At 72.3% G+C, this 55,783-nt stretch carries 55 protein-coding genes and 2 tRNA genes; 35 read left to right on the plus strand and 22 right to left on the minus strand.

What is annotated here, in order from left to right:
- Nucleotides 1–419: 419 nt before the first annotated feature.
- The 3 genes from CHF15_RS23145 to CHF15_RS23155 all read left to right on the plus strand — a co-directional run bounded on the left by CHF15_RS23145 (nt 420) and on the right by CHF15_RS23155 (nt 4,948).
- Complete coding sequence (locus CHF15_RS23145; RefSeq protein ID WP_179279925.1) at nt 420–2,693, plus strand: UvrD-helicase domain-containing protein; 2,274 nt, start codon at nt 420–422, stop codon at nt 2,691–2,693.
- Between the two features lie 353 nt (nt 2,694–3,046).
- Nucleotides 3,047–4,468 (plus strand): NAD-dependent malic enzyme, encoded by a 1,422-nt coding sequence (locus tag CHF15_RS23150; RefSeq protein WP_089225789.1) that lies wholly within the window; start codon nt 3,047–3,049, stop codon nt 4,466–4,468.
- Between the two features lie 198 nt (nt 4,469–4,666).
- Entirely contained in the window at nt 4,667–4,948 is a 282-nt protein-coding gene (locus CHF15_RS23155; RefSeq protein WP_018564081.1) for an HU family DNA-binding protein, read from the plus strand.
- An 82-nt stretch (nt 4,949–5,030) separates the two neighbouring features.
- On the opposite strand, the gene murA is transcribed toward CHF15_RS23155, so the two are convergent.
- Nucleotides 5,031–6,365: a UDP-N-acetylglucosamine 1-carboxyvinyltransferase gene (gene murA, locus CHF15_RS23160; protein ID WP_089225790.1), complete on the minus strand. Its 1,335-nt coding sequence runs from the start codon at nt 6,363–6,365 to the stop codon at nt 5,031–5,033.
- A 253-nt stretch (nt 6,366–6,618) separates the two neighbouring features.
- Between murA and CHF15_RS23165 the strand changes: the two genes are divergently transcribed.
- From CHF15_RS23165 to CHF15_RS23195, 7 genes are all read left to right on the plus strand, one after another.
- A complete protein-coding gene (locus tag CHF15_RS23165; protein ID WP_089225791.1) occupies nt 6,619–7,197 on the plus strand; it encodes a YqgE/AlgH family protein in 579 nt (192 codons plus the stop codon).
- 11 nt (nt 7,198–7,208) lie between these two features.
- Nucleotides 7,209–7,490, plus strand: a complete 282-nt coding sequence (locus CHF15_RS23170) for a DUF3039 domain-containing protein (protein ID WP_089225792.1) — start codon at nt 7,209–7,211, stop codon at nt 7,488–7,490.
- A gap of 67 nt (nt 7,491–7,557) precedes the next feature.
- Nucleotides 7,558–8,721: a hypothetical protein gene (locus CHF15_RS44460; RefSeq protein ID WP_089225793.1), complete on the plus strand. Its 1,164-nt coding sequence runs from the start codon at nt 7,558–7,560 to the stop codon at nt 8,719–8,721.
- Nucleotides 8,722–8,826: 105 nt separating this feature from the next.
- Entirely contained in the window at nt 8,827–10,458 is a 1,632-nt protein-coding gene (locus CHF15_RS23180) for a beta-N-acetylhexosaminidase (RefSeq protein WP_089225794.1), read from the plus strand.
- Nucleotides 10,459–10,719: 261 nt separating this feature from the next.
- On the plus strand, nt 10,720–11,613 hold the full coding sequence (locus CHF15_RS23185; RefSeq protein WP_089225795.1) for an FAD binding domain-containing protein: 894 nt from the start codon (nt 10,720–10,722) through the stop codon (nt 11,611–11,613).
- Nucleotides 11,610–12,974 (plus strand): (2Fe-2S)-binding protein, encoded by a 1,365-nt coding sequence (locus CHF15_RS23190; protein ID WP_089225796.1) that lies wholly within the window; start codon nt 11,610–11,612, stop codon nt 12,972–12,974. The genes CHF15_RS23185 and CHF15_RS23190 overlap by 4 nt, the downstream gene beginning before the upstream one ends.
- Before the next feature lie 61 nt (nt 12,975–13,035).
- Nucleotides 13,036–15,372 (plus strand): xanthine dehydrogenase family protein molybdopterin-binding subunit, encoded by a 2,337-nt coding sequence (locus CHF15_RS23195; RefSeq protein ID WP_089225797.1) that lies wholly within the window; start codon nt 13,036–13,038, stop codon nt 15,370–15,372.
- A gap of 56 nt (nt 15,373–15,428) precedes the next feature.
- Here CHF15_RS23195 and CHF15_RS23200 read toward each other — a convergent pair.
- Both CHF15_RS23200 and CHF15_RS23205 read right to left on the minus strand, forming a co-directional pair.
- Nucleotides 15,429–15,500: transfer RNA gene (locus CHF15_RS23200), tRNA-Cys, on the minus strand.
- 91 nt (nt 15,501–15,591) lie between these two features.
- Nucleotides 15,592–16,452, minus strand: coding sequence for an alpha/beta fold hydrolase (locus CHF15_RS23205; RefSeq protein WP_089225798.1), 861 nt, complete (start codon nt 16,450–16,452; stop codon nt 15,592–15,594).
- Between the two features lie 145 nt (nt 16,453–16,597).
- Here CHF15_RS23205 and CHF15_RS23210 point away from each other — a divergent pair, with 145 nt between their 5' ends.
- From CHF15_RS23210 to CHF15_RS23235, 6 genes are all read left to right on the plus strand, one after another.
- On the plus strand, nt 16,598–17,965 hold the full coding sequence (locus CHF15_RS23210; RefSeq protein WP_245939008.1) for an MFS transporter: 1,368 nt from the start codon (nt 16,598–16,600) through the stop codon (nt 17,963–17,965).
- 31 nt (nt 17,966–17,996) lie between these two features.
- Entirely contained in the window at nt 17,997–18,197 is a 201-nt protein-coding gene (locus CHF15_RS23215; protein WP_089225800.1) for a hypothetical protein, read from the plus strand.
- A 1-nt stretch (nt 18,198) separates the two neighbouring features.
- A complete protein-coding gene (locus tag CHF15_RS23220; RefSeq protein WP_245938997.1) occupies nt 18,199–18,588 on the plus strand; it encodes a type II toxin-antitoxin system death-on-curing family toxin in 390 nt (129 codons plus the stop codon).
- Between the two features lie 769 nt (nt 18,589–19,357).
- Nucleotides 19,358–21,166, plus strand: coding sequence for a DEAD/DEAH box helicase (locus CHF15_RS23225; protein ID WP_089225955.1), 1,809 nt, complete (start codon nt 19,358–19,360; stop codon nt 21,164–21,166).
- 328 nt (nt 21,167–21,494) lie between these two features.
- Nucleotides 21,495–22,160, plus strand: coding sequence for an IclR family transcriptional regulator (locus CHF15_RS23230; protein WP_018564058.1), 666 nt, complete (start codon nt 21,495–21,497; stop codon nt 22,158–22,160).
- A gap of 70 nt (nt 22,161–22,230) precedes the next feature.
- Complete coding sequence (locus tag CHF15_RS23235; protein WP_089225801.1) at nt 22,231–23,019, plus strand: S16 family serine protease; 789 nt, start codon at nt 22,231–22,233, stop codon at nt 23,017–23,019.
- Nucleotides 23,020–23,026: 7 nt separating this feature from the next.
- Here the strand turns inward: CHF15_RS23235 and CHF15_RS23240 are convergent, their stop codons facing one another.
- Genes CHF15_RS23240 through CHF15_RS23270 form a run of 7 tightly spaced genes read right to left on the minus strand, consistent with a single transcriptional unit; the run spans nt 23,027 to nt 29,266 of the window.
- Entirely contained in the window at nt 23,027–24,316 is a 1,290-nt protein-coding gene (locus CHF15_RS23240; RefSeq protein WP_089225802.1) for an MFS transporter, read from the minus strand.
- A 24-nt stretch (nt 24,317–24,340) separates the two neighbouring features.
- Nucleotides 24,341–24,967: a winged helix-turn-helix domain-containing protein gene (locus CHF15_RS23245; RefSeq protein WP_089225803.1), complete on the minus strand. Its 627-nt coding sequence runs from the start codon at nt 24,965–24,967 to the stop codon at nt 24,341–24,343.
- Nucleotides 24,968–25,020: 53 nt separating this feature from the next.
- The gene (locus CHF15_RS23250; RefSeq protein ID WP_089225804.1) at nt 25,021–25,992 is read right to left on the minus strand and encodes a glycine betaine ABC transporter substrate-binding protein; all 972 of its coding nucleotides are present in this window, start codon (nt 25,990–25,992) and stop codon (nt 25,021–25,023) included.
- Nucleotides 25,992–26,885: an ABC transporter permease gene (locus tag CHF15_RS23255; RefSeq protein WP_089225805.1), complete on the minus strand. Its 894-nt coding sequence runs from the start codon at nt 26,883–26,885 to the stop codon at nt 25,992–25,994. The genes CHF15_RS23250 and CHF15_RS23255 overlap by 1 nt, the downstream gene beginning before the upstream one ends.
- Nucleotides 26,882–28,123, minus strand: coding sequence for a betaine/proline/choline family ABC transporter ATP-binding protein (locus CHF15_RS23260; protein ID WP_089225806.1), 1,242 nt, complete (start codon nt 28,121–28,123; stop codon nt 26,882–26,884). Before CHF15_RS23260 ends, CHF15_RS23255 begins: the two co-directional genes overlap by 4 nt.
- On the minus strand, nt 28,116–28,763 hold the full coding sequence (locus CHF15_RS23265) for an ABC transporter permease (protein ID WP_089225807.1): 648 nt from the start codon (nt 28,761–28,763) through the stop codon (nt 28,116–28,118). Before CHF15_RS23265 ends, CHF15_RS23260 begins: the two co-directional genes overlap by 8 nt.
- A gap of 26 nt (nt 28,764–28,789) precedes the next feature.
- Entirely contained in the window at nt 28,790–29,266 is a 477-nt protein-coding gene (locus CHF15_RS23270) for an Lrp/AsnC family transcriptional regulator (RefSeq protein ID WP_089225808.1), read from the minus strand.
- A 133-nt stretch (nt 29,267–29,399) separates the two neighbouring features.
- Here CHF15_RS23270 and hppD point away from each other — a divergent pair, with 133 nt between their 5' ends.
- On the plus strand, nt 29,400–30,545 hold the full coding sequence (hppD, locus tag CHF15_RS23275) for a 4-hydroxyphenylpyruvate dioxygenase (RefSeq protein WP_089225809.1): 1,146 nt from the start codon (nt 29,400–29,402) through the stop codon (nt 30,543–30,545).
- A gap of 73 nt (nt 30,546–30,618) precedes the next feature.
- On the opposite strand, the gene CHF15_RS23280 is transcribed toward hppD, so the two are convergent.
- Nucleotides 30,619–31,017: a hypothetical protein gene (locus CHF15_RS23280; protein ID WP_143681624.1), complete on the minus strand. Its 399-nt coding sequence runs from the start codon at nt 31,015–31,017 to the stop codon at nt 30,619–30,621.
- Between the two features lie 118 nt (nt 31,018–31,135).
- Here CHF15_RS23280 and CHF15_RS23285 point away from each other — a divergent pair, with 118 nt between their 5' ends.
- Entirely contained in the window at nt 31,136–32,503 is a 1,368-nt protein-coding gene (locus tag CHF15_RS23285) for an FAD-binding oxidoreductase (RefSeq protein WP_089225811.1), read from the plus strand.
- 38 nt (nt 32,504–32,541) lie between these two features.
- On the opposite strand, the gene CHF15_RS23290 is transcribed toward CHF15_RS23285, so the two are convergent.
- Nucleotides 32,542–33,027, minus strand: a complete 486-nt coding sequence (locus CHF15_RS23290; RefSeq protein WP_089225812.1) for an SsgA family sporulation/cell division regulator — start codon at nt 33,025–33,027, stop codon at nt 32,542–32,544.
- Between the two features lie 465 nt (nt 33,028–33,492).
- Here CHF15_RS23290 and CHF15_RS23295 point away from each other — a divergent pair, with 465 nt between their 5' ends.
- The 3 genes from CHF15_RS23295 to CHF15_RS23305 all read left to right on the plus strand — a co-directional run bounded on the left by CHF15_RS23295 (nt 33,493) and on the right by CHF15_RS23305 (nt 36,268).
- On the plus strand, nt 33,493–34,752 hold the full coding sequence (locus CHF15_RS23295; protein WP_089225813.1) for an RDD family protein: 1,260 nt from the start codon (nt 33,493–33,495) through the stop codon (nt 34,750–34,752).
- Nucleotides 34,753–34,808: 56 nt separating this feature from the next.
- A complete protein-coding gene (locus tag CHF15_RS23300) occupies nt 34,809–35,537 on the plus strand; it encodes an RDD family protein (RefSeq protein ID WP_089225814.1) in 729 nt (242 codons plus the stop codon).
- An 80-nt stretch (nt 35,538–35,617) separates the two neighbouring features.
- Entirely contained in the window at nt 35,618–36,268 is a 651-nt protein-coding gene (locus tag CHF15_RS23305) for an RDD family protein (protein WP_089225815.1), read from the plus strand.
- Between the two features lie 70 nt (nt 36,269–36,338).
- Here the strand turns inward: CHF15_RS23305 and CHF15_RS23310 are convergent, their stop codons facing one another.
- Entirely contained in the window at nt 36,339–36,620 is a 282-nt protein-coding gene (locus CHF15_RS23310; RefSeq protein ID WP_089225816.1) for a hypothetical protein, read from the minus strand.
- Between the two features lie 353 nt (nt 36,621–36,973).
- Here CHF15_RS23310 and CHF15_RS23315 point away from each other — a divergent pair, with 353 nt between their 5' ends.
- Nucleotides 36,974–39,295, plus strand: coding sequence for an immune inhibitor A domain-containing protein (locus CHF15_RS23315; RefSeq protein WP_179279926.1), 2,322 nt, complete (start codon nt 36,974–36,976; stop codon nt 39,293–39,295).
- 75 nt (nt 39,296–39,370) lie between these two features.
- A complete protein-coding gene (locus CHF15_RS23320; protein WP_089225818.1) occupies nt 39,371–39,688 on the plus strand; it encodes a hypothetical protein in 318 nt (105 codons plus the stop codon).
- A 21-nt stretch (nt 39,689–39,709) separates the two neighbouring features.
- Here CHF15_RS23320 and CHF15_RS23325 read toward each other — a convergent pair whose 3' ends face one another.
- Nucleotides 39,710–40,306, minus strand: a complete 597-nt coding sequence (locus CHF15_RS23325) for an isochorismatase family protein (protein ID WP_089225819.1) — start codon at nt 40,304–40,306, stop codon at nt 39,710–39,712.
- A 78-nt stretch (nt 40,307–40,384) separates the two neighbouring features.
- On the minus strand, nt 40,385–41,719 hold the full coding sequence (locus CHF15_RS23330; RefSeq protein ID WP_089225820.1) for a nicotinate phosphoribosyltransferase: 1,335 nt from the start codon (nt 41,717–41,719) through the stop codon (nt 40,385–40,387).
- An 83-nt stretch (nt 41,720–41,802) separates the two neighbouring features.
- Here CHF15_RS23330 and clpS point away from each other — a divergent pair, with 83 nt between their 5' ends.
- The 8 genes from clpS to CHF15_RS23365 all read left to right on the plus strand — a co-directional run bounded on the left by clpS (nt 41,803) and on the right by CHF15_RS23365 (nt 47,486).
- The gene (clpS, locus tag CHF15_RS23335) at nt 41,803–42,114 is read left to right on the plus strand and encodes an ATP-dependent Clp protease adapter ClpS (RefSeq protein ID WP_179279927.1); all 312 of its coding nucleotides are present in this window, start codon (nt 41,803–41,805) and stop codon (nt 42,112–42,114) included.
- A gap of 52 nt (nt 42,115–42,166) precedes the next feature.
- Nucleotides 42,167–42,733, plus strand: a complete 567-nt coding sequence (locus CHF15_RS23340) for a DUF2017 domain-containing protein (protein WP_089225821.1) — start codon at nt 42,167–42,169, stop codon at nt 42,731–42,733.
- Nucleotides 42,734–43,049: 316 nt separating this feature from the next.
- Nucleotides 43,050–44,486 carry an amino acid permease gene (locus CHF15_RS23345; RefSeq protein ID WP_089225822.1) on the plus strand — a complete coding sequence of 479 codons (1,437 nt, stop codon included), beginning with the start codon at nt 43,050–43,052 and terminating at the stop codon, nt 44,484–44,486.
- 102 nt (nt 44,487–44,588) lie between these two features.
- On the plus strand, nt 44,589–45,014 hold the full coding sequence (locus CHF15_RS23350; RefSeq protein ID WP_089225823.1) for a M67 family metallopeptidase: 426 nt from the start codon (nt 44,589–44,591) through the stop codon (nt 45,012–45,014).
- A 66-nt stretch (nt 45,015–45,080) separates the two neighbouring features.
- A complete protein-coding gene (locus tag CHF15_RS46595) occupies nt 45,081–45,185 on the plus strand; it encodes a putative leader peptide (RefSeq protein WP_322975702.1) in 105 nt (34 codons plus the stop codon).
- A 62-nt stretch (nt 45,186–45,247) separates the two neighbouring features.
- Entirely contained in the window at nt 45,248–45,553 is a 306-nt protein-coding gene (locus CHF15_RS23355; protein WP_089225824.1) for a MoaD/ThiS family protein, read from the plus strand.
- Nucleotides 45,553–46,503, plus strand: a complete 951-nt coding sequence (locus tag CHF15_RS23360; RefSeq protein ID WP_089225825.1) for a PLP-dependent cysteine synthase family protein — start codon at nt 45,553–45,555, stop codon at nt 46,501–46,503. The genes CHF15_RS23355 and CHF15_RS23360 overlap by 1 nt, the downstream gene beginning before the upstream one ends.
- A 230-nt stretch (nt 46,504–46,733) precedes the next feature.
- Nucleotides 46,734–47,486: an MBL fold metallo-hydrolase gene (locus tag CHF15_RS23365; protein WP_089225826.1), complete on the plus strand. Its 753-nt coding sequence runs from the start codon at nt 46,734–46,736 to the stop codon at nt 47,484–47,486.
- An 81-nt stretch (nt 47,487–47,567) separates the two neighbouring features.
- Here CHF15_RS23365 and CHF15_RS23370 read toward each other — a convergent pair whose 3' ends face one another.
- Nucleotides 47,568–48,821 carry a PTS transporter subunit EIIC gene (locus CHF15_RS23370; RefSeq protein WP_089225827.1) on the minus strand — a complete coding sequence of 418 codons (1,254 nt, stop codon included), beginning with the start codon at nt 48,819–48,821 and terminating at the stop codon, nt 47,568–47,570.
- A gap of 120 nt (nt 48,822–48,941) precedes the next feature.
- Nucleotides 48,942–50,270, minus strand: a complete 1,329-nt coding sequence (locus CHF15_RS23375; RefSeq protein WP_089225828.1) for a PTS transporter subunit EIIC — start codon at nt 50,268–50,270, stop codon at nt 48,942–48,944.
- A gap of 139 nt (nt 50,271–50,409) precedes the next feature.
- Between CHF15_RS23375 and CHF15_RS23380 the strand changes: the two genes are divergently transcribed.
- The 4 genes from CHF15_RS23380 (at nt 50,410) to rdgB (ending at nt 52,564) form a co-directional block, all read left to right on the plus strand.
- Nucleotides 50,410–50,643: a glucose PTS transporter subunit EIIB gene (locus CHF15_RS23380; RefSeq protein WP_018564026.1), complete on the plus strand. Its 234-nt coding sequence runs from the start codon at nt 50,410–50,412 to the stop codon at nt 50,641–50,643.
- 98 nt (nt 50,644–50,741) lie between these two features.
- Nucleotides 50,742–51,488: a ribonuclease PH gene (gene rph / locus CHF15_RS23385; RefSeq protein ID WP_089225829.1), complete on the plus strand. Its 747-nt coding sequence runs from the start codon at nt 50,742–50,744 to the stop codon at nt 51,486–51,488.
- 56 nt (nt 51,489–51,544) lie between these two features.
- A complete protein-coding gene (locus tag CHF15_RS23390; protein WP_089225830.1) occupies nt 51,545–51,940 on the plus strand; it encodes a hypothetical protein in 396 nt (131 codons plus the stop codon).
- Between the two features lie 15 nt (nt 51,941–51,955).
- Nucleotides 51,956–52,564, plus strand: a complete 609-nt coding sequence (gene rdgB, locus CHF15_RS23395) for an RdgB/HAM1 family non-canonical purine NTP pyrophosphatase (RefSeq protein WP_089225831.1) — start codon at nt 51,956–51,958, stop codon at nt 52,562–52,564.
- A gap of 46 nt (nt 52,565–52,610) precedes the next feature.
- Here rdgB and CHF15_RS23400 read toward each other — a convergent pair.
- The 5 genes from CHF15_RS23400 to CHF15_RS23420 form a co-directional block, all read right to left on the minus strand.
- A tRNA-Leu gene (locus CHF15_RS23400) sits at nt 52,611–52,696 on the minus strand.
- A gap of 53 nt (nt 52,697–52,749) precedes the next feature.
- Nucleotides 52,750–52,935, minus strand: a complete 186-nt coding sequence (locus CHF15_RS46600; RefSeq protein ID WP_322975703.1) for an HNH endonuclease — start codon at nt 52,933–52,935, stop codon at nt 52,750–52,752.
- A gap of 478 nt (nt 52,936–53,413) precedes the next feature.
- Nucleotides 53,414–54,040 (minus strand): HNH endonuclease signature motif containing protein, encoded by a 627-nt coding sequence (locus CHF15_RS23410; protein WP_089225832.1) that lies wholly within the window; start codon nt 54,038–54,040, stop codon nt 53,414–53,416.
- A 138-nt stretch (nt 54,041–54,178) separates the two neighbouring features.
- On the minus strand, nt 54,179–55,036 hold the full coding sequence (locus CHF15_RS23415) for a fumarylacetoacetate hydrolase family protein (protein ID WP_089225833.1): 858 nt from the start codon (nt 55,034–55,036) through the stop codon (nt 54,179–54,181).
- A 59-nt stretch (nt 55,037–55,095) separates the two neighbouring features.
- Nucleotides 55,096–55,767: a YidC/Oxa1 family membrane protein insertase gene (locus CHF15_RS23420; RefSeq protein WP_089225834.1), complete on the minus strand. Its 672-nt coding sequence runs from the start codon at nt 55,765–55,767 to the stop codon at nt 55,096–55,098.
- Nucleotides 55,768–55,783 lie beyond the last annotated feature (16 nt).

Consider the following 55,783-nt stretch of genomic DNA (forward strand, 5'->3'; position numbering starts at 1 on the left):
CGATACGGAGGGGGCGGGGGAGTTGGGGGCACCCCCGGCCGAAGGCTGGGGGAGGGTGGGCGTTCTGGACGCTGACGTGTATTTGTTGTGCGGCATCCGGGGTCCGACCTGGACCGCCCGCCATGCACATAAATATGCGGTACAGAATGCCCAGCCCCAGAGGCCCCGACCCCGGCCCACCACGAACCGCGCGAGGCCCGCACCAACCCCGCCGGGCAATCGGGCGGGAGGGCGGGGAAACCCCCGACCGCAACCACAAACGGCCCGCACACGGCGACACGGGGTACCCCGGACCCTTCGGGAAGGCACTTGCCGAGTGGGCGGGAAACGCCTGGTTGGCGTACGGTGACAGGCTGCCCCGTTCGCCGGGGCGGCGCGCGCTGCGCGTGACGTACCGAAGAACAAGAAGGGGGTCCTGCGTGGCAGCGGTCCGGGACACGGAGATCGCGGTCGAGCAGACGCATCTGGACCGGGTGTACGACCGGCTCGAGGAGAAGATCCACGAGGCCGAGTTCCTGATGGACGACGCAGTCAAACGCGGCCAGGTCGGGACGCCGGGCGCGCTCGCGGAGCGCGACGCACAGGTTTTCCGGGCGGGGCTGCACCTGAACCGGCTGAACTCGGAGTTCGAGGACTTCCTCTTCGGCCGGATCGATCTGCTCCTGGGCGAGGACGGCAAGAAGGGCCCGGACGGTGCGTACACCTCCGTGGAGCCCGCCGAGGACGCGATCCGGCCCGACGGGACGGCGGCGATCGCCGAGACCCTGCACATCGGCCGGCTCGGCGTGCTGGACGCGGACTACGCGCCGCTGGTGATCGACTGGCGGGCCCCCGCGGCGGCGCCGTTCTACCGGGCGACCCCGGTCGCGCCCGGCCGGGTGGTGCGGCGGCGCGTCATCCGCTCCAAGGGCCGCAAGGTGCTGGGCGTCGAGGACGACCTGCTGCGCCCGGAGCTGACGACGGGTCTGCCCGTGGTGGGGGACGGCGCGCTCATGGCCGCGCTGGGCCAGGCGCGCAGCCACACGATGCGGGACATCGTCTCCAGCATCCAGGCCGAGCAGGACGAGGTGATCCGGGCGCCCGCGGCGTCGGTCACCGAGGTGGCCGGCGGGCCCGGCACGGGGAAGACGGCGGTGGCCCTGCACCGGGCGGCGTACCTGCTGTACCAGGACCGGCGCCGGTACGCGGGCGGGATCCTGGTGGTCAGCCCGACGCCGCTGCTGGTCGCGTACACCGAGGGCGTGCTGCCCTCGCTGGGCGAGGAGGGCCAGGTCGCGATCCGCGCCGTGGGCTCGCTCGTGGACGGCGCCGAGGCGACCACGTACGACGATCCGGCGGTCGCCCGGATCAAGGGCTCGCTGCGGATGCTGAAGGTGCTGCGGCGGGCCGCCCGAGGGGTGCTGGAGTACGGTGCCGGTTCGGCGCGGTGCCCGGACCGGCTGCGGGTGGTGGCGTTCGGACGGCGGCTGGAACTGGAGGCCGAGGAACTGTCCGGGATCCGGCACGCCGTGCTGGGCGGGACGACGCCGGTGAACCTGCTGCGGCCCCGGGCCCGCCGTCTGCTGCTGGACGCGCTGTGGCGCAAGGCCGGCCGCCGCTTCGACGATCCGGAGCTGGCCGCCGAGGAGCGGCAGGGCTTCGACGAGGACATCTCCACCGAGCAGGAGTTCGTGGACTTCCTGGCCGCCTGGTGGCCGGTGCTGACCCCGCGCGGGGTGCTGGCGGCGCTCTCCGACGAGAAGCGGCTGGGGCGCTGGTCGCGGCGGATCCTGTCGCCGCCCGAGGTGCGCCGGGTGGCGCGCTCGCTGCGCCGGCTGGACGTCGGGGGCAACGGCGCGTTGTCCGTGCACGACGTGGCGATGCTCGACGAGCTGGAGGCCCTGCTGGGCCCGCCGCCGAAGGTGCGCACCCGCGACGCGGACCCGCTGGACCAGCTGACCGGACTGGAGGAGGTCACCACCTTCGCCGACCGGATGGCGGGCGGTCGGCGCAGCCGGCAGGACCGGCTGGACGCGGAGCGCACCGAGTACGCGCACGTGATCGTCGACGAGGCGCAGGACCTCACCCCGATGCAGTGGCGCATGGTGGGCCGCCGCGGCCGTGCCGCGACCTGGACGGTGGTCGGCGACCCCGCGCAGAGCTCCTGGACCGACCCCGACGAGGCGGCCCTGGCCCGTGACGAGGCCCTGGGCACGCGTCCGCGCCGCCGCTTCACGCTCACCGTGAACTACCGCAACCCGGCCGAGATCGCCGACCTGGCGGCGAAGGTGCTGGCGCTGGCCATGCCGGGCAGCGAGGCGCCGCGCGCGGTGCGCTCCACGGGGCTGGTGCCCCGGTTCGCGGCGGCCGGCGACGGGAGTCCCGGCGAGGCGGTCCGCGCGGAGGCGGAGCGGCTGCTGGACGAGGTCGAGGGGACGGTGGGCGTGGTCGTGGCCATGGGCCGCCGGGAGGAGGCCAGGCGCTGGCTGGCGGGGCTGGGCGAGCGCGTCGTGGCCCTGGGCAGCCTGGAGGCCAAGGGCCTGGAGTACGACGCGACGCTGGTCGTCTCGCCCGCGGAGATCGCGGACGAGTCCCCGGCGGGGCTGCGGGTGCTGTACGTGGCGCTGACCCGCGCCACCCAGCGGCTGACGGTGCTCTCCGGCCCGCGCGACCTGCCGGACGCCGCCGGCGTCCCGGACCTGCTGCGGGACTGACCCGTCCCGGAACGACGGCGGGGCGCCCCTCTGGGAGGGGCGCCCCGCCGGACGTATACGACACCGACCCGCCATGCTCGCCTCGCGGCAAGTGGGCGCTCGAAGCGCCTAAGGTTGGGCCCGGGGGCTTGGATCGAGCCGGTGCCTCACCCAGGCTAACAAACGATCCGCGATTGTCATTCCGTCTGTGTGCGCCGTTCCGGTGGCGGTCGGGGGAACATTAAGCACGCAAGCTTCCGTTGACCCACATCGCTACTCGACATTCTGTTGTAGGCCCCCGGGTTTACGCGTACCCACCAGTAGGTGGCAGCATCGAGGGCGCACAAAGCAGCTACAGCGGAGGAACAGCGGCCATGGCAACGGCGCCGAGCGTCTCGTACTCAATCACGGTGCGGCTGGAGGTGCCCGCGAGCGGATCCGCGGTCAGCCAGCTCACCACGGCCGTGGAGGCCTCCGGTGGCGCGGTCCACGGCCTCGACGTGACCGCTTCCGGCCACGAGAAGCTGCGGATCGACGTGACGATCGCGGCCACGTCCACCGCGCACGCGGACGAGATCGTCGCCAAGCTGGCGCAGATCGAGGGCGTGGCGATCGGCAAGGTCTCCGACCGTACGTTCCTGATGCACCTCGGCGGCAAGATCGAGATGGCGTCCAAGCACCCCATCCGCAACCGCGACGACCTCTCCATGGTCTACACCCCCGGTGTGGCCCGGGTCTGCATGGCGATCGCCAAGAACCCCGAGGACGCCCGCCGGCTGACCATCAAGCGCAACAGCGTCGCGGTGGTCACCGACGGCTCGGCCGTGCTGGGCCTCGGCAACATCGGGCCGAAGGCCGCGCTGCCGGTCATGGAGGGCAAGGCGGCGCTCTTCAAGCGCTTCGCGGGCATCGACGCCTGGCCGATCTGCCTGGACACCCAGGACACCGACGCGATCGTGGAGATCGTCAAGGCGATCGCCCCCGGCTTCGCCGGCATCAACCTGGAGGACATCTCGGCGCCCCGCTGCTTCGAGATCGAGGCCCGGCTGCGCGAGGCCCTGGACATCCCGGTCTTCCACGACGACCAGCACGGCACCGCCATCGTGGTGCTCGCCGCGCTGACCAACGCGCTGCGCGTGGTCGGCAAGCAGGTCGGCGACGTCAAGGTCGTCATGTCGGGCGCGGGCGCGGCAGGCACGGCCATCCTCAAGCTGCTGCTCGCGGCGGGCGTCAAGCACGCGGTCGTGGCCGACATCCACGGTGTCGTGCACAGCGGCCGGGAGGACCTGGTCGCGGCCGGTCCCGGGTCGGCACTGCGCTGGATCGCCGACAACACCAACCCGGAGGAGATCACCGGGACCCTGAAGGAGGCGGTGCGCGGCGCGGACGTCTTCATCGGCGTCTCCGCCCCCAACGTCCTGGACGGCGAGGACGTCGCGGCCATGGCCGACGGCGCCATCGTCTTCGCCCTGGCCAACCCCGACCCCGAGGTGGACCCGGCGGTCGCCCGGGAGACCGCCGCGGTGGTCGCCACGGGCCGCAGCGACTTCCCGAACCAGATCAACAACGTGCTGGTCTTCCCGGGTGTCTTCCGCGGCCTGCTGGACGCCCAGAGCCGGACGGTGAACACCGAGATGATGCTCGCGGCGGCGACCGCCCTCGCGGACGTCGTCACCGAGGACGAGCTCAACCCGAACTACATCATCCCGAGCGTCTTCAACGACAAGGTCGCGGGCGCCGTCGCCGGCGCCGTCCGCGAGGCCGCGAAGGCACAGGGCCTCACCGCGACGTCATGACGACGGAGCGTCATCGGGCCGTACGCGACCCGCTTTTTGTGTGACTCTCCCGGGTGCCGGATTGGCGTTTCCCCCAGAAATAGGGGCAGGATGCGTACCTGGGCGGTGAGGGCCGCACCGCAGAAGCGCGATGAGCGTCTTCACAATGCGTCTTCCCCGACGGTCGACGTTGGGGGTTTCCATGCAAGGAGTACTTAGATGAACCGCAGTGAGCTGGTGGCCGCGCTGTCCGAGCGCGCCGAGGTGACCCGCAAGGACGCCGACGCCGTTCTGGCCGCGTTCGCCGAGGTCGTCGGCGAGATCGTCGCCAAGGGCGACGAGAAGGTCACCATCCCCGGCTTCCTCACCTTCGAGCGCAGCCACCGTGCCGCGCGCACCGCGCGCAACCCGCAGACCGGTGACCCGATCCAGATCCCGGCCGGTTACAGCGTGAAGGTCTCCGCGGGCTCGAAGCTCAAGGAAGCCGCCAAGGGCAAGTAATTCCGCGACTACCGCGACATGTGAAAGGGCGGCCTCCCCGCGGGGAGGCCGCCCTTTCGTGTGCTCCGGGCCGGGCGCCGGGTCAGTCCGTGCTGGGCAGCTCGACCTTGGCGCCGAGCTTCTCCAGCTTCTGCATGAAGTTCTCGTAGCCGCGGTTGATCAGGTCGATGCCGTGCACCCGGGAGGTGCCCTGCGCCGCCAGGGCCGCGATGAGGTACGAGAAGCCGCCGCGCAGGTCGGGGATGACCAGGTCGGCGCCCTGCAGCTTGGTGGGGCCGCTGACGACCGCCGAGTGCAGGAAGTTGCGCTGGCCGAAGCGGCAGGGGGTGCCGCCCAGGCACTCGCGGTAGAGCTGGATGTGGGCACCCATCTGGTTGAGCGCCGAGGTGAAGCCCAGCCGGGACTCGTAGACCGTCTCGTGGACGATGGACAGGCCCGAGGCCTGCGTGAGGGCCACGACCAGGGGCTGCTGCCAGTCGGTCTGGAAGCCGGGGTGGACGTCCGTCTCCAGGGCGATGGCGTTCAGCGGGCCGCCGGGGTGCCAGAAGCGGATGCCGTCCTCGTCGACCTCGAACGCGCCGCCCACCTTGCGGAAGACGTTGAGGAAGGTCATCATCTCGCGCTGGCTGGCGCCGCGGACGTAGACGTTGCCCTCGGTGGCCAGGGCCGCGCAGGCCCAGGAGGCGGACTCCAGGCGGTCCGGGAGGGCGCGGTGGTTGTAGCCGCCGAGCTTGTCCACGCCGGTGATGTGGATGGTGCGGTTGGTGCCCATCGTGATGATGGCACCCATCTTCTGCAGGACGCAGATGAGGTCCTCGATCTCCGGCTCGATCGCGGCGTTGCTCAGCTCGGTGACGCCCTCGGCCAGGACGGCCGTCAGCAGCACCTGCTCGGTCGCGCCGACCGACGGGTACGGGAGTTCGATCTTGCAGCCGCGCAGGCGCTGCGGAGCCTCGAGGTACTGGCCCTCGGGGCGCTTCTCGATCACCGCGCCGAACTTGCGCAGCACGTCGAAGTGGAAGTCGATCGGGCGGCCGCCGATGTCGCAGCCGCCCAGACCCGGGATGAAGGCGTGGCCGAGGCGGTGCAGCAGCGGGCCGCAGAAGAGGATCGGGATCCGCGAGGAGCCCGCGTGCGCGTCGATGTCGGCGACGTTCGCGCTCTCCACCTTCGACGGGTCGAGCACCAGTTCCCCGGACTCGTCGCCGGCCTGCACCGTCACCCCGTGCAGCTGCAGAAGACCCCGCACCACCCGCACGTCGCGGATGTCGGGCACGTTGCGCAGCCGGCTGGGCTCGCTGCCCAGCAGCGCGGCCACCATCGCCTTGGGCACAAGGTTCTTCGCGCCGCGGACGTGGATCTCTCCCTCGAGGGGGGTGCCACCGTGGACAAGCAGTACGTCGTTAAGGCCGGTCATTGCTCTCGCGATCCTGGAGACGGGCAGAAAGAAAGCTCGGTCCCCGCAGGCACCAAGGAGAAATGGTAATCGGCCTTCCGGCGACTGGAAGAGGCCTGTGAGGTCCCACTCATGTAATGGCTTCGCTACAGCACCCTCCGCGTTCGCGTGATTCCGGAGAGTGGCCGAATCGGCGGCCCCCGTACGACCCTCTGCGGGGAAAAGGGCGCAGTTGCCACCCCGCGCGGCGGCGGAATGCGGGATTATGTTGACCATGACCGAAGTGTCATCGCTCACCGGCAGACTGCTCGTCGCGACGCCCGCGCTCGCGGACCCGAACTTCGACCGGGCGGTGGTGCTCCTCCTCGACCACGACGAGGAGGGGTCGCTCGGCGTCGTGCTCAACCGTCCCACACCCGTCGGGGTCGGCGACGTCCTGGAGCCGTGGGCCGGTCTGGCGGGCGCGCCGCAGGTCGTCTTCCAGGGCGGGCCCGTCTCGCTGGACTCCGCGCTGGGCCTGGCCGTGGTGCCCGGTGAGCCGCGGGACGGCGAGGACGCGGAGCCGCTCGGCTGGCGCCGGGTGTTCGGCGCGATCGGCCTGGTGGACCTGGAGGCGCCGCCGGAGCTGCTCGCGGCCGAGCTGGGCTCCCTGCGCATCTTCGCCGGGTACGCCGGATGGGGGCCCGGCCAGCTGGAGGACGAGCTCGTCGAGGGTGCCTGGTACGTGGTGGAGTCGGAACCGGGGGACGTCTTCTCCCCGGACCCGGACCAGCTGTGGCGGTCCGTGCTGCGCAGGCAGCGCAGCGAACTCGCGATGGTCGCGACGTATCCGGACGATCCGTCTCTGAATTAGGCTTGCGTGCCATGAGCACTCTCGAGCCCGAGCGCGGGGCGGGCACCGGCACCCTCGTCGAGCCGACCCCGCAGGTGTCGCAAGGCGATGGCGACCACGAGCGCTTCGCGCACTACGTTCAGAAGGACAAGATCATGGAGAGCGCGCTCTCCGGATCGCCGGTGGTCGCGCTGTGCGGCAAGGTCTGGGTGCCCGGACGGGACCCCAAGAAGTACCCCGTCTGCCCGATGTGCAAGGAGATCTTCGAATCCATGCCCACCGGTGGCGGGGACAAGGACAAGGGCGGCAAGTAGCAGCCGCCACGGCACCCGGCAGGTACGGCCGCGGCACTGCGGCCGTACCTCGCGCGTTCGGGGGGACATGGCGCAGGACGACGCCGTCACGGCGGACCGGGTCTTCGGGCTGTGCGAGCGGGGGCGCTTCGAGATGGCGCACTCTCTCGTCGACGACGCCTTCGTCGCCCGCAACGGCAGCTTCGGCTACCTCGTACGGGCCAGGGTCTTCGCGTACGAGCAGCGGGCCGACCGGGCCCGGGAGGCCGTCGACTGGGCGCTGGCGCACGCGGAGCCCGGCGACCCCGATCCACCGCTGCTGGCCGGGCTCGTCCTGCTGATGCTCGGTGACGCGCACGCCGCCCTCGGGCTCGGGCGGCGGGTCGCCGCCGCCGATCCCCGCGAGTGGCGCGCCCAGGTGCTGGTCGCCGACTCCTGCCGGATGCTCTCCCGCCGTCCCGAGGCGGTCGCCGCCGCCCGGCGGGCGGTCCTGATCGCGCCGCGCGAGGCCGAGGCGCACGTCGCGCTCGCACGGGCGCTGGACCTCTCGCTCCGGCCGGCCGCCCGGGCCGAACGCCGCACGGTCGTCGCCCGGGCGCTGGAGCTCGGCGCCTCGCCCGGCGACGTGGCGGGGCGGCGCCGGTGGCCGCGGGTCGTGCCCGCGCTGCTCGTGGTCGTGCTGGTGCTGTTCGCCGACCCCTGGGTGCTGGCCGGCGGGGTGGCCGTCCTGACCGCGCTGGCGGGCGCGCTGTGGCTGCTGCAGGCCCGCCGCTCGGGGAGCACCGGCCGGGGGCGGCTGCAGACCGTACGCGCCCTGGCCCGGGCCGAACTGAACGGGGACCCGGCGCGCGCCCGTGCCGCGGCCCTCACCACGGGGGCCTGGCTGCCCGTGCTCCCGTTCGCCGCCACCGGCCTGGCGGCCGCCTCCGCGGCCGACGGCACCCCGTGGCCGCTTCCGGCCGTCCTGGGCGTCGCGGCGGCCGCCGTCGCGGTGCTGCTGGCCGCCGCCCGCGCGGTGCGCTGGTGGTACGGCGACGCCTTCCTGCAGCGCGACTTCCTGCCCAGCCGGCACGCCGTCCTCCAACTGACCGCCGTCGCCGCCCTCGTCGGCACCGTCGTGGCGCTGTACGTGGCCGGGGCCGCCTCCACGGCCCTGTGGTCCGCGGTGACCGTGGCGCACGTCCTGTGGTGCGTCGTCGGCATGCTGATCCCCGTCCTCGCGCTGAACCGGGCCCGCCGGGCGGCCGGCTGAGGGCGGCCCGGCGGACGGGGCGGTCCCGCGCCCGGCCGGAACAGGGCCGGAAAGAGGCGGCGATTGGTCTATTCCAGTTGCCGTGAGGGCGGCAGGATGGTCGCCATGGACCTCATCCCGGCGCCCGTCGAGGCGCACCGGCACGCCGACGGCGGTCATGTGGACCTCGGCCCCGGCACCACCCTGGACGCCGGCCCCGGCACCGAAGGGACCGCGCGCTGGTTGCGCGCCACGGTCGGCGCCGCCACCGGTCTCCCGCTGCCCCCGCCGCCCGCGGGCACGCCCGGCACGATCACGCTCCGCCTCGACCCGGACGTGGCCGAGCGCCTCGGAGCGGAGGGCCACCGTGTGACGGTGTCGGCCGCGGACGGCGTGCGCATCGCGGGCGGGGGAGCGGCGGGGGTGTTCTGGGGCGCCCAGACCGTACGGCAGTTGCTCGGTGCCGACGCCTTCCGCCGCGCGCCGCTGCCGGGCCGCTCCTGGCGTCTGCCGCACTGCTCCGTCGAGGACGCCCCGCGCTTCGGATGGCGCGGCGTACTCCTGGACGTGGCACGGCACTTCATGCCCAAGGACGTCGTCCTGCGCTATGTCGACCTGCTGGCCGCGCACAAACTGAACGTGCTCCACCTGCACCTGACCGACGACCAGGGCTGGCGGGTGGAGATCCGCCGCTATCCGCGCCTGACCGAGGTCGGCGCCTGGCGCACCCGGACCAAGGTCGGGCTGCGGGAGTCCCCGCTGTGGGACGAGCGCCCGCACGGCGGCTACTACACCCAGGACGACCTGCGCGAGATCGTGGCGTACGCGGCCGAGCGGCACGTCACGGTCGTGCCCGAGATCGACGTCCCCGGCCACTCGCAGGCCGCCATCGCCGCCTACCCGGAACTGGGCAACGCGGACGTGGTGGACACCGGCGCCCTGCCGGTGCTCACCGGTTGGGGCATCAACCCGAACGTGCTGGCGCCCACCGAGGCCACCGTGCGCTTCTACGAGAACGTCCTCGACGAACTCCTGGAGGTCTTCCCCTCGGAGTTCGTCCACATCGGCGGCGACGAGTGCCCCAAGGACCAGTGGTGCGCCTCGGCCACCGTCCAGGCCCGCATCAAGGAGCTGGGGCTGCGCGACGAGGACGAGTTGCAGAGCTGGTTCGTCCGGCACTTCGACACCTGGCTGAGCGGTCGCGGCCGCCGGCTCATCGGCTGGGACGAGATCCTGGAGGGCGGACTGGCCGAGGGCGCCGCCGTCTCCTCCTGGCGCGGCTACGCGGGCGGGATCGCCGCGGCCAGGGCCGGGCACGACGTCGTGATGTGCCCGGAGAGCCAGGTCTACCTGGACTGGCGGCAGTCGGACGGCGAGGACGAGCCCGTGCCGATCGCGCACGTCCGCACCCTGGAGGACGTCTACCGCTTCGAGCCCGTCCCGGACGACCTCACCGCGGAGGAGGCCGCCCACGTCATCGGCGCGCAGGCCAACATCTGGACGGAGACGATGGATTCGGTCCGCGCCGTGGACTACATGGCCTTCCCGCGGCTCGCCGCCTTCGCCGAGACGGTCTGGAGCCGGCTGCCCGCCCCCGCCGTCCGCGACCACGAGGGCTTCGCCGCCCGAATGTCCACCCACTACGGGCGACTTGACGCACTGGGGGTCGAATACCGGCCGCCGGGCGGTCCGCTGCCGTGGCAGAGGCGTCCGGGTGTCATCGGACGCCCGATCGAGGGGCCGCCCCCGATCGTGTGAGGCCAGCCACAACCCGGGGCCGGCCGGCGCGGGAGATGGCAGGGTGGTGGGGCCGATCACGGCAAGGCGTACGAAGGAGGCCATTCCCGTCGCAACCTGGAGAAAGCCGCGAACCGGACGGAGTTCCATCCGGAAGGCGGGTTCTCCTTTGCGACCCTCGCGTTGATCACCCCGGAAGATGTGCCAGAGTTGCCACGTCCGGGCTGTCAGCACGTACCGTACGGCTACCGCACCGCGGACAGCCGGGGAAGGGGCAGCTGCGTGAGCACGTACGCACGGCAGGCAGCGCGCAATGTGGCGTTGCCGACCTCGCTCGACGAGGCCGTGGCGGCATTGGCCGCCACGCCCACCGCCGTGCCCGTCGCCGGAGGCACCGACCTCATGGCGGCCGTGAACTCCGGGCTGCTGCGCCCCGCCGGACTGGTCGGTCTCGGGCGGATCAGCGAGATCCGCGGCTGGCAGTACGCCGACGGCGCGGCGCTGCTCGGCGCCGGCCTCACCCACGCCCGCATGGGCCGCCCCGACTTCGCCGCGCTCATCCCGGCCCTGGCCGCCGCCGCGCGCGCCGCAGGGCCCCCGCAGATCCGCAACGCGGGCACGCTCGGCGGCAACATCGCCGGCGCCGCCCCCACCGGCGACTCGCTGCCCGTGCTGGCCGCCCTGGAGGCGTCCGTCCTCGTCGCCGGCCCGGACGGCAACCGCGAGCTGCCGGTCAGCCACCTGCTCACCGGCATGGACCCGCTGCGGCCGGGCGAGGTCCTGGCGTACGTCAGGGTCCCGCTGCTGCACGCGCCGCAGACCTTCCTCAAGGCCACCGGCCGCACCGGCCCGGGCCGCGCGATCGCGTCCGTCGCCGTCGTCCTCGATCCCGCGCGCCGGGGCGTACGCTGCGCGGTGGGAGCTGTCGCACCGGTGCCGCTGCGGCCGCTCGAGGCCGAACGCTGGGTCGCCGGGCTGATCGACTGGGACGGCGAGCGCACGCTGGCGCCCGAGGCCCTCACGGCCTTCGGCGAGTACGCGGCCGCCGCCTGCATCCCCGACCCGCTGCCGGCCGCAGACGGCAACGCAGCCCCCGAACTGCCCCCCGCCGCCGTCCAGCTGCGGCGTACGGTGGCCGCACTCGCCCGCCGCGCGCTGGGGAGGGCACTGGCATGAGTGACGACGTGTACGACGACAGGACACCGGACGGGCGCATGACCGACCAGCCGCAGGAGGGGTCCCCGCACGGCGGGGGATTCACCCCGGGACACGGGGTGTGGGAGCCCCTGCCCCACGGCGAGTACGACCCCGACCAGACCATGCACGTCTCCTTCGCGGCGCAGTTGTCCATGACCGAGCCGGGCGCCGACCCGCTCGCCGCCCCGGGCCACGGCTACGCCCCCGAGCCGCCCGCCGTGCCGATGACGGTCGCCCACACCGAGGCGCCCGCCGCCCCAGCCGCCGGCGAGGACGCGGCCACCACGTGGGCGATCCCCGTCGTGCGCGAGGACGCCGCCGCCGACGACTCCGGCGAGTACTCGGTGGGCGCCTTCATGCCCGCCCCCACCCCCGACCCGGTGCAGCAGCCCTGGACCGCCCCCGCCGCCCCGCAGGCGCCCCCGGTGCCGCACGCGGGGCCCGCCGACGGCGGCTGGGCCCTGCCCGCGGACGCCACCGGCCAGTGGAAGCTGCCGCTGGCCCCGGACGGCGTCGCCGAGGAGTCCGGCGAGTACCGCTTCCCGCCCGCCGCCGATCCCGCCCCCGCCTACGCACCGGCCGACGCGCCCTCCGACGCCTTCGGGGAGCCCCGGCCGGATCCGGCCCGGGGCGAGGAGCTCGCGCACCCGTACGAGCCGGCGGCCGAGCCCGCCGCGGACCTCCTGGCGGACTCCGCGGCGGAGGAGTTCCCGGCCCCGGAGGAGGCGGCCGGGGAACCCGGTGACGAGCCCGGTGCGGACGCGCACAGCGAGCACCCGGTGGACTCCTACGTCCTCAACGTCAACGGCACCGACCGGCCCGTCACCGACGCCTGGCTCGGCGAGTCCCTGCTGTACGTGCTGCGCGAGCGCCTCGGCCTCGCCGGCGCCAAGGACGGCTGCGAGCAGGGCGAGTGCGGCGCGTGCTCGGTCAAGGTCGACGGCCGTCTCGTCGCCTCCTGCCTGGTGCCCGCGGCGACCGCCGCGGGCAGCGACATCCGCACCGTCGAGGGGCTGTCCGCCGACGGCGGCCCCTCCGACGTCCAGCGCGCGCTCGCCGAGTGCGGGGCCGTGCAGTGCGGTTTCTGCATCCCCGGCATGGCGATGACCGTGCACGACCTGCTCGAGGGCAACCACAGCCCGACCGAGCTGGAGACCCGGCAGGCCATCAGCGGCAACCTCTGCCGCTGCTCCGGCTACCAGGGGGTCCTGGAGGCCGTCCGCCAGGTCGTGGCCGAGCGCGAGGAGAGTGCCGAGAGCGCCGCGGACGACACCGCGGGCGACCTGGCGGAGGGCGTCCGCGTCCCGCACCCGCGCCCCTCCTCCGGAGGCCTGGCGTGAGCACCCCGAACCTCCCGACCCGGCACCACCTCCCCCCTCGCGGCAGCGAAAGGTACGCGCGATGACGGGCCCCGACGCCGCGACGGCCACCCCGGCCGTGGGCACCCCAACGCCGGTCGCGACCGGCGCCGACGAGCAGCAGGCCGAGCCGCACGGCATCGGCGCCTCCCTGCCCACCACCGACGGCCTCGCCAAGGCCCAGGGCACGTACCCGTACGCCGCCGACCTGTGGGCCGAGGGCCTGCTGTGGGCGGCCGTGCTGCGCTCCCCGCACCCGCACGCGCGCATCCTGTCCGTCGACACGACGGAGGCCGTCGCGCTGCCCGGCGTACGGGCCGTGGTGACCCATGAGGACGTCCCGGGCGACGCCATGCACGGGCGGCGCGTCGCCGACCGCCCCGTCTTCGCCAAGGACACCGTCCGGCACCACGGCGAGGCCATCGCCGCCGTCGCCGCCGACCACCCCGACACCGCCCGGCTCGCCGCCGCCGCCATCCACGTCGAGTACGAGGTCCTGGAGCCCGTCATCGACCCGGAGCGGGCCTTCTCGGCGCCCCCGCTGCACCCCGACGGCAACCTGATCCGGCACATCCCGCTGCAGTTCGGCGACCCGGACGCGGTCGGCGAGGTCATCGTCGAGGGCCTGTACCGGGTGGGCCGCCAGGACCCGGCCCCGGTCGGTGCCGAGGCCGGCCTCGCCGTGCCCCGCCCCGACGGCGGCGTGGAGCTCTACGTCGCCTCCACCGACCCGCACACCGACCGCGACCTGGCCGCCGCCTGCTTCGGGCTGGAACAGGACCGGGTCAAGGTCGTGGTCACCGGAGTGCCCGGCGCGATGGGCGACCGCGAGGACTCCGGGGTGCAGATCCCCCTCGGGCTGCTCGCGCTGAAGACCGGCTGCCCGGTCAAGTTCGTGGCCACCCGCGAGGAGTCCTTCCTCAGCCACAGCCACCGCCACCCGACCCTGCTGCGCTACCGCCACCACGCGGACGCCGAGGGCCGGCTGGTCAAGGTCGAGGCCCAGGTGCTGCTGGACGCCGGCGCGTACGCCGACACCTCCGCCGACGCGCTGGCCGCGGCCGTGGCCTTCGCCGCCGGCCCCTACGTCGTCCCGCACGTCTTCGTCGAGGGCTGGGCGGTGCGCACCAACAACCCGCCCTCCGGCCACGTCCGGGGCGAGGGCGCGATGCAGGTCTGCGCGGCCTACGAGGGCCAGATGGACAAGCTCGCCGCCAAACTCGGCCTGGACCCGGCCGAGATCCGCATGCGCAACGTCATGGCCACCGGCGACCTGCTGCCCACCGGCCAGAGCGTCACCTGCCCGGCACCCGTCGGCGAACTGCTCAAGGCCGTACGCGACACCGACCTGCCCCCGCTGCCCGTCGACGACGACGAGTCCGAATGGCTGCTCCCCGGCGGCCTGGAGGGCGCGGGCGAGCCGGGCGCGGTGCGCCGCGGCGTGGGCTACGCGCTCGGCATGGTCCACATGCTCGGCGCCGAGGGCACCGACGAGGTCTCCACCGCCACCGTCCGCGTCCACGACGGCGCCGCCACCGTCATCTGCGCCGCCGTCGACACCGGCCAGGGCTTCGCCACCCTCGCCCGGCAGATCGTGCAGGAGGTCCTCGGCGTCGAGGACGTCCGCGTGCTGCCCTCCGACACCGACCAGCCCCCGGCCGGCGCCGCCGCCCGCGGCCGCCACACCTGGGTCTCCGGCGGCGCCGTCGAACGCGCCGCCAAGATGGTGCGCACCCAGCTCCTGCAGCCGCTCGCCGGGAAGTTCGGCATGTCGGCGGAGCTGCTCACCATCGCCGACGGAAAGATCACCAGCTACGACGGCGTGCTCTCCACCACCGTCGAGGAGGAGCTGGCCGGCAAGGAGCTCTGGGCCACCGCCCAGTGCCGTCCGCACCCCACCGAGAAGCTCGACGACACCGGCCAGGGCGACGCCTTCGTGGGTCTCGCCTTCTGCGCCGTGCGCGCCGTGGTGGACGTCGACATCGAACTCGGCGCGATCCGGGTCGTGGAGATGGCCGTCGCCCAGGACGTCGGCCGGATCCTCAACCCCGCGCAGCTGCACGCCCGCATCGAGGCCGGGGTCAGCCAGGGCGTCGGCATGGCCCTCATGGAGGACCTCCGCGCGCCGCGCGGCATCATCAAGCGGCCCAACCTGACCGGCTATTCGCTGCCCACGGCGCTCGACGCGCCCGCGATCCGCGTGGTCCGGCTCATCGAGGAACGCGACGTGCTCGCGCCCTTCGGCGCCAAGGCCGCCAGCGCGGTCCCCGTCGTCGTCTCCCCGGCCGCCGTCGCCTCCGCCGTCCGCGCGGCCACCGGCCGCCCGGTCAGCCGCCTCCCCATCCGACCCCAGCACGCGGTCGCCCGCCCCCAGGGCTGACCCACCGCCACTCACGATGAAGGGCCCGGTCCGTGCGGACCGGGCCCTTCATGCGGAGGCCGTGGCGGGAATCGAACCCACGTAACTCGATTTGCAGTCGAGCCCCTGAACCACTCGGGCACACGGCCTTGCGTCGTCGACGTACCCCGACCATAGACGCGGCCCCCGGGAGGGGGTCAACGCTTCCCGGGGGCCCGCAACAGGACTGCCATACGCCGTTCACGAACCGCCGGGGGAGGCCAGGAACTCCTCCACCACCGGGCGGAACAGCTCGGGTTCGTCCACCCACGGGAAGTGCCCGACGGCGTGCAGCGGGCGCAGGCGGGCGTGCGGGAAGCAGGCCGCGACGGCCTCGCCCGCGCGCATGCCGGTGACGGCGTCGCGGTCACCGGTGAGGACCAGGACGGGGCAGGTCACCTCGCGCAGCCGGGCCAGCACGGCGAGCCGGGCCGGCTCGTCCAGGCCCTGCCAGAAGCCGGCGCGGGGGACCGGGTGCAACTGGCCGCCCTCGGCGGCGGCGTGGGCGCGCTGGGGCTCGTCCCAGTGGCCGTACGCCATCGGCGCGACCTGGAGCAGCAGCGTACGGACCCGGTCGAGGTCGTCGGCGGTCTCCAGCTCGGCGAGTGAGGCGACCGCCTCCGGCCACCAGGGCTCGGCGACCCGGCTCTCGAAGATCTCCCGCGCGTCGTCGGGCAGCTCGCCCTGCAGCCGCGAGCCCGGGGTGACCAGCACGAGGTGGGTGAGCCGCTCCGGGTAGGCGGCGGCGTAGGCCTGCGCGGTCGCGGCGGCCGCGTCGTGCGCGAGCAGCGCGAAGCGCTCCAGGCCCAGGTGCCCGCGCAGCGCCTCCACGTCCTGGGCGAGCCGCGGGAAGGAGTAGGCGAGCGGGTCGTCGGCCGGCGGGCTGCCGCCGGTGCCCCGGCTGTCCGGGACCACCAGGCGCCTGCCCCGGTCCAGGCCGCCCAGGTCGCCCAGATAGGCGGCGTCCCGCCCCGGGCCGCCGGCGAGCGCGAGCAGTACGGGCCCCTCGCCCCGGTCCGAGTAGGCGAGCCGGCTTCCGTCGTACGAGGTGTAGTGCGGCATGGCCTACGCCTTCCCTGCCCCGGCCGCCTTCTCCCGGTCCTAGGCCGAAAGGCCGACCGGGGTGCCAGGGGCAAGTAGCCGATTGACCCCTTACCCTGTCGTGGTGACCACCGCAGACACCGAGCCGGTATCCGGCCATGCAGGCATGCTCCTCGCCGCGCCGGACACCGGCACCGACACCGTTCTGGGCAGCCGCTACCGCGCGCTGACCCTCGCGATGGTCTCCGTCGTCCTGCTCATCGCCTTCGAGGCCACCGCCGTCGGCACGGCCATGCCCATCGCCGCGCGTGAGCTGGACGGTCTGCAGCTGTACGCCTTCGCCTTCTCCGGCTACTTCACCACCTCGCTCTTCGCGATGGTCGTCAGCGGCCAGTGGTGCGACCGCACCGGCCCGCTGGCACCGCTCGTCGCCGGCATCGGCGCCTTCGCGGCCGGCCTGGTCGTCTCCGGCACCGCCCAGTCCATGTGGCCGTTCGTGCTGGGACGCGCCGTGCAGGGCATCGGCGGCGGGCTCGTCATCGTCGCCCTGTACGTCGTCGTCGGCCTCGCCTACCCCGAACGGCTGCGGCCCGCGGTGATGGCGGCCTTCGCCGCGTCCTGGGTGCTGCCGTCCATCGTCGGACCGCTCGTGGCCGGCACGGTCACCGAGCAGTTCGGCTGGCGCTGGGTCTTCCTCGCCATCCCCGCGCTCGTCGTGCTCCCGCTCCTCATCGGCCTGCCCGCGCTGCGCCGCACCTCCCTGCAGCGGCCGCCGGACGACCGCAAGGCCCCCGACCGGCGCCGGCTCGGTCTGGCGCTCGCCGTCTCCGCCGGCGCCGGGCTGCTCCAGTACGCCGGGCAGGACCTGCGGCCGCTGTCCCTGGTCTTCGCGGCGGCGGGCGCCGTGCTCGTCGTCCCGGCCGCGCTGCGGCTGCTGCCCCGCGGCACCTTCCGCGCGGCCCGCGGACTGCCGTCCGTGGTGCTGCTGCGCGGTGTGGCCTCCGGCACATTCCTCGGCGCCGAGAGCTTCGTCCCGCTGATGCTCGTCACACAGCGGCACATGTCCCCGACCCTCGCCGGGCTCTCCCTGGCCAGCGGCGGCGTCACCTGGGGCATCGGCTCCTGGATCCAGGGCCGCCCCCGCCTCGAACCCCACCGCGAACGCCTCGTCGTCCTCGGCATGTTCCTGATGGCCGCCGCGATCGCCGGCGCCGCCCTGCCGCTCCTGGACGCCGCCCCCGCCTGGAGCGCGGCCGCGGCATGGGCCGTGGGCGGCCTCGGCGCGGGCCTGGTCATCTCCTCCCTGAGCGTCATCCTCTTCAAGCTCTCAGCGCCCTCCGAGGCCGGTGCCAACTCCGCCGCCCTCCAGGTCTCCGACGCCCTGTCCAGCGTCGTCCTCGTCGCCGCCGCGGGCACCGTCTTCGCCGCCCTCGGCGGGGCGTCGGGCGCCTTCACGGCCGTCCTCCTCCCCATGGCCGTCCTCGCCCTCGCGGGTGTCGGCGTCGCGGCACGGCTCCGCCCGAAAACCGGGTGAGGCGGGCGCGCCGGGGGGCTACCGTCCGAGTGTGAAAGAGCTGACCATCGTCTTCACCGACGCCGAGTGGGAGTCCCTGGCCGACCTCGCCGACGCGTACGGCGTGCCCGCCGCGGAGTTCGTGCGCACGGCGGTGCGGGCCCACGAGGCGGCCGAGGCCGCGCGCGTCCGCGCCGCGGGGGAGGCCTACGCCGCCGCCCACGCGGACCTGCTGCGCAGGCTGGGGGAGTGACGTGACCGTGCGCCACCTCACCCTCGCCGAGGTCACCGACCTCGCCCGCCTCGCCTGCGGCGGTGAGCCGCCCGCCATGCGCGAGCCCGGGCTGCTCGCGTCGGCCGTCCACCGCCCGCGGGCGCGGATGTTCGGCGTCGAGGCGTACGGCGACGACGTCTTCGCGGCGGCGGGCGCGCTGCTGCACGGGATCGCGGCGAACCACCCCCTGGTCGACGGGAACAAGCGGACGGCGTGGCTGGCGGCCGCGGTGTTCCTGGAGCTGAACGGGGTCGACCTGCGGTCGGCCGACCAGGACGCGGCGTACGACCTGGTCGTGTCGGTCGCGGCGGGCGAGGTTTCCGCCCCCGCGGCGATCGGTCGCGCCCTGACCCGCCTCGCCACCGCCTGAACCCGGGGTCGCCTGCGCGGCCGGTGGGGTGTGCGGGTTGTTCGCGCCTGCGGCGGGCATCCCCCACCCTCCCGATCGCCCGGCGCGGTTGGTGCCGGTTTCGCACTGTGAACGGGTGGGCCGTGGTCGTTCGGTTTTCCCGCCGTCTCGCGCCCTGCGGGCGCAAAGCGCCGGCTGCGGATGGGAGGGCGGGGGCGGGTCCCGTCGGCGGTGTGCGGGTGGGTGCGCGGCGGGGGTCCAGGCGCCGGAGCGGCGCTGGTTGTTCGTGCGGTTCCGGGCTCGTCGCCGTCCGCGGGTATGGACGGCCGGTGGCCATGCCCACCCTTCGTGGGTGGCGCGCCCGCCGTAACCGGCGTCCGCGGGTGCTTCCCCGATGCCGGGCCGCCCGGCAGCACCTCGAATCATCCGCAGACGCGGGTCACGGCGGGCGCGCCCACCACCGGCAGTAGGCGTGGAAGCGGCCGTCTATACCCGCGGACGGCAACGAGACCCCACGCCACCGGCAAGGTGCCCCGCTCCGGAGCCTGGACATCCGCCACGCACCACCCGCACCGCGCCGAGCAGAGCGCCCCCGCCCTTCCATCCGCAGCCCGCATCTTTGCGCCCGGAGGGCGCGAGACGGCGCGACAGCCGACGACAGCCGAGCAGCCGTACCGGACACGACAGGCGGCCCGCACGGACGCACCCCCGGCCCGCGCCGAGGGCCGGGGCACGGACCACACCCCAGTAGGCTGTGACGGTTGTCGTACCCGACCCGTCACCGGAGACCGTGACTACCACCGCCCCGCACAGCGCCAGCAACTCGCACTCGCACCACCTGTCGCCCGCCTTCCCCGGCCGCGCCCCCTGGGGCACGGCCGGCAAGCTGCGTGCCTGGCAGCAGGGTGCCCTGGACCGGTATGTCGCCACGCAGCCGCGTGACTTCCTGGCCGTGGCGACCCCCGGCGCCGGCAAGACGACGTTCGCGCTCACCCTGGCCTCGTACCTGCTCCACAACCACCTCGTGCAGCAGATCACCGTCGTCGCCCCCACCGAGCACCTGAAGAAGCAGTGGGCGGAGGCCGCGGCCCGGATAGGCATCAAGCTGGACCCCGAGTACAGCGCGGGGCCGGTCGGGAAGGACTACCACGGGGTCGCGGTGACCTACGCGGGCGTCGGCGTACGCCCGATGCTGCACCGCAACCGCTGCGAGCAGCGCAAGACGCTGGTGATCCTGGACGAGATCCACCACGCGGGCGACAGCCGGTCGTGGGGCGAGGCGTGCCTGGAGGCGTTCGAGCCGGCGACCAGGCGGCTGGCGCTGACCGGGACGCCGTTCCGGTCGGACACCAACCCGATCCCGTTCGTGACGTACGAGGAGGGCAACGACGGCATCCGCCGGTCCTCCGCCGACTACACCTACGGCTACGGCAACGCGCTCGCCGACCACGTCGTGCGCCCTGTGATCTTCCTCTCCTACAGCGGCAACATGCGCTGGCGCACCAAGGCCGGCGACGAGATCTCCGCGCGGCTCGGCGAGCCGATGACCAGGGACGCGATCGGGCAGGCCTGGCGGACCGCGCTGGCGCCGACCGGCGAGTGGATCCCGAACGTGCTGCGCGCCGCCGACCAGCGGCTGACGGAGGTCCGCAAGTCCATCCCGGACGCCGGTGCGCTGGTGATCGCCACCGACCAGGACACGGCCCGCGCGTATGCCAAGCTGATCCGGGAGATCACGGGGCACAAGGCGACCGTGGTGCTCTCCGACGACACCGGGGCGTCCTCGCGGATCGAGGAGTTCAGCGCGAGCGACGACCGCTGGATGGTCGCGGTCCGCATGGTGTCGGAGGGCGTGGACGTCCCGCGGCTGGCCGTCGGGGTCTACGCGACGACGATCTCCACCCCGTTGTTCTTCGCGCAGGCGGTGGGCCGCTTCGTGCGGTCCCGCCGGCGTGGCGAGACGGCCTCGGTCTTCCTGCCGACCATCCCCATGCTGCTGGAATTCGCGGGCGAGATGGAGGTGGAGCGGGACCACGCCCTCGACAAGCCCAAGAAGGAGGGCGAGGAGGACCCGTACGCGGAGTCCGAGAAGGAGCTGGAGGAGGCCGAGAAGCAGCAGGACGAGGACACCGGCGAGCAGGACATGCTGCCCTTCGAGGCGCTGGAGTCCGACGCCGTCTTCGACCGGGTGCTGTACGACGGCGCCGAGTTCGGCATGCAGGCGCACCCGGGCAGCGCGGAGGAGCAGGACTACCTGGGCATTCCGGGCCTCCTGGAGCCGGACCAGGTGCAGTTGCTGCTGCAGAGGCGGCAGGCCCGGCAGATCGCGCACAGCCGGAAGAAGCCGGACGAAGAGGCGGACCTGCTGGAACTCCCCGCCGAGCGGCGCCCGATCGTCACGCACAAGGAGCTGCTGGAGCTGCGCAAGCGGCTCAACACGATGGTCTCCGCGTACAACCACCAGAGCGGCAAGCCGCACGGTGTCATCCACAACGAGCTGCGCCGGGTGTGCGGCGGCCCGCCGAGCGCGGAGGCGACGGCGGGGCAGCTCAACGAGCGCATCAAGAAGATCCAGGAGTGGGCGACCCGGATGCGCTGAGCGGCGGCGCGCCCCTCATCGGCGGCGTCCGGGCCGGGTGCTGATGGTCCGTCAGCAGTGATGTGAATCTTGCGGCGAGAGAGGTGATTCGGCGGAAGATTTACGTCGAACGCCTCCGCTGCTCCGGTCGCGTGACCGGATTGTGGACGAAGTCTTCCGCTGAGCGGTACGCATCGCTACCGTTCCGGTCACGCAACGCGCCGTGGCAGAGCAGCCTCGGGGCGCCAGCCGGTACCGCCAGACCGGTGGCCTCTCCGCGCTCTGCCGCGGGACCGGCAGTGCTCCCGCCGTGAGAGATGAGCCGCCACTCACACGAGAAGGGGGCGTCGTGACCGCGGAGACCTCTCAGACGCTCGATCGGGGCCTGCGGGTCCTGAAGCTGTTGGCCGACACCGACCACGGACTGACCGTCACGGAGCTGGCGGCGAAGCTGGGCGTCAACCGTACGGTGGTCTACCGCCTTCTGGCGACACTGGAACAGCACTCCCTGGTCCGCCGGGACCTCGGCGGCCGCGCCCGGGTCGGCCTCGGCGTGCTGCGGCTGGCGCACCAGGTGCACCCGCTGCTGCGCGAGGCCGCGCTCCCCGCCCTGCGCTCCCTCGCCGAGGACATCGGCGCCACCGCCCACCTCACCCTGGTCGACGGCACCGAGGCGCTGGCCGTGGCGGTCGTCGAGCCGAGCTGGACCGACTACCACGTCGCCTACCGCACCGGCTTCCGGCACTCCCTCGACCGCGGCGCCGCGGGCCGGGCGATCCTCGCCGGACGCAGCGTGCAGCCGTACGAGCCCGACGCGCGCTGCTCCGAGGGCCCCGGCTACGTGCTCACCCACGGCGAGCTGGAGGCCGGGGCGAGCGGCGCGGCGGCCCCGCTGGTGGGCGTGCCGGGCATCGAGGGCAGCGTCGGCGTGGTGATGCTCGCCGACGCGATACCCGAACGGGTGGGTCCCCGGGTCGTCGAGGCGGCACTGGAGGTCGCCGACGCCCTGCGGTGAGGGCCGGTGCCGGGCCGGGGTGCCCCGGGCCCCGGCACGCCGGGCCGCCGCCGTGAACTACATTCACCCCATGCCTTTCGCCTCCGCCCGGAACCGGATCCTCGTCGTCTGCGCCGCGCTCGTGGCCGCGCTGCTGGCGGTGGCCCTGTTCGCGCCGCTGCCGATCTCGATCGTCGTGCCCGGGCTGACGGCCGACGTCCTCGGCGACGACCAGGGCAAGCCGGTGATCACGGTCACCGGCAAGGAGACCCGCGACACCTCGGGGCAGTTGCGGATGACGACCATCGCGGCGACCAACCCGGACGCGGTCGTCCGCTTCACCGACGTCCTCAAGGCCTGGTTCGCCACGGACCAGGCCGTGATGCCGCGCGACGCGGTCTACCCGACGGGCGGCACCGTCAAGGAGATCGAGCAGCACAATCAGGCGGAGATGACCGAGTCCCAGCAGGACGCCACCGCCGCGGCCCTGCGGCAGCTGCGGCTGTCCCCCTCGGACGTCAAGGTCACCCTGCACCTCGCGGACGTCGGCGGGCCCAGCGCCGGCCTGATGTTCAGCCTGGGCATCGTCGACAAGATCGAGGGCAACGGCCGCGGCGGCGACCTCACCGGCGGCCGCAGGATCGCCGGTACGGGGACGATCACGGCCGGTGGCAAGGTCGGCCCCGTCGGCGGCGTCCCGCTCAAGGAGCAGGCCGCCCGCCGCGACGGCGCGACCGTCTTCCTCGTCCCGAAGGCCGAGTGCGCCGACGCCAGGGCCGAACTCCCCAAGGGGCTGCGACTGGTGCCCGTCACCACCCTCGACGGTGCGATCGACGCCCTGGTCGCCCTCGACAGCGGCGGCAAGGTCCCCAGCTGCTAGCACACGGTCAAGTGGCCCGCCGGGCGTCCATGTGGCGCCAGGAGGGGAAGACCAGCGGGCACAGCGTCGCCAGGAGGTACGCCCCGCCCGCCGCCAGCATCGCCGTGGTCAGCCCAGCGCCGTCCACCAGGTACCCCGCGGCCAGGCCGCCCACGGGGGTGGTCAGCAGCACCCCCGCGCCCAGGGTGCCCAGGACGCGGCTGCGCAACTCGTCCGGTACGTGCTCGAAGGTCACCGTCGACAGGATGGGGTTGAGCGCCCCCGCCGCGATGCCGCCCGCCACCATGGTGACCGCCAGGGCGCCCCACCCGGGCACCCACGCGGCGACCAGGAACCGGGGCGCGCCGCACAACAGGAAGCACAGCGTGTAGACCGGCCACCGCGGCAGGCGGTGGCCCAGCGCCCCGTACAGCAGCGCCCCGGCGAGCGCACCTGCCCCGAAGAGGCCCGACAGCAGCCCGAGTTGGACGGAGCCGCCGAGTTCCCGTTCGGCGTGCACGGGCAGCAGCACCGAACTCCAGCCCGCGTCGAGGCCGTTGGTCACCATGACCATCAAGGTGATGGCGAGCAGCAGCCGGGAGCGGATCAGGAAGGCGTAGCCCTCGCGCAGTTCGGCCCGGTAGGTGCGCAGGGAGACCGGTGCCGCGTTCTTGGCGGGCTCGGCGCCCGCCAGCCCGCGGACGCCGAAGGCGATCAGCAGCGCGGAGACGGCGAAGGTCGCGGCGTCCAGCAGCAGTACCGTTTCCGCGCCCAGGACGGCGATCAGCACGCCGGCGGCCGAGGCGCCGAGCATCCGGGCGCCGCGCGAGGCGCCGTCGAAGTAGCCCGCGGCGCGCGCCAGCGGTGTCCCCGCCCGCTCGGCCAGTACGGGCAGCAGCACCTCGCGCGCGGTCTCGCCGGGGCCGTGGAAGAGCCCGCTGACGGCCATCAGCGCGCACAGCTGCCAGAACCGCAGCACGCCCGCGAAGTGGAGCAGCGGGATCGCCACGACGGCCACCGCGCACACCGCGTCCGACAGGACCGAGGACCTGCGCCGCCCGAAGCGGTCGATGACCGGTCCGCCGAAGAGCGCGGAGACCACGACCGGCAGGGTCGCGCAGAAGGCCGCCAGGCCCGCGCGGGCGGCGCTGCCGGTGGTCTGCAGCACGAACCACGGGACGGCGAGCACGGTGAGCGAATTGCCGCTGATCGACACGACGTTGGCGGCCAGCACCAGCCGCAGCGGCCGTGGATCGGGTGTCGGGACGGGCCCCGTGGCCCGCTCGGTGCCGCCGGATATGCCGGTTCCGGTGTCCATCTGTGTCCCCCGTGGTGGATGCGGTCAGTCCGCGGCGCGCGGAAAGGTGTGCAGGTGGACGCGGACGTGCGCGGTCTCCCCGGCCTCCGCCGTGTCCCCGGCTGTCTCCGGCTCCGCGTCCTGCCGGGTCCGGTAGCGCTCCACCACCGCGTGGAGCTCCTCGCGCAGGGCGCGGGCCCCGGCCGGGGTGAGCCGCAGGGCGAAGTCGCTCAGGTCGAAGCTGCGGCGCCACTCCTCGGGCCAGTCGCCGACGGTGGCGAGCCAGGTCTCCAGCTCTGCCGCGTGGGTCGCGGCGACCTCCCGGCCGAGCAGGCCGATCGCGGCGCGCACTTCGGGGTCGGCGTGGGCCAGGAAGCCCGCGGCGTTGAAGCGGGTGCCGCTGTGCGCGGCCTTCCACCAGCGCTCGCGGGCGGTGCCGCGTCCCGGGTCCTCCTCCACGAACCCGTACGCCGCGAGCTGCCGCAGGTGGTAACTGGTGGCGCCGCTCGATTCGCCGAGCCGGCCCGCCAGTCCCGAGGCGGTGGCCGGCCCGTACTCGCGCAGCGCGGCGAGCAGCCGGATGCGCAAGGGGTGGGCGAGGCCGCGCAGGGTCCGCGGGTCGAGGCTGATGACGCCGGGGTCGGGCGCGCCGGCGGCGGGTTCGTCAGGCACGGATTCACCGTAGAGCGTGCAAAGACTTCTTTGCAACGCTTTCTTTGCAACAGCTACCCCTCCGTGATGAAGCCCTCCTTCACCAGCCACTCCTTGGCGACCTCGTGCGGGTCCTCGCCCTTCACGTCCACCTTCGCGTTCAGCTCCCGGCCGACGTCGGTGGTCAGCTTCGCGGACAGCGGGTCGAGCAGTCCGCGGATGGCCGGCCAGCGCTCCAGCGCCTTGCTGTTGACGACGGGGGCGGCGTCGTAGTTCGGGAAGAAGTGCTTGTCGTCCTCCATCACCTCCAGGCCGAGGGAGGCGATCCGGCCGTCGGTCGTGTAGACCTCGCCGAGCAGGCAGGAACCCGGCTTGGCGATCTGGGTGTAGATGATCCCGGTGTCCATCTTGCGGATGTTGGAGGAGGGCAGGTCCATGCCGTACGCCTTCGCCATGCCGGGCAGCCCGTCGTCCCGCGAGGCGAACTCGTTCTCCACGCAGAGGGTGACGGCCTTGGGGTCCTTCCTCGACAGGGCGGCCACGTCGGACAGCGTCCGCAGCCCGTACGGGCGGTTCTTCTCCGGGCTGATGGCCAGGGCGTAGGTGTTGTCCAGGGTGGACGGCCGCAGCCAGGTGATGCCGCCCGGCCGGTCGGCGTCGCGGACGGCCCGCCACTGCTCCGCCGGGTCGGCGATGGGCTCGGCGTTGCCCAGATAGGTGATCCAGGCGGTGCCCGTGTACTCGTACATGGCGTCCGCGTCACCGGACTTGATCGCCTCGCGCGCGCCGATGGAGCCCTGGATGTTGGTGCGGTCCAGCACCTCCGCGCCGGCCGCCTTGAAGACCAGGCCGATCATCGAGCCCAGGATGATCTGCTCGCTGAAGCTCTTGGACGTCACCGTGAGCGAGGCGCCCTTCAGTGGCAGGCCCTTCCCCAGCGAGCCGGGGCGGACGTCGCCGACGAGCGGGCTGCCGCTCTTGAGCCCGCAGCCCGGGGCGCAGGCGAGCAGCACCAGGAGGCCCGCCGCCAGGGCCCGGCGGCGCATCAGCCCGTCTCCAGGCCGTGCGGACGCAGCAACTGCTCGGCCAGCGACGCCAGCCAGTCCACCAGCAGGGCCAGCACCACGGTGAGCACCGAACCCAGCACGAGCACCGGCATGCGCTGCGTGACGATCCCGGTGGTGATGATGTCGCCGAGCCCGCCGCCGCCCACGAAGGTGGCGAGTGTGGCGGTGCCCACGTTCAGCACGAGCGCGGTGCGCACGCCCGCCAGGATCAGCGGTACGGCCAGCGGCAGTTCGATCCGCGACAGCGTCCCGGCCGCCGACATCCCGATGCCGCGCGAGGCCTCGATCAGGGTGGGGTCGATGGCCCGCAGTCCCGCCATGGTGTTGGACAGCACCGGCAGCACCGCGTAGACCACCATGCCGACCAGCGCCGTACCGGGTCCGATGCCCAGCCAGACGACGAGCAGGGCCAGCATCCCGATGGCGGGCGTGGCCTGTCCGATGTTGGCGATCGACGTCACCACCGGCGCGGCCGGACGCAGCCGCCGCCGGGTCAGCGCGACGCCGAGCGGGACGGCGATGACCAGCACCCAGAACGTGGAGATCGCGGTGAGCTTGACGTGCTGCCACAGCCGCACCCGGACGGTGTCGCCGACGAGGGCGTTCTCGGCGATCGAGTCGAGGGGGACGGCGGTGATCCACAGGTAGGTGGCGAGCAGGACGAGGGCGAGCACGACCGGGGTGACCAGCAGGCTGTGCCAGGTCAGCCGCCGTGCCGGTGTCCCGTCGGGAGGCCCCGCGGCGGGCCGGCCGCCGGGGCCCGCGCCGTCGGCGGGTTCCTCCGGGCCGGCCGGGCCCCGTCCGGAACCGGGAGCCGCCGCGGGACCGCCGGGGCCGCCCGTCCCGCCCGGCGGTCCGGCGCCGGCGCTCATGCCCGCTCCCCCGGTTCGTGGTCGGCGCCCTCCTGCTCGGCCCTGGTCTGCGGGGCGCGCAACTCCTCCAGATCGTGCCGGTGCTCCAGGGCCGCCAGCCGGTCCTCCTCCAGCAGTTCGTGCACCGAGTTGAGCAGCGTCTCCATGTCCACCACCCCGGTGAACTCACCGCGCCGGCCGGTCACCGCGACCCGGCCGCTGCTGTCGGTGAGCACCGCCTCCAGGGCGTCCCGCAGGGTCGCGTCCCGGGTCACGGTGTCGCCCACCAGCGTCCCGGCGCGGGCGAGCGAGCCCTTGGCGCGCATCAGGTCGCCGCGCCGCAGCCACTTGTAGGGGCGGCCCCTGCGGTCCAGCAGCAGAAGTTCGTTGGTCGTGGTCGCCTCCCGCAGCCGGTCGAAGATCGACTGCAGCGGGTCGTCCAGGCGCACCGTCGGGAAGTCGGCGACGCCCACGTCCCGCACCCGGGTCAGGTTGAGCCGCTTCAGGGCTGCCCCGGCGCCGACGAAACCGGAGACGAAGTCGTCGGCCGGATTGGTCAGGATCGCCTCGGGGGTGTCGAACTGGGCGATGTGCGAGCGCTCCCGCAGCACCGCGATGCGGTCCCCGAGCTTGATCGCCTCGTCGAAGTCATGGGTGACGAAGACGATCGTCTTGTGCAGTTCGTGCTGCAGCCTGATCAGTTCGTCCTGGAGGTGGTCACGGGTGATCGGGTCGACGGCGCCGAAGGGCTCGTCCATCAGCAGCACCGGGGGGTCGGCCGCCAGCGCGCGTGCCACCCCGACGCGCTGCTGCTGACCGCCGGACAGCTGGCGCGGGTAGCGGCCCCGGAACTCGCGCGGGTCCAGCCCCACCAGGTCCAGCATCTCCTCGACGCGGTCCCGGACCCGCGCCCTGGACCAGCCCACCATCCGGGGGACGAGGGCGATGTTCTCGGCCACCGTCATGTGCGGGAACAGCCCGGAGGACTGGATCGCGTAACCGATCTTGCGGCGCAGCTTCACCGGGTCCATGTGGGTGACGTCCTCGCCGCCGATGCGGATGCGGCCCGAGGTCGGCTCGATCAGCCGGTTGATCATCTTCAGCGTGGTGGACTTCCCGCACCCGGACGGCCCGACGAAGATCACCGTCTCGCCGGCCCCGATCTCCATGCTCACCCCGTCCACGGCCGGCTCCGCGCTGCCGGGGTAGCGCTTGGTCAGCTGCTCCAGCTCGATGGTCGCGCCCGATGCCTCAGCCACGGATCCCCCGGGGGATGGTGAGCCGCCCGAGCAGCACGTAGCAGGCGTCGAAGAGCAGCGCCAGGACGACGATGCCGATCGTCCCGGCCAGCACCTGGTTGAGCGCGTTGGCGCTGCCCAGGGAGGCGATCCCGCGGAAGATCTCGTTGCCGAGCCCCGGCCCGGAGGCGTACGCCGCGATCGCCGCGATGCCCATCAGCATCTGCGTCGCGACCCGGATGCCGGTCAGGATCGGCGGCCACGCCAGCGGCAGCTCGACCCGCGCCAGGGCCGCCGTCCGGGACATGCCGATGCCGCGGGCCGCGTCGACCAGCGCCGGGTCCACCCCGCGCAGCCCCACGATCGCGTTGCGGACCACCGGCAGCAGCCCGTACAGCGTCAGCGCCGTCACCGTCGGGGGGACGCCGAGACCGAGCCAGGGGATGAGCAGGCCGATCAGGGCCAGGGAGGGGATGGTGAGGACCGTCGCGGTGGAGGTGACGGCCAGGGTCGCGGCCCAGTCGCGCCGGTAGGAGAGCACCCCGATCGCCACCCCGATCGCGGTCGCCAGCACCATGCACTGGAAGACCAGGCTGGCCTGCTGGTACGTGTCGATCAGCAGCTGTTCGTGCCGGCTGGCGAGGTACTCCCAGAAGCTCACCCGGCATCACCCCTGCCGTCCCTCGGCTATGTGTCCGCGTCCTGTGCCGCCTGCTCGACCAGCGGGATGATCCGCAACGGGACCGGGTTCTCCATGACGATCGCCGTGGAGGCCCGCACGATGCCATCAAAGCCCACAACCCGGTCGATCACACGTTGGAGATCGGCGTTCGAGCGGGCCACCAGCCGGCACAGCATGTCGCCCTGCCCGGTCGTGGTGTGCAGTTCCAGCACCTCCGGGACACCGGCCAAGTGCGCGCGCACGTCCTGGCCTTGCCCCTGCTTGATCTCCAGCGTCGCGAAGGCCGTCACCGGGTAGCCCAGCGCGGCCGGGTCCACCTGCGGTCCGAAGCCGCGGATCACCCCATTGGCCTGAAGCCGGTCCAGCCGTGCCTGCACGGTCCCGCGCGCCACCCCCAGGCGGCGCGAGGCCTCCAGCACGCCGATCCGCGGCTCCTCGGCGAGCAGCTTGATCAGCCGTCCGTCCAGCCGGTCGATCCCCATGGCACCCCAGTCCCTCCTGTGACGGTGGTCACCGTGCACAGAATGCCGCCCGATTTCGCGGTACCGCTGTACAGAGTGCCCAGTCGATCAGGAAACTATTGCGCACCTTGAGGTGCCGGGCGAGGCTGCTGCCATGACTGAGACCCTGGATCACACTTCCCCCACCCCCGGCGACGCGGACCCGTTCCCGGTCAAGGGAATGGACGCGGTCGTCTTCGCGGTGGGCAACGCCAAGCAGGCGGCCCACTACTACTCGACCGCGTTCGGCATGAAGCGCGTGGCCTACTCCGGACCGGAGAACGGCAGCCGCGAGACCGCGTCCTACGTCCTGGAGTCCGGGAGCGCCCGCTTCGTCTTCACCTCCGTCGTCAGAGCCGCCACCGACCACGGCCGCTTCCTCGAGGAGCACGTCGCCGCCCACGGCGACGGCGTCGTGGACCTGGCCCTGGAGGTGCCGGACGTCCGCGCCGCATACGACTACGCCCTCGCGCACGGCGCCACCGGCCTGGAGGAGCCCCACGAGGCCGGCGACGAGTACGGCACCGTCGTGCTGGCCGCCATCGCCACCTACGGCCAGACCCGCCACACCCTGGTCGAGCGCGGCGCCTACAAGGGCCCGTACCTGCCCGGCTACGTCGCCGCCGAGCCGATCGTGGAGCCGCCGGCCAAGCGCTTCTTCCAGGCGATCGACCACTGCGTCGGCAATGTCGAGCTCGGCAAGATGAACGACTGGGTGACCTTCTACAACCGGGTCATGGGCTTCACCAACATGAAGGAGTTCGTCGGTGACGACATCGCCACCGAGTACTCGGCCCTGATGTCCAAGGTCGTCGCGGACGGCACGCTGAAGGTCAAGTTCCCCATCAACGAGCCCGCGATCGCCAAGAAGAAGTCCCAGATCGACGAGTACCTGGAGTTCTACGGCGGCCCGGGCGTCCAGCACATCGCCCTCGCCACCAACGACATCGTCGCCACGGTCCGCGCCATGCGCGCCGCGGGCGTCGAGTTCCTCGACACCCCCGACTCCTACTACGACACCCTCGGCGAGTGGGTCGGCGACACCCGCGTCCCGATCGACACCCTGCGCGAGTTGAAGATCCTGGCAGACCGGGACGAAGACGGCTACCTGCTGCAGATCTTCACCAAGCCTGTCCAGGATCGCCCGACCGTCTTCTTCGAAATGATCGAGCGACACGGTTCGATGGGCTTCGGCAAGGGCAACTTCAAGGCGCTCTTCGAAGCGATCGAGCGCGAGCAGGAGCGTCGCGGCAACCTCTGATCGCCACCGCCGCGGACTCCGGCGCCGGACCATGCCTCCACGGGGGAGGGGCGTGGACCGGTGCCGGCCGCCGTCAGAAGACGAACCGGAGGTTCCGGAGGGCCGACACGACCGCCCAGGCCCCGAACGCCCACAGCGCCAGCGCCCCCAGCACCGCCCCCGTCGCGGCCCACAGTCCCGTGCGCGGCGGCCGCCGCAGTGCCCCGGCGAGCGCGCCGGCCGACCCGCCCGCCGCGGGCAGGCCCGCGATCAGCAGGGCCGCGTTCTCCAGCGCCACCTTGGTGCGGTGGTTGCCCACCCAGTCCGTGGGGCTCTGGTGGTGCGCCGCGTCCACGGCGCCCATCACCCACAGCACCACCGGCGGGGCGAGCAGCACCACCGCCCACACGCAGCGCACGGCGACCCTCCGCCCGTGGCGCCGCCGCGCCGGTGCCGTGCCGCCGGTGTCCGTCGCGTCCGTCGTGTCCGTCACGGCGGTCATCCTCGCCGCGCCCCCGCCCGCGCCGCCATCCGTACGGATACTCAGAACGCCGCGAGCCGCGCGGTGACGTGATCTTCCCCGGGCGGCGGCGCGGTGCGAAGCTGGACCCATGGGCGATCTCATCGACCGGCTGCGCGCCGGACTCCCCGACGAGGCCATCCTCGCCGATCCCGACGTCACCGCCTCCTACGCCAACGACATGGCCAGCTTCTGCCCGGCCGGGGCGCCCGCGGTGGTTGTCCTGCCGCGCACCGTGGAGCAGGTCCGGCACGTCATGCGGACCGCCACGGCGCTGCGGGTGCCCGTCGTGCCGCAAGGGGCCCGCACCGGCCTGTCGGGCGCCGCCAACGCCTCCGACGGCTGCATCGTGCTCTCCCTGACCAAGATGGACCGCATCCTGGAGATCGACCCCGTCGACCGCGTCGCCGTCGTCGAGCCGGGCGTCGTCAACGCCGCCCTGTCCCGCGCCGTCGCCGAGCGGGGCCTGTACTACCCGCCGGACCCCTCCAGCTGGGAGCAGTGCACCATCGGCGGCAACATCGGCACCGGCTCCGGCGGCCTGTGCTGCGTCAAGTACGGGGTCACGGCCGAGTACGTGCTCGGCCTGGAGGTCGTCCTGGCCGACGGGCGGCTGCTGCGCACCGGCCGCCGCACCGCAAAGGGCGTCGCCGGCTACGACCTGACCCGGCTGCTCGTCGGCTCCGAGGGCAGCCTCGGCATCGTGGTGCGGGCCGTGCTGGCGCTCAAGCCCGCGCCGCCCGCCCAGTTGGCGCTGGTGGCGGAGTTCGGCTCGGCCGAGGCGGCCTGCGCGGCGGTCTGCGACATCATGGCCGGCGGCCATGTGCCCTCGCTGCTGGAACTGATGGACGGCACCACCGTGCGCGCGGTCAACGCGATGACCAGCATGGGACTGCCCGAGTCCACCGAGGCGCTGCTGCTCGCGGCCTTCGACACCCCCGACCCGGCCGCCGACCTCGCCGCGGTGGGCGAGCTGTGCACCGCCGCCGGGGCGACGCAGGTGGTGCCCGCCGAGGACGCGGCGGAGTCCGAAATGCTGCTGCAGGCACGGCGGATGGCGCTGCCCGCACTGGAGCGGGTCTCCACGGCCACGATGATCGACGACGTGTGCGTGCCGCGCGGCAGGCTCGCCGCGATGCTCGACGGGGTCGCGGCGATCGCCCGCAAGCACGACCTGACGATCGGCGTGTGCGCGCACGCCGGGGACGGCAACACCCACCCCGTGGTGTGCTTCGACGCCGCCGATCCCGAGGAGTCCGGACGGGCCCGCGAGTCCTTCGACGAGATCATGGCGCTCGGCCTGGAGCTCGGCGGCACGATCACCGGGGAGCACGGCGTGGGGGTCCTGAAGAAGGAGTGGCTGGCGCGCGAACTCGGCCCGGTGGGCGTGGAGATGCAGCGCGGCATCAAGGCCGTCTTCGACCCGCTCGGCATCCTCAACCCGGGCAAGGTGTTCTGAGTCCCGGCTCCGGCCGCCGGGCCCCGCGGGCCGTCGCCTCAGGCGTCCGGCGGCTCGTCGGAGCCGTGCCAGGTCTCGCGTGTGCGGCGCTCGTCGCGCGCGCCCTCGCCGGCGGCCGGGGCCAGCAGTTCGTCCAGCCGCTCGTCCATGGACAGGTGGTCCAGCTCCGTGCCCGGCGGGACCGCCCGCAGCGTGCGCTCCAGCCATGCCGCCACCGGGTGCGGGGACGCCTCCAGCAGCGCGGTGCCGTCCGGCGAGCTGAGGGCCATGCAGATCACGCTCCGCCCGTCCGTCTTGGTCGGCCAGATCCGCACGTCACCGTGCCCGCTCGGCCGGAACACCCCCTCGACCAGCAACTCCCGGGCGAAAGTCCAGTTGACGGGGCAGTCCGAGCCGATGTGGAAGGTGATGTGCACGGCGAAGGGATCCGCCGACCGGTAGGCCAGCCTGGCCGGGACGGCGACACTGCGCTCGGGCGACAGCACCAGGTGCATCTCCAGCTCGCGTTCGACCACGGTGTGCATCTCGTCGTCCTTTCCTCGGCGCGAAGGCCCCTGGCGGTGCTGCGCGGCGGGTGCTGCGCGGGGCCCGCACCGGGAGAGAGCGCATACGGCCTTCACCATTACGCGGGTTCCGGGGATCGGGAGGACTTTTCCCGAAGGCCCGGCACACGCGAGATGGATGCGGTACACACGGAACGTCGCCGTCCGCCCCGCCCGGGAGTGCGTCCGGTCGTGCGACGGTCCTCCCCTTCCCGTTCCCGCCCCCGCCGCGCCCACGGCTCCGCGGCGCGCACGTCCCCGTCCGTCCGAGGCGGTGTCAGTTCGGAAGCGTATCGGTTCGGTAGCCGGGATTTGCCCCGGAATGCCGATCCTCGCCCATGGATCGTTTCTTTCGTCCGCCCGGCGCGTTCTTCGTTAGTGTCCTCCTTGCACGCCGGGGGACGGCGGGCTGGTCGAGCGTGTCGGTCGTGAGGGGAGTTGTCACGGATGACCTCCGGTAGCAGCGGCGGGAGTCTGCCCGGTCCCGGGTACTACCCGGACCCGTCCATCCCGGGCTACATCCGGTACTGGAACGGCTCCTCGTGGGTGCCCGGCACGAGCCGTCCCGCACCGCAGCCCGGGGAGGACCTCGCGCCGCCGTCCGGTGCCGCCGTGGCCGCGGCCGGCCCCGCGCTGGCGCCGCCGCCCGCGCCCCCCGTGCCGGAGGCCCCGGAGGCGGCCGCGACACCGCGGACCCCCGCGCTGGAGGAGTCCGGGCCGATGTTCCTGGACGAGGACCCGCGGGCGCCGCGGGCCGAACGCGGCCCCGAGACCGTCACCGGGCTGCAGGCGCAACCGCAGCAGCCGCGTCAGGAGTTCCGTGCGGAGCCCGCCCCGGAGCGGGCGTGGGCCGCCGACCCGGCCCGGCAGGACCCCTCGCCCCGCATCTCGTGGGGCACCCCCGAGCGCGCGGGGCAGCCCGCCGCACCGGCGCAGGCCGCAGCCCCGGCACGGACCCCCGCCCCTACCCCCGCTCCCTCGCCGGCCCCGACTCCGGCTCCTGCTCCCGCGCCCGCCCGCGCGGCCACCACGCCGGCGGCCGCGGCCACCGCGTCCGCGCCGACCGAGAGCGCCGTGCCCGGGCAGCAGTCCGCGCCCGTCCCGTGGGCGCAGCAGGTGCACGATCTGGCCCGTCAGGTCCCGTCGCAGGGCGGGGAGGGCGCGGCGCCCGCGCCGTGGCGGCCGGTCGCCGAGGACCCGTTCGCCTCCGCGCAGGAACAGGCGCGCCCCGCCTCGCCGGGGAAGCGGCTGGCGGCCCGGCTGATCGACACCGTCGTGGTGGGCGCGGTCGTCGCGGCGGCCGCGGTGCCGCTGGGGACGGCGGCGTACGAGCACGTGCGCGACAAGGTGGACGCCGCCCGGCTGACCGGCGAGGAGGCGACGGTCTGGCTGGTCGACGGCACGACGGGTGTGCAACTGGGCATCGTGGCGGCCGTCGTGCTCGTCACCGGGCTGCTGTACGAGGTCCTGCCCACCGCCAAGTGGGGCCGCACCCTGGGCAAGAAGCTGCTCGGCCTGCGCGTGCTGGACATCGAGAGCCAGTACGAACCCGGCTTCGGGCAGGCGCTGCGCCGCTGGCTCACCCACACGGTGCTCGACGCGCTCGTGATCGGCTTCCTCGGACTGGTGTGGTGCCTCTTCGACCGGCCGTGGCGGCAGTGCTGGCACGACAAGGCGGCGCGCACCTTCGTGGCCCGCGAGCGCTGACACCCGAACGGCCCCCGCCGGAGGCGCGGCCGAATCGTCCGGGTTTCACTCGGGGCATGAGCACCGACCAGCCCGAGGACCCGTTCGCCAAGCCGCCCCGGGAGCCGTCCGGGCCCGCGCAGCCGCCGCCCGGGCAGTCACCGCCGCCCGGCGGGCAGCCACCGGGTCAGCAGCCCCCGCCCGGCGGGCAGCCGTACCCGCCGCCCCCGCACCAGCCCCCGCCCGGCGGCTCGCCCTACGACCAGCCGCCCCCGGGCTACGGCGGCGGCGACCCGTACGCGGGCGGCTCGTACCCGGGCGACCCGTACGCGAGCGGCCCCTACGGGGCCGGCGAGCCCGATCCCCTGGCGGGGATGCCCCCGCTGGCGAACCGTGGGCGCAGGCTGGTCGCGCGCATCGTCGACGGCCTGATCATCGGCATCCCGGTCTACGGCCTCACCGGGCTGATCTGGAACTACGACTACAACGCCACCGGCGCGCTGTTCTCCCAGGGCGTGATCTACGCCGTGATCTACCTGGCCTACCAGGTGTTCATGCTCACCCGGTACGGGCAGAGCCTCGGCAAGAAGCTGCTCAGGGTGCGCGTCGGCATGCTCACCGACGGCACCAATCCGACGACCCCGGCGGCGCTGAAGCGGGAGTCGGTCTACTCGCTGGTGCCGATCATCCCGTGCTGCGGTGAGATCTTCTGGATCATCGAGGTGCTCTGGTGCACCTGGGACAAGCCCTACCGCCAGTGCCTTCACGACAAAGCAGGGCAAACCGTGGTGGTTTCGGTGGAGTAAGGCACACTGTGGGGTGATCGTCGCAGGGCCGTGACCATCGGCGTCTATGCGCCGTCCTGCCCGGCTGATTTACTCACTCCATGAGTTCGAATCAACCGCCTGGGTACGGTTACCCGCAGGGCGGCTCGGGGGACCAGAACCCGTACGGCCAGCAGCCGTACGGGCAGCAGCAGCCCCAGGGCCAGAACCCTTACGAGCAGCAGCCGTTCCCGCAGCAGCAGCCCTACGCCTATCCGCAGCAGGGGCCCGGCTACGGCCAGATGCCCACGGACCCGGCCCTGGCGGGCATGCCCCCGCTGGCCGGCAGCGGCCAGCGCTTCGTTGCGCGGCTCATCGACGGGGTGATCTTCCTCGTCCTCGCGTTCGTCCTGTTCGCGGTCTTCGGCGCGTCGTTCACCGACCCCGACGACCTGGGCAAGGTCGCGGTGGTGTCGCTCCTCGTCGGCGTCGCCAGCTTCTTCTACGAAGCGCTGATGCTGAAGTCCAGCGGCCAGACCATCGGCAAGAAGGTCATGAACATCCGCGTGGCGCGGCTCGCCGACGGCGCCGTCCCGGGCAACGCGGCCTGGGCCCGCGCCGGTACGTACGCGGGTGCGAGCGTCGTCGGCAACGTGATCCCCTGCGTGGGCTTCGTCGTGCCGCTGCTCAACGCCCTGTGGCACCTGTGGGACAAGCCGTACCGCCAGTGCTGGCACGACAAGGCGGCCAAGACCGTCGTCGTCAAGGCCTGACGCGCACGTCACATACGACGGCCCCGGAGCGGATGCTCCGGGGCCGTCGGTGTGTTCGGGGGCGCGGCGCTCAGCGCCGCAGCGAGTGCTCGCTCATCCGGGCCTCCGCGGCGCCGCGGACGCGGGGCCGCGGGACCGGGTGCCGCTCGACGGGAAGTTCGCGCTTGGTGCGGCGCGTGCCGGCCGGGATCGCCGCCGTCACGGCGACCAGGACGCCGAGCGCCAGTCCCGCGGCGGCGATGACCGCCACCGCGACGCCCGATCTCGCCTCGGAGAGCAGCAGCATCGCGAGCGTGGAGAGCACCACGGTCGCGGAACCGTAGGTCAGCTGGGCGGGGGTGGGACGTGGCATGGCTGATCCGTCCTCATATACGTCGATTGTGGCGGAGCGTCGGCCAGGGCCGTCTTCCGGTGGTTCGGACGTGGCACGCCAACCACCGACCCTACGGTGCGAGATGCCCGCACGGAACGCCTGGTAAGCGTGACCTAACCCACGGTGCGGAAGCACGGGGGGCGCACGGGGTCGCATCACGATCTTCCCGGGCCCAACGAAGGTGCGGCAAAAGATACTTGCTCGGACCGCGGTGTCCGCTATGTGCAACGGGACGGTCGCTCACCGTACTTGTCGGTCATGGCCAAGTCAAGATCTGTCTTTTCAGGCGTCACTCCGGTGCAATGGCTTCACCCTAGGGAGGTCATTACATCGTGAAAAGCCAACGACGGACCATCAGATCCGCCGCTCTGGCCGTGGCGATCGCCGCAATAGGCGCCACCGCCTTCCCCGTCGCGGCAGCCCAGGCCGACCCGCAGGCCGGTCGTGTCGTGCGACACGACCCGGCGAAGGCGGAGCGTGTCGAGCACGATCTGAAGGGCCCGCTGAGCGACCGCCAGGACGCCCAGCGCCAGCAGGCGATCGAGCAGGTCATCTCCGGCAAGTCCAAGGTCGAGGAGCGCGGCTCCTCGGACGTGGTGAAGCTCGGCAAGAACAAGTACGTCGAGCTCGCGCGCGAGAAGACCGACAAGATCTTCGTGATCCTCGCGGAGTTCGGCGGCAAGACCGACCCCGCGTACGGCGGCACGCCCGGTCCCGCGCACAACGAGATAGCCAAGCCCGACCCGCGCGTGGACAACAGCACGGAGTGGCAGGCCGACTACAACCGGCAGCACTTCCAGGACATGTACTTCTCGAAGGCCGCGGACAAGGAGTCCATGGCCAAGTACTACGAGAGGCAGTCCTCCGGCCGCTACTCGGTCGCCGGCGAGGTCGCGGACTGGGTCAAGGTCGACTGGAACGAGGCCCGGTACGGCAGCAACAAGTGCGACACCTGCACCTGGAACCTCGTCGCTGACGCGGTGAACAAGTGGGTCGCCGCGCGCAAGGCCGCCGGTGACAGCCCCGCCACGATCAAGGCGAAGCTGGCCGAGTACGACCAGTGGGACCGCTACGACTACGACGGCGACGGCAACTTCAACGAGTCCGACGGCTACATCGACCACTTCCAGATTGTGCACGCCGGCGAGGACGAGTCCGCCGGCGGCGGCGCCCAGGGCGAGGACGCGATCTGGGCCCACCGCTGGTACGCCTACGGCACCGACCTCGGCGCCACCGGCCCGGAGGGCAACCTCCTCGGCGGCACCCAGATCGGCGACACCGGTGTCTGGGTCGGCGACTACACCGTCCAGCCGGAGAACGGCGGCCTCGGCGTCTTCGCCCACGAGTTCGGCCACGACCTCGGTCTGCCGGACCACTACGACACCACCAACACCGCCGAGAACTCCACGGGCTTCTGGACGCTGATGTCGTCCGGTTCGTGGCTGGGCACCGGCAAGGACGCCATCGGCGACCTGCCCGGCGACATGACGGCCTGGGACAAGCTGCAGCTGGGCTGGCTGAACTACGCCACCGCCAAGGCCGGCAAGATCTCGGCCACCACCCTGGGTGTCGCGGAGTACAACACCGCGAAGAAGCAGGGCCTGGTCGTCACGCTCCCGAAGAAGACCGTGACCACCGAGCTGGCGGCCCCGGCCGAGGGCACGAAGCAGTGGTGGAGCGGCAAGGGCAACGACCTGAGCAACACCCTCACCCGTGACGTCGACCTGACCGGGAAGACCTCGGCGAGCCTGTCGCTCAAGGCCTGGTACGACATCGAGCGCAGCTACGACTACCTCTACACCGAGGTGTCCACCGACGGCGGCTCCACCTGGACCCCGCTCGACGGCACCATCGGCGGCGCTCCGCTCCCGCGCGACGCCAGCGACAAGCCGGCCCTGACCGGCACCGCGGCCTCCTACCAGGACATGGTGCTCCCGCTGGACGCCTACGCGGGCCAGTCGGTCAAGCTCCGCTTCCGCTACCAGTCCGACGGCGGCGTGGCCCTGAAGGGCTTCCTCGCCGACGCGATCACCGTGACCGCCGACGGCGCGACCGTGCTCAGCGACGGTGCCGAGTCCGGTGACAACGGCTGGACCGCGAAGGGCTTCTCGGCCAAGGGCTCCACGTTCTCCGAGGACTACGCGCAGTACTACATCGCGGAGAACCGGCAGTACGTCTCCTACGACAAGACCCTGAAGGTCGGCCCCTACAACTTCGGCTGGGCCGCCCCCAAGGACAACTGGGTCGAGCACTACGCGTACCAGAACGGCCTGCTGGTCTGGCTGTGGGACACCTCGCAGGACGACAACAACGTCAGCGAGCACGCCGGTTCCGGCCGGATCCTCCCGATCGACGCCCACCCCAAGGCGCTGAAGTGGTCGGACGGCACGGTCATGCGCAACCGGATCCAGGCGTACGACTCCACGTTCACCCGGGCCCGCACCGACGCGGTCACCCTGCACAAGAACGGTGTCGCCACCAAGATCGCCAGCCAGCCGGGGGTCTCGGTCTTCGACGACAAGAACTCCTACTGGTCGTCGGCGAACCCCACCGGCAGCGTGAAGGTCTCCCCGACCAACACGCGCATCACGATCCTTCACGAGGCCAAGGACGGCAGCACCGTCACGCTGATGGTCAGCCCTTCCAAGAAGTGATCACGCACCACTCGAAGTGACCTGATCGGCCCCCGTCCCCTGGTGGACGGGGGCCGATCCGCTCACCATGTCCGTATGGCCAGCGGCGGTTTCACCAGGCTTCCCAGCGGCGTCGTCGTCGTGGCCCTCCGGTTGCCCTCGCCCGGCGGGGCCCCGGACGAGTACATCAGGGTGCTCGTCGTCTCGGCCAACCGCCAGCGCGCGCTGACCCGCCTGCGCAACCTGGGCTTTCGCACCGCCCGCCTCGTCGGCAACATGGAGCCACCGACGTCCGACGAGATCAACGCCGTCCTGCACCACCCCGACGGCCTCGTCTGGCGCCGCATCCCCTCGGCCCCCGCCGCCCCCTGGCAGTCGATCGCGGCACTGCTGGGCCCGACCGTCCGCCGCTGAACCCGGGCGGGCCCCCGGGCGTCAGGCCTGTTCGCGGACGACCGGCTTCCCGGACAGTTCGGCGCCGGCGGCGCGCAGCTCCTCCAGCGCCCGCGCGGTCGTCTCCGCCATGACGCCCGCCGTCAGGTCGAGCAGCACCCGGGTGCGGAAGCCCTCCCGTACGGCGTCCAGGGCGGTCGCCCGTACGCAGTGGTCGGTGGCGATGCCGACCACGTCGACCTCGGCCACGTGGCGCTCGCGCAGCCACCGGGCCAGCCCGGTGCCGTTCTCGTCGGCGCCCTCGAAACCGCTGTAGGCGCCCGCGTACGCGCCCTTGTCGAAGACCGCCTCCACCGCGCCGGAGGCGACCGCCGGCGCGAAGTTGGGGTGGAAGCCGGCCCCCTCGGTACCGGCGACACAGTGCCGCGGCCAGGTGTGGACGAAGTCGGGGCGCTCGGCGAAGTGGCCGCCGGGGGAGACATGGTGGTCGCGGGTGGCCACGACGTGCCGGTAGCCGGCTGTGGCGTCCCCGACGAGGTCGGTGATGGCGGCGGCGACCTCGGCGCCGCCGGCGACCGCCAGGCTGCCGCCCTCGCAGAAGTCGTTCTGCACGTCCACGACGATCAGTGCGCGGTGCATGGCGTCGGTCCTTTCCCGTCGGTGTCGCTTGCCGGCCGCGGTGAGCGGTGCCCCGCCGCGGCGGGGCACCCCGGCGGATCAGTGGGTGATGTACTCGGTGTGCAGCACCGGCTCGCCGCGCGACAGCTGGGTCGCGGACAGCGGCAGTCCGGCGCGGATCTCGATGTGGCGGGCGCGGGCGGCGTCCAGCGGCTCCCGGTGCACGGTCTCGCCGCCCAGCACCAGCGGCACCAGCAGCTGCCGGTCCGCCAGCGGCCCGGGCACCGGCCCGGTGCCGATCACCTCGGCCTCGGCGACCCCGTCGGCGTCCAGCCGCCGGGCCGCCCACTTGCGCCCGCCGATGCTGGTCTTGCCGCCCATGGACTTCTTGGCGACCGGCACCAGGGGGGCGCCGGGCTCGTCGGAGGTGGCGCGGGCGACCAGCTTGTAGACCATCGAGCAGGTCGGCTGCCCGCTGCCGGTCACCAGGGAGGTGCCGACCCCGTACGCGTCGACCGGCGCCGCGGCCAGTGAGGCGATCGCGTACTCGTCCAGGTCGGAGGTGACCACGATCCGGGTGTTCTTCGCCCCCAGGTCGTCCAGCTGCTGCCGGACCCGGTGGGCGAGCAGCAGCAGGTCCCCGGAGTCGATGCGCACCGCCCCGAGCTCGGCTCCGGCGATTTCCACGGCGGCCCGGACGGCCGACGCCACGTCGAAGGTGTCGACCAGCAGGGTGGTGCCGCGGCCGAGCGACTCGACCTGGGCGGTGAAGGCGTCCCGCTCGTCGTCGTGGAGCAGGGTGAAGGCGTGCGCGCTGGTGCCGATGGTCGGCAGGCCGTAGCGGAACCCGGCGGCCAGGTTGCTGGAGGAGGCGAAGCCCCCTACGTAGGCGGCGCGGGAGGCCGCCACCGCCGCCAGCTCGTGGGTGCGGCGCGCACCCATCTCCATCAGCGGCCGGCCCGACGCGGCCACGGCCATCCGGGAGGCGGCTGCCGCGATCGCCGAGTCGTGGTTGAGGATCGACAGCACCACCGTCTCCAGCAGCACCGCCTCGGCGAAGGTCCCCTCGATCCGCATGATCGGCGAGCCGGGGAAGTACACCTCGCCCTCGGGATAGCCGAGGATGTCGCCGCGGAAGCGGTAGCCGGCCAGCCACTCCAGGGTGGGGGCGTCGACCACCCGCTCCCGCTCCAGGAAGGACAGGATGCTGTTGTCGAAGCGGAAGTTCTCCACCGCGTCCAGCACCCGGCCGGTGCCGCACACGACCCCGTACCGCCGCCCCTCGGGCAGCCGGCGGGTGAACACCTCGAACACCGAACGGCGGTGGGCGGCGCCGCTGCGCAGCGCGGCCTGCAGCATGGTCAGCTCGTACCGGTCGGTGAACAGCGCGGTGGAGGGGACCATGACAGGCAGCCCCAGGTCTGCAGTGCTCATGTCTGTGGATGCTACCCCCAACTCTCGTCAGAGTGACGATTTCTCGGGGGCCGGTTTCCCTGCGGGCACCGTCTGGTGACAGCATGGGTCACGTGAGTGTCGCCCCCGCAGAGATCGAACGGACCGAATCGAGCGAGGCCCCCTTCGAGGTGCCGTCACCGGACGTTCCCTGGGTGACTGTCGTCCACAACGACCCGGTCAATCTGATGAGCTACGTGACCTATGTCTTCCAGGCGTACTTCGGCTACCCGAAGGACAAGGCCACCAAGCTCATGCTCGACGTGCACCACAAGGGCCGGGCCGTGGTGTCCAGCGGCACGCGCGAGGAGATGGAGCGCGACGTGCAGGCCCTGCACGGCTACGGGCTGTGGGCCACTCTGACGCAGGACCGCTGAGGCCGCGAGACCACCGAGACCACCGAGCCCCTGAGGGACGGCTGATACAGACATGCCCGGGTACTTCCAGACCGCTGCCGCAGGCGGCGCCGCCGTCGCGCTCGACGAGGTCGAGATCTCCATCCTGCGCAGCCTGGCCGTGCAGCTCCTGGAACTGATCGGCCCCGGCGAACCCGCCGGCGGCGCCGAGCCGGCCGACCCGCTGGCCGAGCTGTTCGCCGAGGGCCCCACCCGGCCCCCGCAGGACCCGGCGCTCGCCCGGCTGTTCCCGGACGCCTACGAGGAGGAGGCGGACTCCTCGGACTTCCGCCGCTACACCGAGATCGACCTGCGCGCCCGCAAGCGCGACGACGCCCTCGCCGTCGTCCGCAGCCTCGACGCGCTCACCCCCGGCGGCGACGGGGGAGCGGTGCTCACCCTCGACACCGCGCAGGCGCGCCAGTGGCTCGGCACCCTCAACGACCTGCGGCTGACCATGGGGACCCGGCTGGAGGTCAGCGACGACGAGGGCAGCGAGCTGTACCGGCTGCCGGACTCCGACCCGCGCAAGCCGCTCGTCATGGCCTACCTCTGGCTCGGCGCGCTCCAGGAGAGCCTCGTGGAGACCCTCATGCCGTGATCCGGGAAGGGCGTCCGTTCACCGTCCGTTCGCTCAGACGACGCTCAATTCCGGATAACGATCACATCACCCCGCCCGACCGCATTCCCATTCGGCGCACCTTTTGTCTGCCTCTCCCTGTGCCGTATGCCACATTTGCGCTGCGTGCCCGGCGCACACCCCGTGATACGAATCCTCGACCACCGGCCGTGACGCCACCCCTGTCGCGGTCGGTCGCGTGGCCGGCTGACCCCGGCGTGCACCTCCACCATCCGGGGGGATCGGAACCCGATCCGGGCCACCACGGCCGGACGGGCATGGAGAAAGGCACAGCACCATGACCTCGACGCAGGTCGAGCAGTACGAATCCGGCGGCGGCGCCACGGGGACCGCACCGGAAGAGGGCTACAAGCGCGGACTCAGCGCCCGTCAGGTCCAGATGATCGCCATCGGCGGCGCCATCGGCACCGGCCTGTTCTACGGGTCCAGCACGGGCATCGCCGCCATCGGACCCAGCCTGATCGCCTGCTACGCGGGCGCCGGCATCGTCATCTTCTTCATCATGCGGGCCCTCGGCGAGCTCCTCACCTACCGCCCCACCTCCGGCAGCTTCGCCGACTACGCCCGTGAGTTCTTCGGGCCGTTCGCCGGCTTCGCCACGGGCTGGTCGTACTGGGCCCTGTGGATCACCGCCTGTATGTCCGAGGTCACCGTGGCGGGCGCCTACATCAACTTCTGGTGGCCGTCGGTCCCGGTCTGGTCCACCGCCGCGGCCGCCCTCGTGGTGCTGTTCGTCGCCAACCTCGTCTCCGTCAAGATCTTCGGCGAGCTGGAGTTCTGGTTCTCCACGATCAAGGTCACCGCGATCATCGCGATGATCGTCATCGGTGTCGGCATCCTGACCTTCGGCTTCTCCTCCGCCGGCGACACCGCCTCCGTCAGCCACCTGTGGGCCGACGGCGGCTTCGCCCCCAGCGGCGCCTGGCAGGCCATGCTCGCCATGCAGGGCGTGATCTTCGCCTACCTCGGCGTCGAACTCGTCGGCATCACCGCCGGCGAGGCGGAGAACCCCAAGCAGACCCTGCGCAAGGCGATCAACACCCTCCCGGTCCGCATCGGCATCTTCTACGTCGGCACGCTGATCGTCCTGCTGTCGGTCTTCTCCTGGACCAAGTACACCCCCGGCGTCAGCCCCTTCGTCCAGGTCTTCGTCCAGGTCGGCATCCCCGGCGCCGCCGGGATCATGAACTTCGTGGTCCTCACCGCCGCCCTGTCCTCCTGCAACTCCGGCATCTACTCCACCGGCCGCATGCTGCGCGGCCTGGCCGTCAACGGCGAGGCGCCCAAGGCCGTGGCGAAACTCAGCGACCGGCAACTCCCGCTGCCCGCCCTCGTCATGTCCACCCTCGTCATGGGCATCGGCGTGATCGTCAACGTCGTCTCCCCGGACAAGGCGTTCGTCTACATCACCTCCGTCGCGACCTGCGCCGGCCTGTGGACCTGGATCATGATCCTCGCCGCGCACCTGCGCTACCGCGCCAAGGTCCGCGCCGGCCTGCTGCCCGCCTCCGACTTCCGCATGCCGGGCGCCCCGGTCACCAACTGGATCGCCATCGCGGCGCTGCTGTCCGTCGTCGTCCTGATGGCGACCGACGCCGACACCCGCCTCGGCCTGTACGTGTGGCTCGTCTGGTCGGCCGTGCTCTGCACCGGCTACCTGGTCCTCAAGCGCCGCACCCCCGGCGGCACCGCCGCGGCCCCCGCCCGGGGATAGCCCCGGGGGACCCCGTCCGGGCCGGCGGCCGCCGTACACCCCGTACGGCGGCCGCCGCCCTCGCAACGGGGCCCGTACACCCACCCCTTTATCCTGACGACCATGCTGACCATCACCCGTGCCCTGCACGACGCACTCGTCGCCCACGCGCGCGCCGACCACCCGGACGAGGCCTGCGGAGTGATCGCGGGACCGGCCGGCGGCGGCCTGCCCGAACGGCACATTCCGATGCTCAACGCGGCCCGCTCGCCCACGTTCTACGAGTTCGACTCCACCGACCTGCTGAGGCTCTACCGCGAACTCGACGACCGCGACGAGGAGCCGGTGGTCATCTACCACTCCCACACCGCCACCGAGGCCTACCCCTCGCGCACCGACATCTCCTACGCCAACGAGCCCGGCGCCCACTACGTGCTGGTCTCCACCGCCGACACCGACGACGCCGGCCCCTTCCAGTTCCGCTCGTTCCGCATCCTGGACGGCGAGGTCACCGAGGAGCCCGTCGAGATCGTCGACTCCTACATCTGAGACGTCACGGTCCGCATCCTGGGACGCCCATCTCTGGAGCCCCGGGGGAATCGATACGATGACCCCATGGTTTCCCTCGACGTGAGCGACAAGGCGCCGGGCACGCTGCTCGTGGCGCGGCTGCACGTCGACCTGTGCCGCCTCGCCAGCGCGGCATGTCCGTGCGCCTGAGCACCGTCAGCCCGCGCCACCCCGCCTTTCCGCCGTACTCACGCACCCCTTGGAGCCGACGCATGGCCATCGAGGTCCGCATCCCGACCATCCTCCGCACCTACACCGACGGCGCCAAGGCCGTCGAAGGCAGCGGCAGCACCCTCGACGAACTCCTCGCCGACCTCGACACCCGCCACACCGGCATCCGCGAGCGCATCGTCGACGCCGGCGAACTGCGGCGCTTCGTGAACGTCTACCTCAACGACGAGGACGTCCGCTTCCTCGACGGCATCACCACCAAGCTCACCGACGGCGACAGCGTCACCATCCTCCCGGCCGTCGCGGGCGGCAGCGGTCTGCCGGCCGACCGCGTCGGCGGGCGCTGATGCGGTACGACAGCCCGCTGGCAGCCGTCGGCAACACCCCGCTGGTACGGCTGCCGCGCCTGTCCCCCTCCGCCGAGGTCTCCGTCTGGGCCAAGCTGGAGGACCGCAACCCCACCGGCTCCGTCAAGGACCGCCCGGCCCTGCACATGATCGAGCAGGCCGAGCGCGCCGGACGCCTCACCCCCGGCTGCACGATCCTGGAGCCCACCTCCGGCAACACCGGCATCTCCCTCGCCATGGCGGCCAGGCTCAAGGGCTACCGCATGGTCTGCGTCATGCCCGAGAACACCTCGTCCGAGCGGCGCGAGCTGCTCGCGATGTGGGGCGCCGAGATCATCCCCTCCCCGGCCGCCGGCGGCTCCAACACCGCCGTCCGCGTCGCCAAGGAACTGGCCGCCGAGCACCCCGACTGGGTGATGCTCTACCAGTACGGCAACCCGGACAACGCCGGCGCCCACTACGCCGGCACCGGACCCGAGATCCTCGCCGACCTCCCCTCCGTCACCCACTTCGTCGCCGGACTCGGCACCACCGGCACCCTCATGGGCGTCGGCCGCTACCTGCGCGAGAAGGTCCCCGGCGTGCAGATCGTCGCCGCCGAGCCCCGCTACGACGACCTCGTCTACGGACTGCGCAACCTCGACGAGGGCTTCATCCCCGAGCTCTACGACGAGTCCGTCCTCACCACCCGCTTCTCCGTCGGCTCCGAGGACGCCGTCCGCCGCACCCGCGAACTGCTCCAGCAGGAGGGCATCTTCGCGGGCGTCTCCACCGGAGCCGCCCTGCACGCCGCCCTCGGCGTGGCCCGCAAGGCCGAACGTGCCGGAGAACACGCCGACATCGTGTTCGTCGTCGCCGACGGCGGCTGGAAGTACCTGTCGACCGGCATCTACACCGCCGAGTCGACCGAGGCGGCCGTCGCCGCCCTGCACGGCCAGCTCTGGGCCTGAGCCCCCACCCACGGCGCCCTCGCCCCGTCGGACTTCCGGCGGCGAGGGCGCCGTACTGGTGATTCCGCCCACAACGGGGCTCCGCGGAGGAGCAGGCACACGCCGTGCGCCTTACGCTCAAGAGCACATGGCGGGTCGCTCCCGCCCCTCCCCCCTCCCCCTGTGGAGCGGGGGCGTCGTGGCGCGCCCCACCGCAAGACCCCCGGAACAATCCACGGAGGTTTCTGCACATGAAGCTCACCGTCGTCGGCTGCTCGGGTTCGTTCCCATCCGCGGAATCGGCCTGCTCGAGCTACCTCATCGAGGCCGACGGCTTCAGGCTGCTCCTCGACATGGGCAACGGTGCCCTCGGCGAGCTGCAGCGCCACTGCGGTCTCTACGACCTCGACGCCATCCTGCTCAGCCATCTGCACGCCGACCACTGCATCGACATGTGCGGGTACTTCGTCGCGCGCTACTACCGGCACGAGGGCGGCCCCGCCCACGCCATCCCCGTCTACGGGCCCGAGGGCACCGAGCGGCGGCTGGCCAGCGCGTACGGGGACGTGCCCGACGAGAAGTGCATGAGCGAGGTCTTCGACTTCCGCACCCTCGAACCCGGCACCTTCCGCCTCGGCCCCTTCACCATCACCGCGGACGTCGTCAGCCACCCCGTCGAGGCGTACGGCTTCCGTGTCGAGCACGGCGGTCGCGCCATCACCTATTCGGGTGACACCGGTCCCTGTGACGCGCTGCAGAGCCTCACCGAGGGCACCGACCTCTTCCTGTGCGAGTCCTCCTTCACGTACGGCAAGGAGGACATCCCCGATCTGCACCTCAACGGCCGCGAGGCCGGCCAGTACGCGGACCGCGCGGGCGCCGGGCGCCTGGTGCTCACCCACATCCCGCCGTGGACCGACCCGGGGATCGCCCTCGAGCACGCCCGCGAGGTCTACGACGGCCCGGTCGAGGTGGCGAAGGCCGGCGCGGTCTACGAGGTCTGACCGTCCGCCCCCCTCCCCGAGCAGCACGAAGCCCCCGGAACCAGGTGGTTCCGGGGGCTTCGGCGTGTGCTCCGCCGGGCGCTACGCCTTGACGAGGTCCTCGTTCTCCTCCTCGGGCTCGCGGCCCGGGGTGGGGAGGTTGAACTTGGTGATCGCGAAGCGGAAGACCACGTAGTAGATCACCGAGAAGACGAGTCCGATCGGGATGATCAGCCACGGCTTGGTCGACAGGTTCCAGTTCAGGGCGTAGTCGATGGCGCCGGCCGAGAACGTGAAGCCTGTATGCACCCCGAAGGCCCAGGTCACCGCCATGGAGACAGCCGTCAGCACCGCGTGGATCGCGTACAGCAGCGGCGCGATGAACATGAAGGAGAACTCGATCGGCTCGGTGACACCGGTGACGAAGGAGGTCAGCGCGAGCGAGAGCATCATGCCCATGACGGCCTTGCGGCGCTCCGGACGGGCCGTGTGGGCGATGGCCAGGGCGGCGGCGGGCAGGCCGAACATCATGATCGGGAAGAAGCCGGTCATGAACTGTCCGGCCTGAGGGTCACCGGCGAAGAAACGGGTCAGGTCGCCATGGACGACGGTGCCCGCGGAGTTGGTGAAGTCACCCAGCTGGAACCAGGCCACCGAGTTCACGAACTGGTGCATGCCGACGGGGATCAGGCCACGGTTGATCAGGCCGAACAGCGCAGCGCCGAAGGAGCCGAGGTCGGTCATCCACTCGCCGAAGTTGCTGATGCCCTCGCCGATGGGCTCCCACACCAGACCGAAGAAGACGCCGACCAGGACGCCGACGAACGCCATGATGATCGGCACCAGCCGGCGGCCGTTGAAGAAGCCGAGCCAGTCCACCAGCCGCTTGCGGTGGTAGCGCTGCCACAGGACGGCAGACAGCAGGCCCATGATGATGCCGCCGAGGACGCCGGGATTGTTGTACGTCGCGGCTATGTCCGCGCCTGCCTGGACCTTGGCCTCGGTGACAGGGAAGGCCTTGAGCACGTTGCTGTAGACCAGGAAGCCGACCAGCGCCGCGAGCGCGGTCGAGCCGTCGGCCTTCTTGGCGAAGCCGATCGCGACGCCGATGCAGAACAGCAGCGGCAGATTGTCGAACACGGCGCCGCCGGCGGTCGCGAACACCGATGCGACCTTGTCCCAGCCGAGGCCGTCCGCGCCGAACACGTCAGGCTGGCCGAGACGGAGCAGAATGCCCGCCGCCGGCAGGACGGCGATCGGCAGCTGCAGGCTGCGGCCGACCTTCTGCAGGCCCTGGAAAAGGCCGGAGCCCCGCTTCTTCGCTGCGGGGGCCGCCGATGCGGTGGCGGTTGTCATGGGGGGTCCTCCTGGTCTAAACCACCGAGTGGTGTAGACCAGTATTAACATGTAAGCAACGCGTCAAGGAAAGCTTCCTCCGGTGTGGTCTAGACCACAATCCCGAGCGTGGCGCTCCGGCTACGCCTTGAGGTTGTCCCGTTCCATCCCCTCCGCGACCTCCTCCGGCTCGCGCCCCGGCGTCGCCAGGTCGAACCTGGTGATCACGAACCGGAAGAGCACGTAGTACACCGCCGCGAAGACCAGACCGATCGGGACGATCAGCCACGGCTTCGTCGCCAGGTTCCAGTTGATGACGTAGTCGATCAGCCCCGCCGAGAACGTGAACCCGTCGTGCACGCCGAGGCCCCACGTCACCGCCATGGACACCCCGGCCAGCACCGCGTGGATCGCGTACAGCGCCGGCGCGATGAAGAGGAACGAGTACTCGATCGGCTCGGTGATGCCCGTCACGAACGAGGTCAGCGCCACCGACAGCATCAGCCCCCCGACCTCCTTGCGGCGGGACGGACGCGCGCAGTGCGTGATCGCCAGCGCCGCGGCCGGCAGGGCGAACATCATGATCGGGAAGAACCCCGAGGTGAACTGCCCGGCCGTCGGGTCGCCCTGCAGGAAGCGGTTGATGTCCCCGTGCACCACCGTCCCGTCCGGCTTGGTGAAACTGCCGAACTGGAACCACACGAAGACATTGAGGAACTGGTGCAGCCCCACCGTCAGCAGCGCCCGGTTCGCCACCCCGAAGATCCCCGCCCCGTACGAGCCGAGGTCCGTCAGCCACTGGCTGAACGCGGTGAGCCCCGCACCGATCGGCGGCCAGACGAACACGCACAGCACGGCGAAGACGATCGCGACGAACGCCATGACGATCGGCACCAGCCGGCGCCCGTTGAAGAAACCCAGCCAGTCCACCAGCTTCGTGCGGTGGTAGCGCTGCCAGAGGAAGGCGGTCAGCAGCCCGATCACGATCCCGCCGAACACCCCCGGGTTCTGGTACGCGGCCGGGGCCGCCGCCGCGGGCGTCCCCGGCGGGATGCACGCCCCGCTGATGGTGCTCGTCGCAAGGAAGGCCGTCCCCTTCGGACAGTCCTGCGGGAACTGGTGCAGCACCCCGTAGTAGACGAGGAAACCCGCCACCGCCGCCAGCGCCGTCGAGCCGTCCGCCTTCTTCGCCATCCCGATGGCGACACCCACCGCGAACAGCAGCGGCAGCCCCAGCGAACCGTCCAGCAGCGCGCCGCCGGCGCCGTCGAACACCTTCGCCACCGCGTTCCAGCCCAGGCCCTGGGGGCCGAAGACGTCGTCCTGGCCCAGCCGGTTCAAGATGCCCGCCGCCGGCAGCACCGCGATCGGCAGCTGCAGGCTGCGCCCCATCTTCTGCAGCCCCTGGAACAGCACGGAACCCCACGTCCGGCTCGGACGCGGGGCGGCCGCGGCGGCGTCCGAACCCATGGGAGCACCTCCCGGCAGGTAATGTGGTGTAGACCAGTTGCGGCGCGGCTGGGACACTCATGCATCCCCGCAAAACCGGTCCACCACTGCATTACGGTGTGAAATCGGACCGAACGGCCGAGACCAACCAGGAGTACAGATGGCCAGCAAGGCAGAGAAGATCGTCGCCGGGCTCGGCGGGCTCGACAACATCGAAGAGGTCGAGGGCTGCATCACCCGTCTCCGCACCGAGGTCAAGGACGCCTCACTCGTCGACGAGGCCGCGCTCAAGGCCGCCGGAGCCCACGGCGTCGTCAAGATGGGCACCGCCATCCAGGTCGTCATCGGCACCGACGCCGACCCCATCGCCGCCGACATCGAGGACATGATGTGACCCGGCACTGACCGCCGGACCACCCCCACCTCACCCGCAAGGGGCCCGTTCCCGAACCGGCACGGGCCCCGGTCCGCGCTACGACTAGGCTCGACGCCATGTCTCGTATCGACGGCCGCACCCCCGAAGAGCTCCGCCCCGTCACCATCCAGCGCGGCTGGAGCAAGCACGCCGAAGGATCCGTCCTCGTCTCCTTCGGCGACACCAAGGTCCTCTGCACCGCCTCCGTCACCGAGGGCGTCCCCCGCTGGCGCAAGGGCAGCGGCGAAGGCTGGGTCACCGCCGAGTACGCCATGCTGCCCCGTTCCACCAACACCCGCGGCGACCGCGAGTCCGTCCGCGGCAAGATCGGCGGCCGCACCCACGAGATCAGCCGCCTCATCGGCCGCTCCCTGCGCGCCGTCATCGACTACAAGGCACTCGGCGAGAACACCGTCGTCCTCGACTGCGACGTCCTCCAGGCCGACGGCGGCACCCGCACCGCCGCCATCACCGGCGCCTACGTCGCCCTCGCCGACGCCGTCACCTGGATGCACGGCCGCAAACTCGTCCGCGCCAAGGCCCAGCCCCTGAGCGGCACCGTCAGCGCCGTCAGCGTCGGCATCATCGACGGTATCCCCATGCTCGACCTCTGCTACGAGGAGGACGTCCGCGCGGAGACCGACATGAACGTCGTCTGCACCGGCGACGGCCGCTTCGTCGAGGTCCAGGGCACCGCCGAAGGCCAGCCCTTCGACCGCAAGGAACTGAACAACCTCCTCGACCTCGCCGTCGCCGGCTGCGCCGAACTCGACGCACTCCAGCGCGCCGCCCTCGCCGAACTCGAACAGATCGCCAAGGGCTGACTAAGAAAAGGTCTGCAAAGCGCAACTTCCGGACGGCGCGGTGCGTAAGTAAAGGTATGCACCCACGCACCCGCCGTCTCGCGGCGCTCGCCACCGCGGCCGCCCTCGGCACCACCGTCCTCATCGGCTGCAGCGCCGTCGACGCCGTCGACAAGGCCCTCGACTGCGCCAACGTCGCAGCCCAGGTCGCCACCGACGTCCAGAACCTGCAGAACGCCGTCAGCAACGCCGGCAACAGCCCGCAGGACGCCGCCAACGCCCTCGACCAGATCGCCGACGACCTCGCCGGCCTCGACGACAAGACCGGCAACGCCGACGTCAACACCGCCGTGGGCGACCTCCAGAAGGCCGTCGAGAACGCACAGAAGGCCGCCGAGAACGGCGACGTCCCCGACATCACCCCCGTCGCCGACGCCGCATCCGAACTCTCCAAGGTCTGCACCCCCGGCTGACGGGATAATCGGACCATGCCGCACACCCGCCTGGTCCTCGCCACCCGCAACGCCCACAAGGTCGCCGAACTCCACGCCATCCTGGCCGACGCCGGACTCGGCGTGGAGCTCGTCGGCGCCGACGCCTACCCCGAGATCCCCGACGTCCGCGAGACCGGCGTCACCTTCGCCGAGAACGCCCTCCTCAAGGCCCACGCCCTCGCCCAGGCCACCGGACTCCCCGCCGTCGCCGACGACTCCGGCCTCTGCGTTGACGTCCTCGGCGGCGCCCCCGGCATCTTCTCCGCCCGCTGGGCCGGCAAGCACGGCGACGACCGCGCCAACCTCGAACTCCTCCTCGCCCAGCTCTCCGACATCGACACCCCGCACCGCGCCGCCCACTTCATGTGCGCCGCCGCCCTCGCCCTCCCCGACGGCACCGAACGCGTCGTCGAGGGCCGCCTCCTGGGCACCCTCCGCTTCGAACCGCACGGCGCGAACGGCTTCGGCTACGACCCGATCCTCCAGCCGCTGGGCGAGTCCCGGACCTGCGCGGAACTCACCGCGGAGGAGAAGAACGCCATCAGCCACCGCGGGCTGGCCTTCCGGGCGCTGGTGCCGGTGGTGCGGGAACTGGTGGGGTGATACGACGAAGGGCCGCCGCGGAGTGTCTCCGCGGCGGCCCTTTCGCTGGTGCGGCCGGTGGGACTCGAACCCACATGGGATTTCTCCCAAGGGCACCTAAAACCCTCGCTTATACCATTCAGCAACGGCCGCAGGGCGCTAGCCATCCTAGCGGTCCCCCACGGCCATGGGCACGGGCATAACTTCTAGGCCTTGCGGCGGGGCCCACCCCGGCACCAGGTGTCCGTGATCGCGTGGCAGTTCGGGCAGAGCAGCCGCAGGTTCTCGGCGCGATTGTCGGTCCAGTCACCGTTGACGTGGTCGACCTCCAGCGTCATCGGCTTGCCGAGCCACTCGGTCCCGCTTCCGCACTCGGCGCATCGCTCGGGCACGCCGATTTCCCTCAGCGCCCGGCGGAGTACCAGAGCCCGGGTTCTTCCGGCTGACTCGTTCTTGACGAGCACCTCATAGGCCGGCCTTGGCCGAGCGGGCCCCGGTTTGCCGCGCGAATGAGCCTGGCCCAGAAAGTGGGCAGTGCTGATTCCGTCTTCTGTCATCCATGTGCGGAGTCTGGAACGGGCCGAGCTGCTGTCCGGGTGTCCGAGGAACCGCAGGGTTTCGGCGACGGAGTGCGACGCCGCCGCGGCTTCGGCCAGTCTTATGGACGACGGCCTCGGGGGAGCGCTGTTGCGACCGCGTGTCGGACGCGCGAAGTGCGAGACGTCGATCCCGAAATGCGCGAAGCGCTCGCGGAGGTAGCGGTGGAGCCGGTCGTACGGCGTCCGGCCGAGAAGGGCCACCACCTCCTCGATGGTGGAGCACTTCGAGGCGGCTTCCGCGAGGATTTCGCGGGTGTACGGAGCGCCGGACTCATCGCTTCCGCCTGTTCCTTCCGCGGTAGGTGTCCGTTGTCGAATGGCAGTTGGGGCAGAGGAAGCGAAGGTTCTCCAGGCGGTTGTCGCGCCAGTCGCCGTTGACGTGGTCGACCTCCAGCGGGAGCGGACGCCCGCGCCAGAGCGGGTCCATTCCGCACGACGCACAGCGTTCGAGCAGCCCTGCTCCGGTCATGGCACGCCGGAGGCGGTCGCTTTGGATGCGGCGTGCCGTGGCCGGGTCCTGCACGGTGAGGAGTTCCTCCGGCCTCAGCCGCCTGCGTGTGCGCGGAGTGCACGTGAAGTGCGAGGTGTCGATGCCGAAGGCACGCACGCGTCGGCTGATGTGGGTGTGCTGGCCGCCCACCACTTCGACCCCCAGATGACGCAGCACCTCGTTCATGTTGCTGCAGACAGCCACTGCCGCCGCGAGGACTTCCCTCGTCCAGCGGCCCTCGCGCTGGAAGTGCGAGGCATCCACACCCAGCCGTCTCATCCGGTCCCGGATGTAGCGCCGTGTCGGACTGTGCGGATCGAGCCCGAGTTTGGTCAGGGCCTCGGACAGCGTCCGTGACGACGCCGCCGCTTCGGCCAGCAGTTCACGGGTGTAGGGGCTTGCGGGCACTGATATCCCCCCATGCGATCGTGTGTTGCACTTTCGCACGTTTTAACGACCCGCTTGTACGACGGTTACGCCGTCCGGGATACGCCGAAGGGCGCCCGGCGTGTCGTGCCGGGCGCCCTTCGGTGTGAGCGGGGGAGGCTACGCGTCCTTGAGGGACTGGCGCTGGTGGCCGAGGCCGTCGATCTCGAGCTCGACGACGTCGCCGGCCCGGAGGTAGGGCTTGGGCTCGGGGCGGCCGAGGGCGACGCCCGCGGGGGTGCCGGTGTTGATGACGTCGCCGGGGTAGAGGGTCATGAACTGGCTGACGTAGCGAACGACTTCGGCGACCGGGAAGATCTGCTCGGCCGTGGTGCCGTCCTGCTTGAGGTCGCCGTTGACCCACAGCCGCAGGCCCAGCGCCTGGGGGTCGGGGATCTCGTCGGCGGTGACCAGCCAGGGGCCGAGGGGGTTGAAGGTCTCGCAGTTCTTGCCCTTGTCCCACTGGCCGCCGCGCTCGATCTGGAAGGCGCGTTCGGACACGTCGTGGGAGACGGCGTAGCCGGCCACGGCGGCGAGGGCTTCCGCCTCGTCGGCGGCGTAGCGCAGCTCGCGGCCGATGACGACGGCGAGTTCGACCTCCCAGTCGGTCTTGAGGCTGCCGCGGGGGACGAGGACGGTGTCGTCGGGGCCGACGACGGTGTCGGGGGCCTTCATGAAGAGGATGGGTTCCTCGGGGACGGCGGCGCCGGTCTCGCGGGCGTGGTCGTGGTAGTTGAGGCCGATGCAGACGATCTTGCCGATGCGGCCGAGCGGGGGGCCGACGCGCAGGTCCGCGCCGTCGAGGGCGGGGAGGGTGCCGTCGGCGGCCGCGGTGCGGATGCGGGTGAGTGCGTCCGTGTCGGCGAGCAGGGGGCCGTCGATGTCGGGGGTGAGGGCGGACAGGTCGCGCAGGGTGCCGTCCTGGTCGAGCAGGGCCGGGCGTTCGGCTCCGGCGGGGCCGACTCGCAGCAGCTTCACAAGACTCTCCGGGTGTGGTCGGGGGGTGGCGGTGGTCATGGCCGTGGTCAGGTGTGTGGTCATGTCCGATGGGGGCGGTCATCGGAGGTCTTGGTTGATCCTCCAGCGGCGGGGGTGGCGTTCGCAACCCCTTGACCATGGTGTGGACGGTGGAGCCAGGCGCGTTCGGCGGCGGTCCAGGCGGTGGAGGTGGCGATGTAGAGCCCGGCCGCCGGGGGGACGATCGCGGCGGTGATCAGGGTGCCGAAGGAGAGCAGCGGGAGGTGCTTGGCGAGGCCCTCGGCGTCGGGGGCGGCCTTGCGGGCGCGGCGGTAGGTCCAGCAGGCGACGGCGGCGACCACGACGAGGACCGCGGCGTGCAGGGCGCCGGCCTCGGCGTCGGCGATCCGGGCGGTGGAGGAGGCGTGGTACAGCACGAAGAAGGCGGGGAGCTGGAGGAGGGTCGGCAGGATGCCGGCGAAGGGGGAGGAGCCTTCCCGGGTGTGGAGGCCGGTGAGGGCGCGCTGGAGTTCCCGGGGGTCGTGCGCGTGCTTGCGGCGCAGTTCGGCGACGCGTGGGGCGAGGGCGGCGCGGGCCTTCTCGCCGCGGGCGGCCGCGCGGGCGAGGGGGTGGAGGGCGAGGCGTACGAGGAGGGTGACGAGGACGATCGCGGCGGCGGGTGCGGCGGCGTGTCCGGTGAGGGGGGCGAGTGTGTCGGTGAGGCTGAGCAGGGCGTGCGTGAACACGGACATGGGGGTGGGACCCTCC

Origin of the sequence: Actinacidiphila glaucinigra, assembly GCF_900188405.1 — a bacterium.
Lineage (GTDB): Bacteria > Actinomycetota > Actinomycetes > Streptomycetales > Streptomycetaceae > Actinacidiphila > Actinacidiphila glaucinigra.

Coding starts and splice junctions, on each gene's coding strand:
- CHF15_RS23255 (WP_089225805.1), bottom strand. CDS start 26,885: ATGAGCGCCGGCGCCGGACCGCCGGGCGGGACGGGCGGCCCCGGCGGT.
- CHF15_RS23155 (WP_018564081.1), top strand. CDS start 4,667: ATGAACCGCAGTGAGCTGGTGGCCGCGCTGTCCGAGCGCGCCGAGGTG.
- murA (WP_089225790.1), bottom strand. CDS start 6,365: ATGACCGGCCTTAACGACGTACTGCTTGTCCACGGTGGCACCCCCCTC.
- CHF15_RS23195 (WP_089225797.1), top strand. CDS start 13,036: ATGACGGGCCCCGACGCCGCGACGGCCACCCCGGCCGTGGGCACCCCA.
- CHF15_RS23285 (WP_089225811.1), top strand. CDS start 31,136: ATGGGCGATCTCATCGACCGGCTGCGCGCCGGACTCCCCGACGAGGCC.
- CHF15_RS23150 (WP_089225789.1), top strand. CDS start 3,047: ATGGCAACGGCGCCGAGCGTCTCGTACTCAATCACGGTGCGGCTGGAG.
- CHF15_RS23295 (WP_089225813.1), top strand. CDS start 33,493: ATGACCTCCGGTAGCAGCGGCGGGAGTCTGCCCGGTCCCGGGTACTAC.
- clpS (WP_179279927.1), top strand. CDS start 41,803: ATGGGTCACGTGAGTGTCGCCCCCGCAGAGATCGAACGGACCGAATCG.
- CHF15_RS23365 (WP_089225826.1), top strand. CDS start 46,734: ATGAAGCTCACCGTCGTCGGCTGCTCGGGTTCGTTCCCATCCGCGGAA.
- CHF15_RS23420 (WP_089225834.1), bottom strand. CDS start 55,767: ATGTCCGTGTTCACGCACGCCCTGCTCAGCCTCACCGACACACTCGCC.
- CHF15_RS23360 (WP_089225825.1), top strand. CDS start 45,553: ATGCGGTACGACAGCCCGCTGGCAGCCGTCGGCAACACCCCGCTGGTA.
- CHF15_RS23340 (WP_089225821.1), top strand. CDS start 42,167: ATGCCCGGGTACTTCCAGACCGCTGCCGCAGGCGGCGCCGCCGTCGCG.
- CHF15_RS23235 (WP_089225801.1), top strand. CDS start 22,231: ATGCCTTTCGCCTCCGCCCGGAACCGGATCCTCGTCGTCTGCGCCGCG.
- CHF15_RS23375 (WP_089225828.1), bottom strand. CDS start 50,270: ATGGGTTCGGACGCCGCCGCGGCCGCCCCGCGTCCGAGCCGGACGTGG.
- CHF15_RS23300 (WP_089225814.1), top strand. CDS start 34,809: ATGAGCACCGACCAGCCCGAGGACCCGTTCGCCAAGCCGCCCCGGGAG.
- CHF15_RS23305 (WP_089225815.1), top strand. CDS start 35,618: ATGAGTTCGAATCAACCGCCTGGGTACGGTTACCCGCAGGGCGGCTCG.
- hppD (WP_089225809.1), top strand. CDS start 29,400: ATGACTGAGACCCTGGATCACACTTCCCCCACCCCCGGCGACGCGGAC.
- CHF15_RS23355 (WP_089225824.1), top strand. CDS start 45,248: ATGGCCATCGAGGTCCGCATCCCGACCATCCTCCGCACCTACACCGAC.
- CHF15_RS23345 (WP_089225822.1), top strand. CDS start 43,050: ATGACCTCGACGCAGGTCGAGCAGTACGAATCCGGCGGCGGCGCCACG.
- CHF15_RS23270 (WP_089225808.1), bottom strand. CDS start 29,266: ATGGGGATCGACCGGCTGGACGGACGGCTGATCAAGCTGCTCGCCGAG.
- CHF15_RS23390 (WP_089225830.1), top strand. CDS start 51,545: ATGCACCCACGCACCCGCCGTCTCGCGGCGCTCGCCACCGCGGCCGCC.
- CHF15_RS23210 (WP_245939008.1), top strand. CDS start 16,598: ATGCTCCTCGCCGCGCCGGACACCGGCACCGACACCGTTCTGGGCAGC.
- CHF15_RS23170 (WP_089225792.1), top strand. CDS start 7,209: ATGAGCACTCTCGAGCCCGAGCGCGGGGCGGGCACCGGCACCCTCGTC.
- CHF15_RS23240 (WP_089225802.1), bottom strand. CDS start 24,316: ATGGACACCGGAACCGGCATATCCGGCGGCACCGAGCGGGCCACGGGG.
- CHF15_RS23350 (WP_089225823.1), top strand. CDS start 44,589: ATGCTGACCATCACCCGTGCCCTGCACGACGCACTCGTCGCCCACGCG.
- CHF15_RS44460 (WP_089225793.1), top strand. CDS start 7,558: ATGGCGCAGGACGACGCCGTCACGGCGGACCGGGTCTTCGGGCTGTGC.
- CHF15_RS23205 (WP_089225798.1), bottom strand. CDS start 16,452: ATGCCGCACTACACCTCGTACGACGGAAGCCGGCTCGCCTACTCGGAC.
- CHF15_RS23250 (WP_089225804.1), bottom strand. CDS start 25,992: ATGCGCCGCCGGGCCCTGGCGGCGGGCCTCCTGGTGCTGCTCGCCTGC.
- CHF15_RS23290 (WP_089225812.1), bottom strand. CDS start 33,027: ATGCACACCGTGGTCGAACGCGAGCTGGAGATGCACCTGGTGCTGTCG.
- CHF15_RS23190 (WP_089225796.1), top strand. CDS start 11,610: ATGAGTGACGACGTGTACGACGACAGGACACCGGACGGGCGCATGACC.
- CHF15_RS46595 (WP_322975702.1), top strand. CDS start 45,081: ATGGTTTCCCTCGACGTGAGCGACAAGGCGCCGGGCACGCTGCTCGTG.
- CHF15_RS23165 (WP_089225791.1), top strand. CDS start 6,619: ATGACCGAAGTGTCATCGCTCACCGGCAGACTGCTCGTCGCGACGCCC.
- CHF15_RS23380 (WP_018564026.1), top strand. CDS start 50,410: ATGGCCAGCAAGGCAGAGAAGATCGTCGCCGGGCTCGGCGGGCTCGAC.
- CHF15_RS23320 (WP_089225818.1), top strand. CDS start 39,371: ATGGCCAGCGGCGGTTTCACCAGGCTTCCCAGCGGCGTCGTCGTCGTG.
- rph (WP_089225829.1), top strand. CDS start 50,742: ATGTCTCGTATCGACGGCCGCACCCCCGAAGAGCTCCGCCCCGTCACC.
- CHF15_RS23325 (WP_089225819.1), bottom strand. CDS start 40,306: ATGCACCGCGCACTGATCGTCGTGGACGTGCAGAACGACTTCTGCGAG.
- CHF15_RS23370 (WP_089225827.1), bottom strand. CDS start 48,821: ATGACAACCGCCACCGCATCGGCGGCCCCCGCAGCGAAGAAGCGGGGC.
- rdgB (WP_089225831.1), top strand. CDS start 51,956: ATGCCGCACACCCGCCTGGTCCTCGCCACCCGCAACGCCCACAAGGTC.
- CHF15_RS23180 (WP_089225794.1), top strand. CDS start 8,827: ATGGACCTCATCCCGGCGCCCGTCGAGGCGCACCGGCACGCCGACGGC.
- CHF15_RS23330 (WP_089225820.1), bottom strand. CDS start 41,719: ATGAGCACTGCAGACCTGGGGCTGCCTGTCATGGTCCCCTCCACCGCG.
- CHF15_RS23310 (WP_089225816.1), bottom strand. CDS start 36,620: ATGCCACGTCCCACCCCCGCCCAGCTGACCTACGGTTCCGCGACCGTG.